This window comes from Streptomyces sp. NPDC059534, assembly GCF_042743475.1.
Lineage (GTDB): Bacteria > Actinomycetota > Actinomycetes > Streptomycetales > Streptomycetaceae > Streptomyces.
Genome location: NZ_JBHWAQ010000002.1, coordinates 55,104 through 106,284 on the forward strand (window position 1 = coordinate 55,104; position 51,181 = coordinate 106,284).

Sequence of the window (51,181 nt, forward strand, 5' to 3'; positions counted from 1 at the left end):
CGGCGGATCTCGACGCCTGGCTGGCCTCGCCGAAGGCCGCGCCGACCGGCGGGGGCGAGAGCTTCGCGACCGTCGCCCGGCGCGTGGCGGCGACCCGGGACCGGCTGGCCGCCGCGTACGCGGGCCGGACCGTCCTCCTCGTCACCCACGTCACGCCGATCAAGACCCTGGTCCGGCTGGCGCTCGGCGCCCCGCCGGAGTCGCTGTTCCGGATGGAGCTGTCGGCGGCCTCGATCTCCGCCGTCGCCTACTACGCCGACGGCAACGCGTCCGTGCGCCTCCTCAACGACACGTCCCACCTGCGGGCCTGAGGGAGCGTCAGGCGGACAAACGGGTGGCGCGGGGTCCCGCCCCGTACCACCATCCCGTCATGACCTGGCACTTCACCGAGGACCCCACTGCGTTCCGCGCGGCCGCCGCGCGGCACCTCGCCGCCGAGCCCGCCCGCAACACCGCCGTGCTGACCCTGATGGACCGCGCGGACCGGCTCGGCTGGTGGACCGAGCCCGCCGGCAGCGTCACCGGCGTGCTCGCGCTCTCCCGGTCCGGCGCCCTCGACCTCGGCGCGACGACGGAGGAGGCGGCCCGCGCCCTGGCCCGCCCGGCCGACGCCGTCGCCCTCCCGGGCCGCGCCCGCCGCGCCCTCGGCCTCCCGGCGGGGGAGGAGCCGGCCGTGCTGCGCGGCGAGACGGCGGCGGTCGAGGCGTACGCGCGGGCGTCCGCACGTCCCTGGACGGTCACCACACGGCTGCGGCTCTTCCGGCTCGGCGAACCGACCCCGCCGGACCCCGCCCCGGCCGGGCGCGGCCGGACCGCCACCGGGGCGGACGTGCCGCTCGTCGCCGCCTGGGCGAGGGAGTTCGTGGTGGCCGTCGGGGACGAGCCCGCCGCGGACTACACCGGCTTCGTCGCCGAACGGATCTCCGAGGGACGGCTGCACCTCTGGGAGGGGCCCGACGGCCGCCCGGTCTCGATGGCCGCCGTCTCCCGCGCGATCGAGGGCCAGGCCCGCGTCCACCTCGTCTACACCCCGCCCGCCGAGCGGGGCCACGGCTACGCGGCCGGTGCCACCGCCGCCGTCGGCCGTACCGCCCTCGCCTCCGGCGCCTCCCACGTCCTGCTCTTCACCGACCTCTCCAACCCCACCAGCAACGCCCTCTATCGGCGTCTCGGCTACCGCCCGGTGACCGACCACCTCGCCGTGGAGTTCACCCGCCTCACCCGCTGACGGGCACCGCGAGCCCCCGTCCCAGCGCCGCCGCCCCCCGTGCGAGGGACTCGACCCGGGCCCAGTCGCGGGCCGCGAGGGCGTCGGGCGGGAGCATCCACGTACCGCCGACGCAGCCGACGTTCGGGAGGGCGAGGTAGGCGGGGGCGGAGGCGAGGGAGATGCCGCCGGTGGGGCAGAAGCGGGCCTGGGGGAGCGGGCCGGAGAGGGACTTCAGGTACGGGACGCCGCCGGCGGCCTCGGCGGGGAAGAACTTCATGTCCCGCACCCCGTGTTCGAGGAGGGCGACGACCTCCGAGGCCGTCGAGACGCCCGGCAGGAACGGCACGCCCGACTCCCGCATCGCGCCGAGCAGCCGCTCGGTCCACCCCGGGCTCACCAGGAACCGGGCCCCGGCGCCGACGGCGTCCGCGACGCCGGCCGCGGAGACGACCGTGCCCGCGCCGACGACCGCCTCCGGCACCTCGGCCGCGATCGCCCGGACGGCGTCGAGCGCCGCCGGGGTGCGCAGGGTGACCTCGATCAGCGGCAGTCCGCCCGCGACGAGGGCGCGGGCCAGGGGTACGGCGTCGGCGGCGTCCTCGATCACGACCACGGGGACGACGGGGACGTCAGGGGCTTCCGGGGCAAGGCCGAACACGCTCGTCATGGGCCTCATCCTGCCCATGGCGAACGTCACCCGCAACGGTCGTTGCGGAGGGTGCAACGGAAGTCAGTGGATCTCGTCCACCAGGACGTCCAGCGCCCCCGCCTTCCCGCCGTCCTCCACCACGTACCCCAGATCGCGCAGCGCCCCCGTCAGCTCCGCCGGCGAACCCGGCTCCGCGCCGGCCTCCAGCAGACTCCGGACGATCCGGCCCTTCGTCGCCTTGTTGAAGTGGCTGACGACCTTGCGGGTCGGCGCGTGGAGCACCCGTACGGTCGCGGTCCGCGCCGCCACCTCGCCCTTCGGCTTCCACGCCGACGCGTACGCCGACGAACGCAGGTCGAGGACGAGCCCGTCGCCGGCCGCCTCGGGCAGCACGGACGCCATGGAGTTCCGCCAGTGGGCGCCCAGCGCGCCGAGGCCCGGCAGCCTGACCCCCATCGAGCAGCGGTACGACGGGATGCGGTCCGTGACCCGCACCGCGCCCCACAGCCCCGAGAAGACGAGCAGGGAGCGCCCCGCCCGCTTCCGGGTCGCCGCGTCCAGGGTCGCCAGACCCAGCGCGTCGTACAGCACGCCCGTGTAGATCTCCCCGGCCGGCCGCGCGCCCGCCGTCCGCAGCTCCACGTTCTTCGCGACCTCGCCGCGCAGCCCCTCGCTCAGGCCCAGCACCTCGCGCGCCTTCTCCTCGTCGGCGGCGCACAGCTCGACCAGCTCGTCCAGGACCGCCGCCCGCGCCTCCGCGAGCCCCGGCAGGGACAGCGACTCCGGCTTGAGCGGCGCCCCGCGCCCCGAGGACGCCTTGCCTTCGGAGGGCGGCAACAGCACGAGCACGGCGGTTCTCCTTCGTACGTACGGAAACGGGGGTGCGGCCCCGGCCGTCCAGCGTACGAGGTGCGCGACCCCTCCCCGCCCCGAGCTTCCCCGCCGTGTGCCCCGCGCTTCCCCGGCGCGCGCCCGCACGGCTTCGACATGCCGCACCCCCGGCCCGGCCATACGCTCGGTCCATGCCCCGCCGCCACATCCACGTGACCGGCGCAGCCGAGGCTCCGCTGCGGGCCGCCCTGCGCGCACTGCGTACCGAGCTCGCGATCCCCGAGGAGTTCCCACCCGCCGTCCTGGCCGAGGCCGAGGCCGCCGCCAAGGCCCCCCGGCTCCCCGCGTACGACGCCACGGACCTGCCGTTCTTCACCATCGACCCGCCGACCTCCACCGACCTCGACCAGGCCATGCACCTGGCCCGCAGGGCCGACGGCGGCTACCGCGTCCACTACGCCATCGCCGACGTCGCCGCCTTCGTCACCCCCGGCGGCGCGCTGGACGCCGAGGCCCACCGGCGGGTCCTCACCCTCTACTTCCCCGACGGCAAGGTCCCCCTCCACCCCGCCGTCCTCTCCGAGGGAGCCGCCAGCCTCCTCCCCGGCGAACCCCGCCCCGCCCTGCTCTGGCGCATCGACCTCGACGCCCAGGGCCGCAGGGTCGCCACCGACGTCCGCCGCGCCCTCGTCCGCAGCCGCGCCAAACTCGACTACGCGGGCGCCCAGCGGCGGATCGACGACGGCACGGCCGAGGAACCGCTGGCCCTGCTCCGGGACATCGGGCGGCTCCGCGAAGCCCTCGAAGCCGAACGCGGCGGGATCTCCCTGAGCGCCCCCGAACAGGAGATCGTCGAGACCGACCACACCTACTCGCTCGCCTACCGGGCCCCGCTCCCCGCCGACGCCTGGAACGCCCAGATCTCCCTGCTCACCGGCATGGCCGCCGCCGACCTCATGACCGCCGCCGGCACCGGCATCCTGCGCACCCTCCCCACCGCCCCCGACGGCGCCGTCGCCCGCCTCCGCCGCTCCGCGCAGGCCCTCGGCGTCGACTGGCCGCACCACGTCTCGTACGCGGACGTCGTCCGCTCCGCCGACCCCTCCGACCCGCGCCACGCCGCCTTCCTCCAGGAGTGCACGACCCTGCTGCGCGGCGCCGGGTACACCGTCTTCACCGACGGCCACGTCCCCACCCCCGCCGTGCACGCCGCCGTCGCCGACGAGTACACCCACTGCACCGCGCCGCTGCGCCGGCTCGTCGACCGGTACGCGGGCGAACTGTGCCTGTCCGCGGTCGCCGGGAACGAGCCGCCCGAGTGGGTACGGGCCGCCCTGCCCGCCCTCCCCGACGAGATGGCCGCCGGCTCGCGCCGCGCCAACACCGTCGAGCGGGAGAGCGTCGACATCGTCGAGGCGGCGCTCCTGCGGGACCGGATCGGCGAGATCTTCGACGCGTACGTGATCGACGTGAAGGAGCGCGAACCCGCCGTCGGCACCGTCCACCTCGACGACCCGGCGGTCGTCGCCCGGATCGAGGGCGGCGGCTCCCCCCTCCCGCTGGGGGAATGGCTGCGGGTCAGGCTGGCGGCGGCGGAACCGGGATCGGCGAAAGTGCTGTTCGCGCCCGTGTGAGCGCCCGTACGAGCTCCCGCGGGTCGTCCGCGTGGACACGGACGACGGTCACCGGCCGGGGCGCGCCGAGCAGCCGGGGCGCGTCGACCGGTTCGGCCAGCTCGATCGTGACGGAGGTCTGCGAGCCGACGGCGAGGTTCAGCTCGCCCTCGGCCTTCTCGTGGGAGAAGCGCGACTCGTGGCGGACGGCCGCGATCCGGTCCAGCGGGACCCGCACGTCGACGTGCGCGGCCTGCCGCAGCCGCACGGCGTCCCCGGTGAGCGTGTGCGGGCGGGTCGCGGACGCGGCGTGCAGCCCCAGCACGAACAGCACCGTGTAGACGTCCAGCACGAGCACCACCGCGTGCACCAGCGGCCAGGCGGCGAGCAGATACGACATCCCGACCGTCTCGACCACGCACACGAACGCGAAGCCGTACATCAGCGCCGCCTGGTCACGCGCGTGCGGGAACACCCCGTCCGCGCCGGCCACCCCGTGCGGCCGCCGCGCCACCCACCGCCCCAGGCTCGCCATCAGGCGCAACTCGTGCCCCACGAGCCGCAGCACCGGCTCGGGCACCAGCTCGGCCACGGCCGCCCGGCGCGACGCCCCCCGGCGCCGCAGCCGCAGGTACGCCAGCCCCTCGGCGAGCAGCAGCCCGACCACGACGAGCTCGCCCACGGCCCCCACGGCCCCGGGTATCCGCACCCCGCCGACGACCAGGACGGCCAGCACGACCTCGGCGGGCAGGGCCGCGTAGGCGACGAGACGCAGGAACCGGAGGGGCCGGGAACGGCCCCCGGGATCCCCGGCGGTCCCATACGGATCCGTCACAGCTCCCGCTCCCCGCGCTCGTTCTCCTTGTGCCCGGTCGCCCCGCGTTCGGTCTCCCCGTGCTCGTTCCCCCTGTGTCCGGCCTCCCCGTGCTCGTTCTCCCGGCGTCCGCCCTCCCCGCGTTCCCGCACCAGACGGATCGCCAGGCGGACGGCCGCCGACTGGGCCGGGGCGAGGTCCGCGAAGAAAGTCTCGGCGAGGGAGGCGTCGGAGGAACCGTCACCCGGCCCGGCGGCCGGGATCTCCACCCCCAGCTCGTCCGGCAGGCAGGCGGCGAGCACCCGGGCCGCCTCCGCGACCCGCGGGTCGTCAAGCTCCGCCCCGGCGAGCGCGTCGAGCAGCGGGTACACCTCGCGCGCGTGCTCCGCCGTCCCCCCGATCAGCCCCATCAACCGGGCCCGCTCCTCCTCGGGCACGACGACGTCGAGCAGCGCCAGGATCTCCCGGTCCTTCGCCGCCATCGGCGACTCGGGCAGCTCGCCCAGACCCGCGAGCAGCGCCGTGAGCTCCGGCGACACCGGCCCCTCGGCGGGCAGCCGCCCGGCCCGCGCCTCCGCGAGGAGCACCGCGAGGCGTTCCCGCCGCCGCCTGATCACCGCCTCCTGCCGTGCCAGGTCCTCCGCCAGCTCCTCCAGCACCTCCACGAGCCCCCGCCCCTCGTCGTCCGCCAGCACCACCCGCACCTCGTCGAGTCCGATCCCCAGCTCGGTCAGCCGCCGGATCCGCGCGAGCAGGACCGCGTCCCGCACCCCGTAGTCGCGATACCCGTTCGCCCGCCTCGCGGGCTCGGGCAGCAACCCCGACTGGTGGTAGTGCCGCACGGCCCGGGGAGTGACCCCGACCAGCGCGGCGATCTCGCCGATACGCATGCGCCCAGTAGAAACCCTGACGCAGCGGCAAGGTCAAGCGGCTTCCGGATCGGCGGGTAGCATGGGCGGCACGGCAGACGAGCCGGGCGGGCGGCCGCGTGAGGATCTCCGGATCCCCCCGAGGAACGTCCGGGCTCCACAGAGCAGGGTGGTGGCTAACGGCCACCCGGGGTGACCCGCGGGACAGTGCCACAGAAAACAGACCGCCGGGGACTTCGGTCCCCGGTAAGGGTGAAACGGTGGTGTAAGAGACCACCAGCGCCTGAGGTGACTCAGGCGGCTAGGTAAACCCCACTCGGAGCAAGGTCAAGAGGGGACACCCCGGTGTCCCTGCGCGGATGTTCGAGGGCTGCTCGCCCGAGTCCGCGGGTAGACCGCAGGAGGCCGGCGGCAACGCCGGTCCTAGATGGATGGCCGTCGCCCCGACGACCGCGAGGTCCCGGGGCACAGAACCCGGCGTACAGCCCGGCTCGTCTGCCCCCTAAGCCCCTGACCTGGGGCTTAGGGGGCTTCCTCTTCCTCAGGTGCTCCGCTGGGGAGAATCTGGGGAGGATTGGAGTCGGAAGACGCGACCTGAGACACCCATGACCCCAGGGCCACCATGGCGCGCTTCCCCGACTTCGGCATGAAGTGCACGTAGGTCCTCAGCGTGAAGGCAGGATCCGAGTGACCCAGCCAGGCAGCGAGCTGCGTGATCGTCTCGCCCTCGGCAAGCACCACGCTGGCGAACGTATGACGCGTCACGTGAAAGCCATCCTCACGCGGCATGTGCCACCGCGTCCGGATCAGCGGCCTCTGGCTCGGCCTGTCGACGCGCTCGACCTCGGGCTCCGCGATCACCTCGGCGCGAACGAGCGCCGGCTTCCAGGTCTTCTCGTCGAACGTCTTGCGGCTGATGGCACCCTTCCGGGACGTGGTCACCAGAAGACGCACCGTTCGTAGGGGCCGCTTGTCCCACTCAAGATTCGGCCTGTCCGGGTCAACCCACGGCAGCGTCACCTCCATCGTCGGATGCACGTTCGCGTACTCCTTGATAGCCTCCGCGAGCTCCGGCGGACAGGGCGCGAGGCGCGTCTTGTTGCCCTTCGGGGGAGCAAAGGCGAGGCGGCCGGCAACGATGACGATCTGCCGCTGAATACTGATTTCCTCGCCGACAATGTCGTCCGGCGAGAGGCCGAAGCACTCTCCCTGGCGCAGGCCGGCCGCGGCGCCGAGGTCCAGCAGGATGCCGTACCTCGAGCCCAGCTCCGCCCGCACCGCGGCGGCGGTCTCCCGAGGCCACGCCTTGGCTCTCGAAGGCGGTGCGGCAGGAGGCGAGAGATCTTCGTCGCGGAACGGGTTCTCGGGGATCCTCTTGGCCTTGTGCGCGGCTTGCAGGATCGAAGAGAAGTGGCGCCACGTCGTGCGGACCGTGCTGACGTCGATGTCCTGCTCAACGCGCGTGAGCCAGGCGCGAATCTCGTCGTGGCCGATGCGGTTCAGCGGCAGGTGCCCAACGTGCGGAATGATGTGTTTGAAGACCCGGGGCTTCATCGACTGCTTGGTCGTCGGCGGCTTCCGTAGGTGCGGCCACCAGTGGACGCGCACGTATTCCTCGAGCGGCATGTTGCCGTCGCGTGGGTCGTAGAACGTTCCCCGGCTGGCGTCAGTGGCGGACGCCTTCAGCCATGCCTTCGCCTGGGCTTCCTTCTCGAACGAGCGGTCCCGCACGCCGGGGATGCCGGCGACACGCCATCGCTTCCCCTGGCCGCTTCGCGCTGTCTTGACGCGCGTCGACCGGCCGGTTAGCGGGTCGGGCGGACCCTTCTTAAACCAGCGGTCCTCGATGTACCCGGGCATGGGGGACTCCTTCCAGTTCCGGCGAGTTGAAGCGGACGACTTCACCTCTCCATAGCTGGAACCACTGTCCCCCAGCGATGATCAGCTCGGTAGCAGAGTTGAGGGCGGCCACCCCCTCGGGTACGAACAGGCCGCGGGAGAGTTCGTAGTGGACCCACCCCCGCCCTTCCTTGACGCGAACGGGTGCATCCTCCGGAAGATCTTCGAGCGCATAGGTGACGGACAGCACAGATCCACCCCCGTGGGGCCGCGCAGGGTATGGGGGTCCCCTGGTACGAATGGGCTTGAACCGGCAAGATATCGCCACCTTGACCGGTCCACAACGGTCCGTCGCCGATCCGATCCGATCCGTATCCAGAGGCACCCCGTGCCGGTCTGCCTCAGCCTTCGTCGCGCTTGGCCCGCTCGTCGGCCTCGATCATCGCCTGCCATCGCCGCCGCTCGGAACGGCCCATGCCCGCGAGGTGGGCCACGATCACGCGGATGTCGTCGTCGTAGCCGGCCAACTCGGTCGCCTCGTACTCCAGGTACTGGATGGCGGCGGCCCGCTGCACGACGGCAAGCGGCTTCTGCAGCCCGGCGGCCAGGGCTTTCAGCCGCTCGGGCGTGGGGGCCGTGGTGACGGCATTGGTGGCCATCTTCTGGAAGTACGGCTTGGAGAGTTTCAGGCCGGCAGCCGTGGCTCGGTCTTCCATCTCCTGGTAGGAGACGCCGCGGCCGTCGTCGTTGACGGTGCGGACCAGCTGGGACAGGGCGTCGCGATCCATGTCCCGGGCAAGGCTGTCGGGGATGTCGTGCGAGGGGGTAGTGCGGTTCTGCTCGGGGGCTGACGCCTCCATGCCGCGTTCTCCTCGGATCTCGTTCACAACGGGTGTCTCTCGTCTGGACCGTCCTGATCCAGCAAATTGCAGGTCAGGCCGTACAACCTTCTCGCTTCGAAGACGAAGCGTCTACAAGTTGATGCTACCGCCGTGGCGACTTGGCGAAAACTTCACATCCGGCCGTTCGGATCGGTAGACGCTGCGGATCCGATGTGCTTCTATGTTCTCACCGAGAGCCGAACTGTTCCGATCGGGAGACGGTGAGAGTGCGCTATGAACTCCGCAGCAAAGAGATCCTCCGGTGGGTCATGGACCACCCCGGTCGAGGAGTCCCCTTCTCGATACGAGCTCTCGCCACCGCGATCGGTCGCCACCCCTCGCTCATCGGCCACCTGCTGACCGGCGAACGTGACGACCTCGAATCCGAGGACGCCCAGGCGACCGCGGAGGTCCTCGGGGTAGCCCTCCTGGTCCTCTTCGCGCCGCCCGCGTCTCCGAATCAGAACAGCGTGGCTCCTGAGAAGTGACAGACCCGTCAGGGGCTCCCAGCCCCCAGTCAGAAAGGCACCAAGTGCCCACGAACCGAAAGCTCACGGTCCCGCCCCCGCCCGAGGGATTCGTCTGGGCCCAGGACTACCGCGACCACGATGGCCGGATTCAGCGCGGAATCGCCAGCCGCCTCGGCATCACCTACAGCACGTGGCGCAAGTGGCGCATGCGGGGCGAAGGCCCTCCGGCCGTCCTGATCGGCAAGAGGCTCGCGGCCCGGATCGAGTGGATCGACCGGTTCAACGACCAGCGCGGCGACGAGGCCGTTGCCGCCCACGAAGCGGCTGCCGCCGACGCCGAGCACTCGATGCGCCCCGCCGAAAGCCGCCTCGCCCCCGCCGCCTAGCGCGGTATGCGGGCCGCCGCCGGAGGTCAGAGCCCGACGGCCAGCCCTTCGAGATCCACCCCTCCACCGCATGCAACCTGCGAGAGAGAAGAGGACCCCGTGTCCCGAGTATCCCAGTCCCCCGGCGACATCGTCGAGTTCGGTGTCGCCATCCCCTTCGAGGACGTCGACGGCCCGAACGTGCTGATCGTCCAGATCGGCCGGAATCAGAAGGCCATCACGGAGGCCGCCGCCCAGGAGAGCCCGACGGCCCTCGTGTACAGCCGGCAGCTCCCCTCCACGGTCTGGACGGAGGTGGCGGCGTGATCACCCTCCCCCTGACGCCCGTCCCGATGCCGATGAAGGTCAGGCTGCTCGTCCTCGACTCCACCCCAGAGCCGGTTCGCCAGGCCATGTCGGACGTGGAGGGTGCCCGGCGTGAGATGCGGGCCTACCGGCCGCTGGCCTGGGCCGAGGACGCCGCCGACCGCGAGGACACGCTCGCCTGCCTGGCCCGCGCCAACAAGGTGCTCGGCACCTACGACCCGCGACTCGTCGTGCGAGGTGCGATGTGAGTGCCCGCCAGGACCCGACGCGCCGTGAAGAGCTGCTGCTCATGCTCCGCAGCGGGGGCGCCTCCCACTTCGAGACCGCTGCGCGTGCAGTCGACCTCGCCATCACCGAGGCGCTGGCCGAGCAGGCTGCCGAGCTGGAGAGCTACGAGCGGCTCAGCCCGCAGCAGTGCCCGAAGGGGATTCACTCCGACTGGCTGATCGACTCCGAGTACGCCCACGCCTGCCCGTGGTGCCGGATTGCCGAGCTGGAGGCCGAGCGCGACGCGCACCGCAAGGCGTCTGGCTGCACCTGCATCGACGGACCGGAGTTGGACGCGGGCCAGCTGCTGCACTCCAGCTACTGCGCCACCGTGATCGGGCTCCTCCCCTCCGTCCCGCAGCAGCGGGGTGAGTCGCGATGAGCGCCGAGTTGAGGAACGTGACCCTCGCCGCCAACGACATGGCCCGCGAGATCGAGGCCCTGAAGGGCCAGCTGGCCGAGCTGGCGAGCCGGGCCCACCGTGTGGCCGCCTCTCACGAGCACTTCATCCAGGACCACAGCGACCCGGGATCCGAGGCCCTCGGCGCCCAGTACGAGCTCATCAACTGGCTGGCCCGCTCCGAGCACCACGAGGGCCTGCCGCTGGACCCGGCGGAGAAAGCCCTCCGGGTCATCCTGCAGGAGCTCGACCAGCGCGGCGACGAGGTCAACGCGCGCTTCATCCGCGGAGCGATCGCCGAAGTGCTGCCCCGCGAGGACATGTCGGACCGGCGGCGCCGGGTCTACGTCGACGCTCGCGGCAACGGCTGGATTGACCAGTCGGTCGAGCAGGACGGGACCAAGTGGGTCGTCCAGCTGTCCAGCATGGCGGCCGGCGGATCCGAGCCGAAGGAAGCCGTCGCCAACCGGACCGGGTCCCTTCGCGAGATCGGCAGGTGCTGGTGATGACCGCCGCCGACATCGCCCGCCTGGACGTCACGCAGGCCGCCCTCGAGCAGCAGATCGCCGTACTGCGCGACTCCCAGCGCCGGCACGCCGCCCTCGGCAACGAGGACGAGGTCGTCGCCGACGGAGACGCGATCTACCTGCTCCGCCACCCCGAGCTGTGCTCCGCCGACACCGACTACCCGAACTGGATCCCCGGGAGGGCCTCGTGACCGACGACCGCGCAGATCTCCTGAAGCTCCACGACTGGGACGAGCTCATCTTCGGCGGCTTCTACTGCCTCCACTGCACCCCCGACGACGCCTGGGACTACTCGATCGCCTGGCCCTGCCAGCCGCTCCTCGACGCCGGCATCACCCTCGACGACGCCCGGCAGATCATCGAGCAGCACCGGGACGAGATCGAGGCCAAGCACCAGGCGAGGGCCGCCAAGCTCAAGGCGAAGAAGGACGAGGAGAAGCGGAAGGGTCAGCAGGCCGCCGACGACTTCAACTCCCGCTACCCGGTCGGAACCCGTGTCATCGCCTACCCCGGCGTCCGCCCCGACGACCCGATCGCTCAGAAGTTCCAGGAGCGCATGAAGGCGGGCCTGGTCTGCGGAGGGGAGACGGACCCCACCGAACGACTCGACACGGTCACCCGTACCCCGGCCTGGACGCTCGGCCACGGCGAGCCCGTCGTCTCCGTCGATGGCTACGCCGGCGGCATCTGCCTCAGCCACGTCGACGTCGCCGAGCAGGCCGTCTCATGATCCGCCCCACGGTGGATGTCCTGTCGCCGCTGCTGTCGGTGCCGGAAGTCCCCGCGGCTGCCAGTCACCAGCTGCTCGCCGGCCTGGACCTCGCACCGCGGACCACCGTCCCTGCCTGGATCACCGACCCGGGCCTGCGGGCCGACATTCTCGCCGGATTCGCCGAGATCCCCGACGACGTGCGGGGTGCCCAGTGACCCGCGCCTGGATCCAGCTCGCCGCGGTTGGTGCCGCATCCCTCGCCTTCGTGGCTATCGGCCACCGCCTCTGGAGGAAATCCCGTGCGTAAGCCTGTCCCGACCGCCCTGCCCGACCTGATCGGCTCCGTCCGTCGCAACCCGCAGGGCACCATGCTCGCCGTCCTGTGGCCGTCCCCGCCGCACCCGTCCCGCTGGATGGTCACCGACCGCTGGGGCTCCTGCGGCTACGAGCCCGACACCACGGTCGCCACGTGGCCCGTCGTCGGCGCCGTCCCCTTCTCACCGGCCGCCGGGATGGAGCTCAACGCCCCGGTACCGAGGGCGAGGAGGTCGGCGTGAGCGCCTACCTCCGCTGCCCGGCGCCGAGCTGCCAGCACCACGTCTACGTCACCGCCAGCCGGGCCGCGGCCGACGACATGACCGACCACATCGTCGCCAAGCACGGCTTCCCCGAGGTCTCCGCCAGCCACCAGGCGCAGATGCTCCTCCCCATCACCGGCCCCCGCGCCGCCTGATCTCGCCGGGCCCAGCGGTGACCCGACCCGCCGGCCCGGCGGCACAACCCCGCAGGACGCCCCGTCGAGGCGAATTCGACGGGGCGCGACCCAAGCATCCCAGAAGGAGCATCGTGAGCATCACCGTCAACGCCCACCAGCTCGGCCTCCTGATCGACAAGACCATCGCCCACATCGGCGACGAGACCATCAAGCCGCTCCACGGCATCCGCCTCGACGTCGACGGCCGCTACCTCTACGCCGTCGCCTCCGACCGGTACACGCTCGCCGCCGCCCGCTACAAGCTCAACCACGACGACACCGCCCAGGAGCCGTGGGCCTGCACCATCCCCGGCACCAGCCTGAAGGCCCTGCGCGAGTGGACGGCCGGACACAAGGGCGGCATCGACATCGGCATCCAGCTCGACGACAACGTGGCCACCTTCAACTCCGCGCAGGCCACGTTCAGCGTCAACGTCGACTGCGGCCTGGAGTTCCCCGACTGGCGCGGCCTGATCCACACCATGACCGAGTACGCGGTCGAGGAGCAGCCGTTCCCGTCCTTCAACAGCAGCATGCTCGCCCGGTTCGGCAACGCCGAGAGCTACCTTCACGTCCGCCTCACCGCGGACAGGAAGGCCGCGCTGCTTGTCTCGGAGGACTTCATCGGCGCGGTGATGCCCACCGACTCGAGGGGGCTCGGACCGGTCAGCCTTGAGACGTTCGAGAAGGCGCGCGACCTGTGGCAGTGGACGCTCGCTGCCGGCGGCAAGGGCGTCGAGATGGACACGGCTATGCCCAAGCCGGACCAGCCCGCCACCGGCGCGGTCCGTACCGTCCCGGCTGCTGGTGAAGAGAGCCTGCGCGAAGTGCTCCGGGCCACGTGGGACCTGCACGACGTCGACTACCACGCCGACGGCGACCTGTGGTTCGCGTACATCCGTGTCGCCGTCGCCAACTGGATCGCGTTCCGCTACCTGGACGCTCTCCACCAGGTCGACCCCCGGGCCGCACGCCAGGTCGTCGAGGACACGGCCGAGCAGCTCGACTCCGGCGAGATCGGCGAGTGGGCCTGGGACACGGCCAAGCAGGCTGGCCACGACCCTCAGCAGTGGGAGAACGAGCACAGGAACGCCGTGGCCGCCCATCGCGAGAAGCAGCCGCCGGAGTGGGCCGAGCGCCTTGCGACGGGCCTCAATGCGGCCAAGGGCGCTGACATCGGCTTCCACGTCGACGACAACCCTCACGTCGTCTACGACGAGCAGGCCGAGCAGTGGACCGCCGTGAAGCCCGAGACGGCCAAGGCGTAACCCCACCCATAGACCGGCGCGTCGAGCCACCCCCAGCTCCGCGCCAGCCAGCCGCCCCAAGCCCCCAGCGCGGGGCGGCTGGCACCCCACACCCTCAGGAGCCCCAGATGGACAGCATCACCCCGGAAGTCGCGAACCACGTCCTCTTCCACTACGGCCGCGGCGGCTACCAGGCCGGCGGGTTCACCGAACAGATCATCAAGGCCATCGACATGGCCGACCCCGGCAACCGCGACAAGCTCGCCCTCGGCTTCCCCGGATACGTGGCCGCCATCGTCGCCATCCAGTACGACCCCAACGGCGTCGACCGCCTCACGGTCATCGCGACCAGCGGCGAGGTGGCCGCGTGATCACCTGCACCCGTTGCGGCGACATCGACGGACCCTTCGTCCGCACCGACACCGGCACCCACTGCGAAGGCTGCGCCGAGACCCAGGACGGCCAGCAGTGACCGCGGCGGCAGGGGCTCCCGCACTGGGCCTGCACGACGACCTGTCCAACGAGGCTTACCACGCCGACAAGACCAGCCTGTCCTCGTCCGGCGCCCGGAAGCTCCTGCCGCCGTCCTGCCCCGCCAAGTTCCGCCACGAACAGGACCACCCCCAGCCCGCCACCAAGACCTTCGACTACGGCAACGCCGCCCACAAGGAAGTCCTCGGCAACGGCCCCGAGCTCGTCCTCGTCGACCACGACCTGTGGAACACCGACGCCATCCGCGCCGAGGTCGCCGCCATCCGGGCTGCCGGTGGGATCCCGCTCAAGCGCCACGAACTCGACATGATCAAGGCGATGGGCGAGGCGCTCCGAGCCAACCCGCTCGCCGCCGCGCTCCTCGACCCGGCCCACGGGGCACCCGAACAGTCCGGGTTCTGGATCGACGGGCCCACCGGAATCCGGCGACGCGTTCGCTTCGACTGGCTGCCCCAGCGCCAGGCGGGCCGGCTCATCATCCCCGACTTCAAGACGGCTGACGACGCCAGCGAGGACGCCTTCCGGAAGTCCATCGCCAAGTACGGCTACAACATGCAGGCCGCCTGGTACGAGGAGGCCGCGCAAGCCCTCGACTTGGGCGGCGAGGACACCGAGCTCCTGTTCATCGTGCAGGAGAAGAAGCCCCCGTACCTCGTGAACGTGATCGGCATCGACTACTTCGCCCGCGAGATCGGCCGCGCCAAGAACCGGGCCGCCATCGACATCTTCGCCGACTGCATGGCCAGCGGCGTGTGGACCGGCTACGGCGACGAGCCGAACTACGTAGCCCTCCCCGGCTGGATCGAGAACCGCGACAAGGAGACCTACCTGTGAACAGCCCAGTCACCAGCCCCGCCAGCCGTATCGGCCAGTCGACCGCGATCGAGATGTCGCGCGCCGAGGCCGAGGTCAAGGCCGCCGTGTTCATCGCCCAGCAGAACCCGCGCAGCATCGAGAACGCGCAGGCAGAGATGCGGTTCGCGTGCCGCCAGTACGCCCTCGCCGAGAAGGCTTTCTTCTCTTACCCGAAGGCGGGCGAGACCATCAGCGGCCCGTCGATCCACCTGGCCCGCGAACTCGCTTTGATCTACGGGAACATGCAGCACGGGACGATGGAGTTGTCCCGCGACACGGCTCTGGGCCAGTCCGAGATCCTCGCCTACGCCTGGGACCTGCAGCGCAACTCCCGCTCCTCGCAGATCTTCATCGCTCCCCACACCCGCGACACCCGCAAGGGCAAGAAGGACCTTACGGACCTTCGCGACGTCTACGAAAATAACGCCAACCTCGGCGCCCGCCGGCTCCGTGAAGCGATCTTCGCAATGCTGCCCGCCTGGTACACGGCCGAGGCCATCGCGATCTGCAAGGAGACCCTCGCCGCGGGCGACGGCACGGCCCTCGAGGCCCGCGTCCAGCAGGCCATCACCGAGTACGCCCGGGTCGGCGTCTCCCTTGTTCAGCTGGAGACGAAGATCGGCCAGCCTCGGGACGACTGGAACGAGTCCGACGTCGCCGAGCTCCAGGTCATCTTCCAGTCCGTCTCGCGCGGCGAGATGAGCCGCGACGAAGCCTTCCCGCCCGCCCGCATCACCGCCGCCGAGATCACCGGCCAGGGCGGAACGGGGGCAACGTCATGACCTCCATCCAGCCCGCGCTCGACGGCACCGTCCCCGAGCAGTCCGCCCGCCGCCAGCGTGCCGAGGACTACGAGACGTGGCTCGCCCAGGTCTGGCCGAAGTACATCGATGCCGCCGCGTCCGGCCGCACCTTCACCTTCGCCGAGATAGCCGAAGAGCACCGCCTCCCCGAACCGCCCGACAGCCACATGTGGGGCCGCCTCGCCACCCGGCTGAAGGAGGAGGGCTACACCCGCACCGCCGGCTGGGCGGCCTCCCCTCGCCCCACCGTGCACCACTCCGGGGTTCGCACCTGGAAGGGCACCGCCGCAGCACGACGAGCCGCGGCATGACGTCCCGGAAGCGCCGGGAAGCGGACTGCTGGCGAAAGCTCGCGGCCCTCCGGATCCTCGCCGACCTCGACGACTGGCGGGCCATCCGGCGCATGCGCGAAGCCGTCGAATCCCTTGAACTCTGCCAGGCCCTCTGGCAAATCCCCGCACGCCAGCCCCGGAAGGAGGAAGACCGATGACCGCAGCACTCCGGCCCCTGCTGGCCACGCGAGCCGTCGCCATCCACACCCGACCCCCTCTCCCCACCGACACGACGACCACCGGCGACATCGACTGGATCGCCATCGAACGCGCCATCACCGGCGACACCCCAAGGCCCACGCTCACCGCCGAAGAACGCCTCACCGCCACCCTCCTCCTCGTGCGGGCCGGCTGGACCGAAGCCGCCACAGCGCAGGTGGTCGGAGTCGACAAGCGGCAGATCGCACGCTGGAAGTTCGAGCACGGCATCGGCGGATCCAGCGCATGCCGCGAAGACGAATGCGACGACATCGTGAAAGCGCGCGGCCTGTGCGACCGGCACTACCGCCAGCAGGCACGCCAGCGGGAAGCAGCGCCCCGACCGCCCCGAAAGCCGCGAGAGCCCGCCCGCTGCGGAACCCGCGCCGGCTACAAGCGCCACAGCCGCAAGGGCACCCCCTTCTGCGATGCCTGCCGCGCCGCCAACACCGAGCACACCCGCGAGCTCACACGCCGGCGCGCCGAGCAGCAGACCGCCGAAGTGCCCATCGACATCACCCGGAACCACCTTCAGCAGGAGCTGCTCCGCAACCCCGAGCCCCGAAAGGAAGCCGCCTGATGGCCCTCCACGACAACGACGCTCTCACCGTCATGGACTGGTTTTGCACCGACACCGAGACCGAGATCTTCACCGCTCGTGGGTGGCGCCGCTACGACCAGATCGCGGAGGGGGACCTGGTCGCCAGCCTCAGCACCGTCGACGGAGTGGCGCGCTGGGTGCCGATCCAGCGGATGAACATCTTCGACCTGGTCGACGAGAAGATGCTGAAGATCGAGGGCAAGGCTCTCTCCGCTCTGGTAACCGTCGGCCACCGCTGGCCCGTCCAGCAGCGCGTCGGGACTCCGTCCGGACGCCAGAAGCAGTGGCAGATCCGCACCTCCGACCAGCTCAACCTCGAGTCGTCGGTCGTCCGAAGCGCGCCCTTCGAGCTGCCCGAGCGCAGCCTGCACGATGACGCGCTGGTCGAGCTCGTCGGGTGGGCGTGGACCGAGGGCAGCTACCGCGCGAACGGTGGACTGCACCTGTCGCAGTCGCCGTCGGTCAACCCCGGGAAGTGCGAGCGGATCGAGAAGGCGCTGACCGCGCTCTACGGGCCGCCCATGGGCCGAGCCGGCCGCCGCGTTGGACAGCCGGCGTGGAACGTCGCGGACTACGAGGGCACCAGGTACTGGCGCCTCAATGTCGCGGCAGCCGCACCCATTCTCGCCGCTGCCCCCGACCACGTCCTCGACCCCGCCTGGCTGCTCAAGCTCACCTCCGCGCAGCTTGACCTCCTGGTGGAGTCGTCGATGCTCGCCGACGGGACGACCCGGGTCAGGAACGGTGCGCGCGACTCGTCCCTGTCGCAGAACCGGAAGGACCGTGCTGAGGCGTTCCAGTTCGCCGCCATCCTGGCCGGCCGGGCAACGTCTATCCACCGGTGGGAGATGCAGCACAAGGGCACCGTCTACCCGATGTGGCGGGTCTCGCTCCTGGAGCGGGTCACCGCCAAGCCCTTGCGGCAGGCGGTCGCCGAATGGACCACCTACACCGGAGTCGTGTGGTGCCCCACGGTGGAGCATGGAACGTGGCTGTGCCGCCGTAATGGCCTGGTCCACTGGACCGGAAACTGTGGAGCCGGCGGATCCAGCCAGGGCGTCCACGCCGTCCCCGGTGTCCGCGTCGAACGCGCCGCGAACCACTGGCGGCTCGCCATCGAATCGCACGCCGCGAACTTCCCGCAGACCAGCCACTACCAGGGCGACATCCGCAAGGCCCCCGTGTGGGACTGGCCCGTCACCGACATCTTCTGGGCCTCCCCGGAGTGCACGAACTGGTCCGTCGCCAAGGGCAAGAAGCGGGACTTCGCCAGCGCCATGCAGGGCAGCCTCCTCGACCTCCTCGCCACCACCGATGAGGACGACGAGCCGTCCGCCGAGGAAGAGTCCCGGGCCCTCATGGAAGAAGTCCCGCTGTACCTGCGCGGCGTCATCGAGCGCGGCGGACTCGTCAAGGCCGGGATCGTCGAGAACGTCACCGACGTCCGCGCCTGGGACCAGTGGGACCGCTGGATCGGCGAGATCCACAAGCTCGGCTATCGCACCCGAATCATCGCCCTCAACAGCATGCACGCCGACCCGCGGTCCGTGCACCGGGCACCGCAGTCCCGCGACCGGCTGTACGTCGGCTACTGGCACGAGTCCCTCGGCCGGACCCCCGACTGGGACAAGTGGCTTCGCCCTCGGGCCTGGTGCTCGGGCTGCGACCGGCACGTGCAGGCGATGCAGGTGTTCAAGGACCCGAAGCGCGACATGGGCCGCTACCGGCAGCAGTACGTCTACCGCTGCCCGAACACGTCCTGCCGCAACCAGATCGTCGAGCCCGAGGCCCTCCCCGCGGCGGCCGCGATCGACTGGTCCATCCCCGGTCAGCGGATCGGCGACCGGTCCAAGCCCCTCGCCGACAAGACGATCGCCCGCATCGAGGCAGGGCTGAAGAAGTTCGCCCGTCCGGTGCCGATGATGGTGCCCGCCGGCGGCACGTGGCGAGACGCGGCCGTATCCGTGGCGGAGCCGATGCCGGCGCGCACCACGCGGGAGAACGACGCGCTGATGGTGCCGCCGCTGATGGTTCCCGTCGAGGGACGGGAGGGGAAGAACGCTGCCTCCGCGCACGGTCCGCTTCGGGCCATGACGACCCGGAACGAGACGGGCCTCGCCTGGCTGCCGTTCATTGCCGAGCTTCGCGGTGGCGGGTCAGTCGCACGGTCCGTGTCCGAGTCCCTCGCCACCGTAACCGCCTCCGGCAACCACCACGGGCTCGTCGCCCCGGCGGCCATGGTGATGCGCAACAACGGCAGCAAGGGCGACGGCGGCGAGCACTGCACCACGCCAGCGGAGCTGTTCCGGACCATGACTACGGCCGGCCACCAGTCGCTCCTCACCTGGGAGCACATGCTCGTCCCCTACTACGGCAACGGCGCACCCCGATCCGTGAACGAGCCGATCGGTGCGCTCACGACCCGCGACCGGTACGCCCTGGTCCGGGGCGAGATTCAGGTCGACGACGTTCTCTTCCGAATGCTCGAGCCCCACGAGATCGGCCGGGCCATGAGCTTCAGCGACGACTACATCGTCCTCGGGAACAAGCGCGACAAGGTCCGCCAGTACGGCAATGCCGTCACCCCGAACGCCGCCGAGATCCTCGTCTGCGCCCTCGTCGAAGCCGTCACCGGCGAGCAGATCGACAGGCACGCCGAGCCCGCCTTCGCGGCCGCCGCCTAGCCACCCACCCACCGCAGCCGGAAAGAGACCATCCCATGCCCTGGGTCCGCCTGGACGACCGCTTCCCCTCGCACCGCAAGGTGGCGCTCCTGTCCGATCGCGCCTTCCGGCTGCACGTGTCCGCGATCTGCTGGTGCGCCGAGAACCTCACCGACGGACGCATCGGCGACCGCGAGCTTCCCCTCATCACCCACATCCGTGGCATCAAAGCCACCGCCCAACAGCTGCACGAAGCCGGCCTCTGGGACCGCGTCGACAGCGGCTGGATGATCCACGACTACCTCGACTACAACCCGTCCCGCGAGCAGGTGACCGCTGAGCGGAAGAAGAACGCCGAGCGTCAGGAGCGGTTCAGGCAGCGCAGGAACGGCAAGCTGATCCCGGGCTCCCGTAACGGCAGTAGTAACGGCGTTACGGAAAACGGCGAATCGCATGCCGACGACAGCAACGCGACACGACGGCGACACGACGGCGACACGAACACGCCTTCAAAGCGATCCGTTCCAGAACAAGAAGAGCAGGTCAGCGAGTTTCGTAACGGCGTTACTAACGGCGCCCCGACCCGACCCGTACCCCAACCCCTATCTATGGCTGATGTAGATGGGGGAGGTGCAGGTAGTAGAAGCGCCGACCACGCCGCTTTCGCGGCGCCCGCCATCGAGGTCGACGGCTTCCAGCTGACCGACTCCATGCGCCGCTGGGCCGCTGCCACCTACCCCGGCATCAACGTCGAACACGCCACCGCCCAGTTCGTCAGCCACTACCGATCCACCGGCGCCCGCCGTAAGAGCTGGCCCGACGCCTGGCAGAAGTGGATCCGCGACGACGCGCAGCGTGCCGCCCAACGCCAGCCGACCGGCAACGTCATCCAGCTCCCCTCCGGCCAGACCCTCACCGGCACCGACGCCAAAGTCGCCGGCTGGGCCGCCATTGCCAACCAGCTCCGCCAGGAAGGAGATCCCGCATGAACTCCGACGAGGCCGCGATCCTCCTCGGCTACTGCGCCGCCTTCGACAACCGCGGCCCGTCCGTTGTTGCCGCGCAGGCATGGGGCGCCGCCCTCCACGACGTCCCGCTCGATCAGGACGCCAAGGACGCCATTGCCGCCTACTACACGACCACCCCCAAGGACCCCAACCAGCGCCTGTGGATCCTGCCGCACCACGTCCGCACCCTCCGCTCCAAGATCCGGTCCGCCCGGTTGGAGAACTTCCAGTACGAACCGCGCCCCGACGAGACCACCGGCGAGTACCTCGCCCGGTACCGCGGCCAAGTCCAGGCCATCGCCAGCGGACGCTTCCCCGCCCCCACCGGCAGGCTCCAGCTCGAAGGCGCACCGTCCCCCGACTTCATGCGGGAGCTCGAAGCACGCGGCTGGCAGGGCAACCGACCCGTGCCCGACGACGAGGATGCCGCCATCCCGCGGCCCCGGCTTGCCGACACCGTCCGCCGCCCCGGACCGCTCGGCGTCGTATGCCCCGCGTGCTCGGCCGAACTCGGCCGCCCCTGCAAGGGACCCGTCGCCACCGCCATGCACCCGCTGGGCAAGCCGCTCGCCAAGCCACACACCGCCCGCCGGCGGGCCGCAGCCGGCGAACCGGAAGCCGATTCCGCCCGGCTGGCCGCCGAGGAAGACCGCGTCCGCGAAGCCTCGCGCCTGGCCCTGGCCCGCATCGAAGCCGAGCAGGCCGAGCGGGAAGCCAAGGCCGCAGCCGAACGGGCCATCCCGGACGCCGAGATCGTCGAGGAGGAGAACCCCGATGAGTGACCTCACCCCCGAGGACATCGCCGCCATCCGCAAGGAAGAAGGCGCTGCAGGCATCCGCGCCCTCATGCGGGCCCAGCTGGCCATCGGCAAGGCCCGCCGCGACCAGCCCGCCATTCCGGCCCCCAGACGGCCCACAGGCCGCCCGCCCGGCGCCTGGCCCTCCGGCACCGGCCCCGTCGCGCGGCCATCCCGGCACACCGCCGCCGACTGGACCCGGGCCCTTGACGAGTACCGCGTGTGGCTCCGCACCGCCGACCACCTCGAGGACATGGACGAAGGCCAGATGTGCGGCTGCACCGGCTGCACCCCGCCCACCATGAAGGAGGACCAGTGACCATCCGCCCCAACGCCCCGATGCCCATCGAACTCCGCCACTTCATGCGAGCCGGCCAGCACCCCTCCCGATCCGTCGCCTGCCCCCACTGCGGTGCCGCCCCCCACCGGCCCTGCCGCGTACCCGCCACCGGCCGCACCCTCGACGAGACGCACCCCGCCCGCCGCTCCATCTGGGCCGAGGCGACCGCCGTCTGCCCCCACTGCCAGGTCGCGCCCGGCACGCCCTGCCACGCTGACGGCTTCCCGCTGCCCGACCTTGTTCACGCCCGCCGGTTCCTTGAGGCAGAGGAGATGGCTGCGTGAAGATCCGCCCCGACATTGCCGCCCTCGTCCGCGACGGTCACAGCGACGCCTCCATCGCCCTTCGCCTCGGCTGCGACCGCAGCACCGTCGGCAAGACCCGCCGGGCCCTCAGCCAGGCAGCCGCCCGGCGGATCGACGAGTGCCAGCCCAGACGGATGCCGACCTCGCCCGCACAGCAAGCCGCCAACCGGGCAGCCCTCCTCGCCGCCCTTCGCACCCCCGCCGCCTGACCCGCCCACCACGAAGGAGACACCGTGCCTGACCAGCCCGCCCGCCCCGCGATGACGATGAGCGAGATTCGCACCGCCCTGGGCTACACCGAGCCGCCCGTCCTCGTCGAAGTCACCCGCTACGAGGTATCCGTCCTCCCGCGTGACGACATCAACCGGAAGTACTTCACCCTCTTCGTCGACAACCGCGGCGACGGCCGCTGGTCGGTCAACGACGGACACGGCTGCTACGCCGCCGACGGCACCTGGGCGGCTGGCATGAAGCCTTTCCACCTGGACGGCTGGGAGAACAGCCACCGCTTCTCCCTGGACGAGGCCCTGACCCTCGCGAAGCGCCTCGCGCCGTCCGTGAGCGTCAACGGCCATACCGCGGCCGAGGCGTACCGCCGCACGCACCCGGACGCCTGACTCCGCACGCAAGCCGGCCGTCCCGCAGTCGAAGTGCGGGACGGCCACCCACAGCATCCCACCCCAAGGAGCAGACCCGTGATCGATCCCCGTACCGCCGCCCGCGTCGAAGCAGCACGTGCCGAGCTGGAGGCCGGATTCACCACCGAGGAGTGGGCAGTTGGCAGCGTCCTCTGCCCCGCCGGCGCGAAGTGCACCGCCCAGACGGCGATGCCGAGCCTGTTCAAGCTGCTGAAGAACGGGCGCGTGCCGATGCACCGCGGCTTCCTCGGCAAGGCGTGCGACGGCGCCCACCAGAAGCCCACGACGCCGCCGCTCCGCCTCCGCCCGACCCTCTGTGGCACGCCTTCCCTGCACGGCGGCCACACCTGCGTTCTCCACCAGGGCCACCCCGGCCTCCACGCCAACAAGACCCTTGCCGAGGTCACTCCGAACGGTGAGCGGATCGTCTGGCAGATCCTCGACGACGCCGACGACCGCGTCTGCGGCGACCAGTACGACGGCGAGGAGTGCGAGCTGGAGCCCGGCCACGCGGGCGGCCACATCGCCGGAAACCTCGGCTGGTCCTACGGCCGCGCGACGAACGCATACCGCACCGCCTGACCTTCGCCGCCGGGCTGTCCTCCGGGACAGCCCCCACCAACAGGAGCCACACATGACCTACGAGTACCGCAACCCCGTCAACGGCGACCGCATCGCCGCCGTCCCGCTCGACGACGACGTCTGGCTCAAGACGACGGCCAAGGGCTGCCTCGTCCCGCCCGACCGCGTCGAGGAGCTGGTCGCCGGGATCCGGGACGCCGCCCGCACGGACGCCGCCCGCCAGACCCCCGCCGCCCCGGCCGCCAAGCCCGTCCCCTGCGGCCAGTGCGGCGCCCCCTGGTCCGACAGCCACGGCCAGCCCGGTGACCGGTGCACGCCGGGCAACGGGCAGGACGGCGGCGAGCGCCTGGCCGAGCTGGAAACCGAGATCGCGCGGTTGCACGACAAGCACAAGGCCAGCCTCCAGCACGCCGATCAGGTCAACAACGAGCTGATGCAGGAAGTCCAGCGGTACGCCGAGGGCGCCGATCGCCCGGTCCTGTGGTCGGTCTACAACCAGATGCACAACCGGGCGCTCGCCGCCGAGGCCAAGCTTGCTGCCACTGTCCCCGCTGTCGGGCAGCCGGCCGAAGCACAGGCCACCGACAGCGCCCGCGCCCGACTGGCAGCCCTCGTTGGCTACGAGCCCGGCGAGCAAGACGCCGAGTTCGAGAGGCGCGTTGACGCCCTCATCGCGGCATCGCTCCACGAGGCCGCGCGCCGCATGGAGAACGCCGGGTACGACGACGACGCCGTCAACTTCCTCGACCTTCTGGCCACCCGCCAGACCGCGGAGGACGAGACCCGATGACCGACGACATGCGACTCCAGATCGTCCTCCGCGAAATCAACCAGGGCGCCCTCGCCGGAATGCAGTCCGAGATCAGCGAACAGGCCGCGGACCTCGTCCTGGCCGCACTCGACCGCTACGACAACTGGGCCGCCGCCGGTCCCGATGCCCGCCTCGCCCGCATCGCCGAGGCCCACAGCAAGGACAGCGGACCCGGCGGGCTCACGTCTGGCGACTGCACCGAATGCAGCCACCGCTGGCCCTGTCCCACCAACGCCTGGGCCACCACGACCCGTGACCCGCTCGCCACCTGGGACCCCGCCGACGACGAGACCGAGGAGGCCCGCTCATGACCACCCCCGCCTGCGAGCTTCATGTCGCTGCCGAGAAGCTCCGCGAGCACGCCACCGCAGCCGAAACCGACGTCGACACCAACCCCGACTGGTACGCCAACGGCGTCCGCAACGGCCTCGGCGGCCCCTCCGGTGAACTGGCAGCAGTCATGGGGCCCGGAGTCGCCCAGGCCGTCGCCCAGTGGCTGGCCGAGACCGCGAACGAGGTCACCGCAGCCGAGGGCACCGAGTACGAACTCCTTGCCCACGAGCCCGACAACAGCTGGACCGCCGCGCTCGCCGTCGCCCGCGCCATCAACGGGACCGCCCGATGACCCAGACCCCGGACCGGCCCGGCATCGACCACATCACCAGCGACGGACTCGACCAGCTGCACGCCGACCTCGACCGGCACGAAGAGGTCCAGGGCGAGATGAACGAGCGGGCGATCGACCTCACCCGTGCGCTCGCCCGAGCCGAGGCCGAGATCGAGCGGATGGAGATCCTCGTCGCCGCCAGCAGCGAGGACGGACAAGCCGTTCGGATGGCCGGGCGGTTCGCCGAGAAGGCAAACGAGCAGCGGGCCCGCGCCGAGCAGGCCGAGGCCGAGCGCGATCGGCTCGCAGCCGAGCTCGACAACCTCCGCCACCCCGAGACCTTCAACGGCGCCATCAACGACATCGGCGACCTGTACGCCATCCACCAGGCCATCACCGACAGCGGCGGCGAACTGACCCGCCCCGTTCACCGCGCCCTCGACGCGCTCCGTAGCCGCTGGGACCTCGCACTGCGCCACGAGCAGCAGCGGAAGCAGCGGGCCGAGGCCACCCTCACCGCCGTCCGCGAGCTCCACGACCGCTGGGAGCACGACGCCAACGTCTGCGCCGTCTGCGTTGACGGCTACGGAACCCCGGTCCTCTACCCCTGCCCGACCACCGTCCTCCTCGACCAGCCCGGCCAGACCCCCACGTAACCCCAGACCGGGGCGCGCCATATCCGGCGCGCCCCCACCCCGCAAGGAGCCCGAATGACCGGCATCCAGGAACCGCTGTGGCACGACGGATGGGAAGCCGAAGCCGACGCCAAGGCACCAGCCCCCCGGCCGACCCCCCGACGCGTGAGCCGCACCGTTCCCGCCGACTACGGGCGATCCGGCAGCCGGCGGGAGATACCACGGCGGAACGTGATCAACGTCTGTGCGGGGCTGTGATGGCCAGGCCCGCGCCGGAGGACGTGAGCGATGCTCTCGAAAGGCGAGAGGTCGAGCTTCTGGAACGCCTTGGCCGCGGCGAGACCACCGAGGAGATTGCCGTCGCCTGGCGCATGAAGCCCTCGTCTATCCGGACTGTGGCCGAGCGCATGCGCCGCAAGATCGGAGCGAAGTCCAACGAACACGCCGTCCTCCTCGCCTGCCAGGCCGGGATCCTCGACGGCCGACCACAGCGTCACGGCGACCACGCCGGCTACGAAGCGCATCGGCGCCGCGGCGAAGTCATCTGCGAGCGCTGCCGGATCGGCGAACGAGCCCACCGCGCCGCCATGAAGAAGCGCACCCGCACCTAGCCCCTGAACCAGAACAGGCCCGAGAAGGCCCCTGAAGGCCCCTCTCGCGTCCTCGCAGCCGCTCGACAGACTCCGCGACGTCGGGCCCAGAGAACGCCAGAGAGGCGCACAGCCCCGCCGATCCGCCAACGACGCCCGAAAGGAACCGAAATGACCGAGCCTCCCGAACCCGCCGCTGCCATCCTCGACACCCTCTCCACCGCTCTCAACGCCGCCGGCTACTGGCTCCCCATCGACGGCAAGAAGGCCGTCGCCGAAGCCCTGCTGCAGTACCGCAGCGACGAGGTGGAGAAGTGGCGGCGCAGGGCCGCCCGTCGAGCCATCGAGCTCGGCCGCGCCGAACGCACCCTCGAACTCGCCGCCGCCACAGCCCGCAGCTGGGCCGACGACCACAACGGCGCCGATTGTGCACGAGCCGTACTCGACGCACTCACCGCCTACCCCGCCAAGGAGACGCCGTGAAGCCCTACCGGATGCTCGTCACCGGCTCCCGCGACTGGGACGACGTCCCCGGGATCGGGGCAGCCCTGGAGGAGGCTCTCCGCGTCGCCGGCCCGCGCCCGCTCCTCGTCGTCCACGGCGACTGCCCCTCCGGCGCTGACTGGCACGCCGACCACTACGCGCGCTGGCTCCGCGGCAAGGGCCGCAAAGTCGACGTCGAACAGCACCCCGCCCAAGGCCATCCGACACAGGACTTCGGACCCTGGCCCGGAGCCGGACCGCGCCGGAACGCGTTCATGGTCAGCCTCGGCGCCGACCTATGTCTGGCCTTCATTGGACCGTGCACCAGCCCCCGCTGCCGACGGACGGAGCCTCACCCCTCGCATGGGGCCAGCGGCTGCGCCGACCTCGCCGAAGCCGCCGGCATCCCCACCCGACGCATCACCGCCTGACCGTCCCGCCCGCACCGCCGCAAGGAGAGCCGCCGTGAACGACCTCGCCACCTGCACCTGCTGCCGCCGCGATCTCCGCGACTACGAAACCGGCCGGTACGCCTGCACGCCGTGCGAAGACCGCATCGCCGTCCAGCTCGGCGCCATCCCCGGCCTGTTCGAGCGACTCGACGACCATCTCGCACGCGGATCCGCAGGCGCAGGCCCGGCCGTCTCCGGCAGCAAGACCGCCCCCGCGCCCTGCCGCATCGACGTCCTGAACCTGCGCACCGCCGCAGGACCTGTGCTCGCCCCGCTGGAGACCTGGGTTCGTGACTGGGCCGAAGCCGGATACGCGGAGATCGGCGAACGTGGCAGCTCCGTCGCCCGAGTCACCCACGCCTGCCGGACACTGCGCTTCAACCTGTCCCAGGCCGTCGCCAGGCATGAGGCCATGGACGAGTTCGCCGGCGAGGTGGCTGCGATCTGGCGCACTCTCAGCCGCATCGTCGAAGGCGAGACCCCGCCCCGTCGCATCGCCGTCACCTGCCCGTGCGAGCAGACCCTCCGCATCACCCTCGACACCCGCGGCGAGACCTGCCCCCGATGCCAGACCGAGTACGGGCACAGTGAGGTGCTGCGGCTGCCGCTGGCGGAGAGGCGGGCGGCAGCGTAGGGGCTAGCCTTCCTCCGCCCAGAAGCACTGGGCGGAGGAGGGGAACATGCTCGGCCTGCAGGAGATATTCGACTGGCTGGACTCAGACAAGGCCAGTGCGATCGGAACGGTGGCAGCGGTGGTCGTGGCTCTCGGTCTTGCCGTCAACGAAAGCCGTCGGCGACGCCTCGACAAGGAGGACGCAGACGCCGGCCAAGCGCGACTGATCACAGTCCATCGGCACCCGCAGGGGTACGTCATCACCAATCACAGCATGGCCCCCATCCTCGCGCTCAAGATCGTGAAGGTGGAGATCATTGAAGACGGCGCCGCAGCATGGGAGGCGGGCTCCGACGACGACAGCGAAGACGGGGCGGCCTCTGAGGTTCTGGCCGCCGGCGCATACAAGCTCATGGGGGTCACCAGCTTTCGACGCCCGGGAAGCAGCGAGGTCAACCTGCAGCGGCGCCTCGCTCGCGACGACGCTCTGAAGTGCACCTTCGCCTTCACGGACGCGCAAGGGCTCCGATGGAAGCGAGTGCACCAACAGCAGCCCGAGCGCGTCCTTGACGAACGTGCCGGATGGCGCCGGTTGCTCATCTGGCGCTAGCCGTCCCCTGGCAGCCGCCGTGCCAGCTCCGACGCGAGCTGGCCGGCCGCCGCACCCCGCGGGGAGAGGTCCAACTGCTCCAGCAGGAACAGGTGCCGGACCGCGTCACGGGCCTCCGCGGCAGTCAGCAGCGGAAGACGAGGGGCGGGCGGGTAGTCGGCGGTTACGGGCTCGGGAGTCTCCACAGCAGCACAACCTGAGCAGCAGGCGGCAGGACACGACGAAGCCCGCCACCTTTTCGGGTGGCGGGCTCGTTCGCGTGTGGGGTCAGGCGGTCATGCGCAGCTGGCCGTTGCCCTCGAAGTCGTCGATCAGGTCGGCGATCTCCGCGTAGACCTGCTCCAGGATCGGGCGGTCGTCCTCCGTGTACACGGCGACCTGGTCGATGCGCGAGCCGGCCGGGCCCGGGATCTTCTCCGGCCGCCGCCCGTGGACCTTGAAGTACCGGTTCGAGACCCGCAGGCCGAAGCCGCCCTGAAACTTCGCGATCGTCTTCGGCTTGTGCCCCTTCTCGGCGAGGAACGTCGACGCGTACAGCGGCGTCTCCGACGACTCCAGCTCGGGCCGCTCGCCCATCACGCGGGCCATGATGACCTTGCCCGTCGCGGTGGCGTAAGCCTCCGGCAGGACCGGGCGGAGGATCGACAGGATCTCCGCCTGCTCCCGGTACGGCACCGGGCCGGCAGCGGCCGTGATCTCGCGGGACTGTGGGAGGGGTGCCACCTCTGCCTGGCGGGTCTTGACGGCGAAGTAGACGAGCGCCGCTCGAATCTCCTGCTTGCGGGAGTCTCCTCGCATGGCGGTCAGGTAGGCCGCATAGCGCGAGAGTGAGAGGTCCGAGACCGCGCGGTTCTGCCCTCGCGCATTCGTGGTGATCTTCTCGCTGTCGGCAATCTGAGACCGAGCCGCCTCCTCGCCGTGCTCCGCAGCGATGACGGCGCGCGCCTGCTCGACGGCCTCGGTGAAGTTCCCCCAGCGGGTGTAGCCAAGGAACGGCATCAGCTCGCGGGCGGACCAGGACTCGCCGCCGTCCTCGGCGGTGTGCTTGATGGCATCGAACGGGGATGGGTCCTGACGTGCGACCATGGTCATGGTCTCTCCGATCTGTGGACACAGTGGATTGATCGATGGGCTCACCCGGTTCTTGGCGGTTCGGGGTGGGCCCGCAGTCTTGAAGGTAGGCATTAGCTTGGCGCCGTGCAAGCTGTTCTCTATTTTCTGAAGCTTTAACTTGGCATAGGCCATGCCTCAGGTGCACCATTTAGCCATGGAGCAGAACTGGAAGGTCGTCGCCGAGGCGCTCAGGGCGTCACGATTGGCGCAAGGGTGGTCGCAAGAAGAGCTGGCCACGAGGGCCAACACCTCTCGCGCCACCATCCAGAACCTGGAGTACGGGCCGGCTCGCAAGCGCATCAGCCGGAAGCTGCAGGACGTAACTGAAGCGCTCGGCTGGCCGCCCGGCCACGTGGGCGCCCTGCTTGCCGGCGCCGCAGCAGGTCTGCCGAACGGAAGCCCGGAGCCCGCCCCGACACCTCAACGCTCAGACCTTCCGCTGGCCGTGGCCCGCGAGCTAGGCGCCGGTGATCTCCTCGACACCCAGGTTCTCGACCTGGGCGGCTCGGACGCCCGAATGATCGTCGTCGTCCGCGCAGCAGACGGGGCAACCCCTGAGCAGATTGAGCAGGCTCTCGAGCAGTGGCGTCACGTCCAGCAGAACCTTCAGGTCGGCGAGACTCACGCCGGCTAGCCCAAGCACGATGAAGGCCCCGCCATTACCGGCGGGGCCTTCAGTGCGTGCGGCGAGGTCTTGCTCATCCGCCTGCCGCCCTACTCGACGGAGGACTCGGTGACCCAGCTCCGCCGGGGGGCGTGCCAGTCGACGGCGTACTCGGTCGGCTCGCCGTCCTGGTCGACGTAGCGGTTGGTGACCTTGAGGACTCGCTCGCCAGGCTCGGCGTCCAGTTGGGAGGCGACATCGTCAGGCACGGAGTCCACCGAGTGCGTCTCGCGCTGCTGGGTCGCCCGTCGCCCGGTCTGGTCTTCGATGTAACCCATGGTCATCTTCGGCAGCCTCCCGGGCTCCGCGAATGCGGGCAGTTGCTCAGCGAGCGCGGCCGTGACCCACGTGGTGGAGACGACGGACACGCCTACGCCGTCGATGTAGCGGCGACGGCGGAGTACGACGCCATCACCGGCCTGGATCCCGAGGGCGTCGGCAACTTCCTGGCCGGCTGACTCGGCGCGAGCCTCGACGAACTCGACCGTCTCACCGTCGAGCAGGCCGCTGCCGCCGCTGCGCACCATGCCGATACGGCTTGCACCCTGCGTTAGCGGCGCTTGGGTCCGGACCAGAGTGCGCCGCCCTGGCGAAGTGTCGGCCCACCCTTCATCCCGAAGTGTGCCGAGTACGCGTGCCGCTGTTGCGCTGCTGATCCCCTTAGCGTCGACGATCTCGCGCGCCGAGGGGATCGCGTCGCCAGGCTGCAGTTCCCCGCTCTTGATGCGTTCGATGATCTCGTTGGCGACCTGCCGATACGCCGGCAGTCGTGGAGGGGTACTCACTATCCGAACTCTCCCGTCTTAAGTTTCTTAGAGAACCTGCTTGACTCCACCAAGAGTCTTAAGACATCGTAGTGCCATGCCCGCCGGAACGACAGGTTGGGATAAGTCAGACACGGCAAAGGCCCCGACGGGGGTTCTCAGTGCTACGAACACTGAGCCCGTCGAGGCCACGCATCTGGAATCTGGAGAAACCGATGCAGGAGAACTCTACCCCGGAGGCGGTCGAATCCGTCCCCGAAATCGCCCCGCTCCGAGCCAAGCAGGTTGCCGCCGCGCTGCGTGTGGACGTGTCGACGGTCTACCTCGCGATCCGCCAGGGTGACCTCCCCGCCTACCGCCAGGGTGCCGGCCGCGGCACGATCCGCATCAGTCGTGCCGCCTTCGAGCAGTACCTCGCCGAGCGCGGCATCCCCGTCGGCGATCTGGCGGTGGCCTCGTGAACGCCCCGAAGCTCACCGTCGACCGCCTGCTCTCGGCCCCGCTGCCGGAGCTGCTGGCCGAGGTCGGCGCCGAGCTCGTCGACTCGACGACCGGTGACGACACCACGCTCGGCAAGATCGAGGGCCGCCCCGGTGCCGCCCGCCTGACGATGCCGACGGGGCGCTCCGACTTCGAGCGCGACACGATCGCCCGGATCCTGGTCGGCAAGCTGCACGGCGCCCCGCTGCGCCCGGTCCCCGCCTCGCTGGACGTCCGCACCTACGGCGGCACCCAGTGATCGCCCCGGCGCCCGGTCGCACGCTGATCCTCGTCGGCCGCAAGACGGGCCGCGAACGGTTCGCTATCGACTGCCCGTCGATGACCGACGAGGAGCGCGAGGAACTCTCCCGCAAGCTCTCCGAGGTCAACAAGCGCAGCTCCGGCCGCTAGCCGTAGAGCCGCACCACCCCTTAGCCGCCGGGGTCGGCGGTCCATCCCCCTGCCGACCGGCCCCGGCACTCCACCCCATCCGCACCTCTGCCACGAGGAGATTCGCCATGCCCGCTTCCACGAGCGAGATCATCGAGCCCGGCCTCTACGACTACGAGCTGACCGTCAAGTTCCCGAGCGTCTACATCCCCGAGCACACACCGCCGCAGTTCCGTAACTCCGCCGCCATGGAGACGACGCGCACCCGCTGGATCTCGGGCCAGTTCAACCTGACCGAGCGCGTGGCCCGCGAGGCGATCCGCGACCACTTCGTCCGCCAGTCGTGCGAGGACGTGGACCTCTGCCTGGTCGACGTGACCCGCTTCGACCTGACGCTCGTCACCTCCTGACCCACCCAGCCCCGGACCCGGCGTGACGCCGCCGGATCGAATTCGGCCCGGGGCACTCCACCCGACCATCCCGCACATCCCGAAGGAGCCCCGCCATGCCCACGTTGACCCTGATCAAGATGCCGCTGGAGTCCGAGCTGGCCTGGGCCGAGCGCGACGCCCGCCTCCAGATCATCACCAACTACGTCACCGCCGCCACCGAGTCCGAGGCCACCGCCGCCCGCTGGGAGGCCGTCCGCTACGACCGCGCCAACCCCGGCGCCTCCTCCCTCGTCGCCGAACTCGACGCCCACGACCACCAGCCCGCCGCCGCGTGATGGTCACCCGCGACCAGGCCCTCGCCGCCGCCCAGCAGATCCTCGCCGCGACCGCCGCCGACAAGGCACAGGCCGACCGGCACGGCGGAGACCCGGCCCTCGACAGCGCTCACGACGCGGCTCTCGACCTCGCCCGCCTCGTGGCCGACACCCGAAAGGCCGCCTGATGCGAATCACCCCGTTCAAGCTCGGCGCCCAGCACCAGCCCGGGTTCGCCCGAGTCGAGGCGGTCGCCGCCAACTGCTCCGGCATCGTCATCCGCGAGCTCCGCCAGGGCACCGGCCACGTCGACATCCTCGTCACCGACCGCCGCCACTTCGCCGAGGCTGTCGTGACCGTCGAGCAGGAGGCCATCGGTGCGACCAGCCGGCCCCTGTTCAGCGACGGCTACGACAACTGGGGCTACACCACCGTCTCCGCCCGCGGCGCCGTCATGGTCATCGACGTCGAGTCCTGCCGCACCCGCCGCGAGATCGACCGCACCCTCATCCACGAGCACGTCCACGCCGCCCAGCTCCGACGCCCCGGCATCCGCGACAACGTCCTCGCCGGCCTCCGCAACAACTACGGGATCTCCCAGCTCACCACGCGTGAAGCCCGCCGCCTGAACCGGCAGGTCGCCGCCCACGAACGCGAAGCCGCCCGCTACGAGCGGTTCGAACGCCAGCTCCGCGACTTCTACTGACCCGAAAGGAGCCCGCCATGGGCTGGTACATCTCGCACGGCGGCACCCGCCACGGCTACTCGTACAGCGGCGTGGACGAGCTCGTTCACCGCTGCAGCGGCATCCTGACCCGCAGTGACCAGCGCGACGTGGCCGCGGTCATGCGCCCCGGCTCCGGTGACCCCTTCGAGGTCGGCCCGAAGCAGGCCCGGAAGGTCGGCGACGCGCTGCTCCTCGCGGCTGGCTACCTCCCCAAGGAGTGGGCCGACATGGCCAAGCAGATCGGCCAGTCCGCTCTTCGCGCGGCCAGCGCCAACCAGCCGTGGGCGTGGTCCTGATGGGCGTCGGCATCGACTGGCGCCAGTTCGCGAAGCAGCTGCGCGGCTTCGGTTTCTTCGGCTGCTTCGCCTGGATCTTCGGCCTGCAGGTCCCCGCCTGGCTGCGAGTCCTCCTCGTCGTCCTCGCGGTCGTCTCCGCCCTCGCTGTCAGCGCCGAGCCCGGCGCCATTACCGCCCGCCTCATCAAGCCCAGCCCCATCCCGCCGCAGCACACCCCCGCCTAACCCCCGAAGGGAATGATCAACGTGAGCGGCACGTCGTTCACCGAGCAGTCCGCGAACGCGGAGAAGACCCGGATCGAGGCCCAGAGTGCCGCGGCCGACGCCGAAGCCGACCGCCGCCGGCGCGAAGCCCTCGACGCCCCCAAGCTCGCCGCCGCCAAGGCCAAGGCCGAGGAGATCGAGCGCAACGCCCAGGCCGCCCGGGAAGAGCAGGCCAAGCAGCAGGCCGCGGATCTCGCCGTCGAGCAGGCCGAGCGTCGGCGCAGCCTCGCGGGCAAGAAGCTCGACACGCAGGCCGCCAAGGCCGTCAAGTACTTCGCGCTCGTCTGCTTCCTCGTCGCCCTGCCCCTGCAGATCCGGGCCTTCTGGGACCCGGAGCGGCCCTGGAATGCGGCTCTGCCGGTCATGCTGGAGTCCGCGGCCTGGGTGACGCTCCGCCTCGTCGAAGCCGCCATCGCGAACCGGCGGGTCGCCTGGCCCTACCTGGCCGCCACCGCCGTCTTCGCGTCCATCGCGGCCGCGATCAACGTCACCGACGGTGCGACGCACCCCGAGATCGGCCTCGTGTTCGGTCTCGTCGGCGGCCTTGCCTCCCTCGCCGGCCCCGGCGTGTGGACGATCCACAAGTTCGGCGACCGCGCCAAGCATGCCAAGGCCACCCGCGCCGAACGTAAGACCGCCGAAGCCGCCGCGAAGCAGGCCGAGGCCGAGCGCGACGCCAAGAAGATCGAAGCCGACTCCAAGCGGCAGATCGAGAACGACCGCCGAGCCGCCCACGAAGCGAAGGCGACCGCCGACAAGCAGGCAGCCGACGCCGCCCTCGCCGCCCAGGACGAGCAGCGCCGCACCTGCTACCCCGAAGCCTGGAAGCAGTACGAGCTGATCCTCGCCGCAGCCCCCCTCGGAACCATCAGCCGGGACCGCGCCTGGGACGAAGCCCGCCGCGCCGCCGCCCACCCTGACGTCTGGGACCGCTACCAAATCTTCGCCCTCAACGCCGCCGGCAACGTCAAGTCGAGCGACCTGTGGGCCGCCGCCTGGAAGTCCGTGAAGGGACTTCCGCTCGGCCAGACCATCGAGACCCTCGCGTCCGAACTCGCGGCCCGCGAGTACGTCGACCAGGTCGTCGCAGAGCACCTCGACACCGCCGGACACCTCGCCGTCGAGGGGCTCCTCGCGGACATCTTCGAAGGCGGCTCAGAGGGCGGCGGAGCCCCGGCAAAGGGCAAGCCTAAGCAGCCGTCCGGAGGTCCGGCCGAAGGGGCTGGAGGCCAAGTGAATATTGGCCAGGACGGTACTGAGGCCCCGCGCTACAAGCACAACACCGAGCCCCTCGCCGAGGCTGACCTCGACGCCGCCCGGAAGCTCCACGACGCCGCCCCGGAGAAGTTCTCCACCCCGGCCGTCACCAAGCTCCTCGGCAAGTCCAGCAACTACGCCAAGCGCATCCGCGACGCCATCAAGTCCGAGCAGAGCTGAGGCCCGCCATGACCACCGCCCCGCAGCAGCAGATCGCCCGGCCCTCGCTCACCCTCGTCAAGGACGAGCCGCCCCAGCCCGTCGAGGGCGCGGTCGTCGAGCCCCAGGGCGCCGAGGTCGCCACCCGGCCCGAGTGGCTGACCGCCATCTACGAGCACGCCCGCACCCACCGCCTGTACGCCCCCCAGATCAGCCGCGGCTACGGACGGCTCGTCCGCCGGCTGATCGACGGCTACCACGACGACCACCCCCAGATGATTGCCACCGCCAAGGCCGACCGGAAGGCGGCCCGCGGCGACGCCCACGCCGAAGCCAGAGCCCACCGCCTCGTCCAGGACCGCCGCGCCGACTACCGTCGCCACCGCCTCTTCTACGCCCTCAAGACCGGAGGATGGGCCGCCTTCGCCGGTACCGGCGTCACCGTCACCACCATCGGCGCCCCCGTCCTCGACATCCCCCTCGCGCTCGCCGCCCTCGGCCTCGGCGCCTGGCACGGCCGGCACTGCACCGAAGGACACCAGGGCCTGCCGACGAACATCGACGGTGCCACGCTCCCCGCCTCCGGCATCGCCCCCACCGCCGGAGACGAGAGGGTCCTCACCGCGCTGAAGGGGCTGGGCTTCAACGGCGAAATCATCCAGCCCCTCACTCGCCAGCCCGATGGCAGCTCCACCATGACCGTCGACCTCGACGACACCGTCACCGCCCTCAAAAGCAAGAGCGAAGCCCTCGCCGGCGCGCTGAAGCGCGACGCCTCCATGGTCGACGTCAGCAAGGGTGCACACGCCAACCAGGCGCAGATCTGGATGGCCGACGCCGACCCCTTCGAGGACACCCGCCCGTCCCCCCTCGTCCAGAACCCCGGACCCATCGACGCCTGGACTACCGGCGTGCCCGTCGGATGGGGCAAGCGCGGCAACACCGTCCGCCTGCTCATCCGCAACCAGCACACTCTGATCGGCGGCACCACCCGCTCCGGTAAGGGCGTCGGCATGGCCAACCTGCTCGTCGGCGCAGCCATGGACCCCCGCATCAACCTGCGGATCGTCGCAGGCAAGGAGAACGGCGAGTTCGACGCCCTCGCCCGCGCCGACGTTGCCGCCACCTACTTCAAGCCCAACCCGACCCGCCTGCTCGCCCTCACCAGAGCCCTGATCGCCGACATGGACCGGCGCAACCGGATCCTCGGCGAGCTCGGCAAGTCGAAGATGACCGAAGACACGATCATGCGGCTCGGCGGCATCGAGCTGATCGTGATCGACGAGGTCGCCACCTACACCAGCTCCGGCAGCCACGACGAGCGTGACCAGCTGCTGGAGAACCTGATGAAGATCGCGGCGGTAGCGACCGGCGCCGGAATCCTGCTTGTCCTCACCACCCAGCTGCCGCAGGTCGACGTCATCCCCACCCGGCTGTCGATGAACTGCGGCACCAAGTGGGCCATGAAGGTCGACAGCGGCACCCAGTCCAACACGATCCTCGGCTCCGGCCTCGCCGGATCCGGAGGCCCGGACGCCTCCAAGTTCGACCCGCCGCGGCCCGGCCTGGGCTGGCTGAACAACCCGTTCGCTGGCGGCACCGACCTCGCCCGGTCCTTCGACCTCGACGAGGACGAGCGCGGAGAGGTCACCCGGCTCATGAAGTACGCCGCCAAGCTCCGCGCCGACGCCGGCCGACTCGCCGGCCAGTGGGACGACCCGATCGAGAAGGCCCTGCTCTCCGCGACCGGCCTGTCGTCGGCCGCCGGCGGACCGAACCGCAACGGCGTCCCCGGCCGCGCAGCCCACCAGGTGACCCCGGCCCAGCAGCAGCAGGCCGAAGCCATGCGCGGCGCCCTCGCCGCCATGGACAGCCTCGGCAGGGACGTCGCCCAGACCAAGGAGATGGCCGAGTTCATCGGCGAGCCGATGACGGCCGACGCTCTCGGCGCGCTGCTGCGGGACGGAGGCGCCGGCGGCACCGTGAAGATCACCATCCCCGGCCAGGCAGGACGCGTCAACGGCTACCAGCGCGCCGACATCGCCGATGCCCTGGAGTTCCTCACCGGGGCCTGACCACCCCCGGACAGCACCCCCTTTATCCCGGTATGCCGCCTGGTCAGAGGCCGGACAGGCCCCGGACGCGACCCGGGCACCGTCCACCCCCGGACCGCCCCCGGTCCAGGCGACATACCGCCCCAAAACATGCCCGCGTCCGGGGTGCAAACACCCCCAAAGCCTCCATAGCGACAAGACGAAAGGAGACCCGGCCGTGCCGCTCAAGCCCCACTACCAGCCCACCCGCACCGACGCGGCAGACCTCACCCGCGACGCCCAACCCGGCGACCGGCTCTACACGATCACCGCCGAGTTCATCGTCACCAACGACCGCAGCGGCCTCGGAACACCCATGGTCCGCGCCGTCGGCACAGGACCCGGACCCGGCTCCATCACCGTCACCCAACTCCTCGCCCGATTCGGCGCCCTCTTTACCCAGCCCCCCAGCCAGAACTGACCCGAAAGGACCACGACATGAAGAACCACTACCGAGCCACCCGCGGCGACAAGAACGCCCTCATCCGCGACATCGCCCCCGGCGACAGCCTGTTCATCATCAACGAGCACGCCGGCGACTCCGGCCCCTCCCGGACCTACCGCGAGTACATCGTCACCGACAAGAAGGACCGGCTCACCGGCCACCCCATCGTCCAGGCAACGTCCCACGGCGGCCGCGAAACCGTCGTCAGCGTCCTCAACCGGGAGCGCGACATCTACAGCGCCCGGCCCACCGGCATCCCCAACGTCGCCGTGAAGGACTCGCACAGCGCCTACAGCGACGTCGCCCACCGAGCTGCCCAGCGCGCCGCCGAAGCCCACGCCGAGGATGCCGCCGCCACCCTCGCCAGCCAGTTCCGCCGCCTCGCCCGCCGCTGACCGCTCACGACACCCGAAGGAGCCCGCCATGGCCGCGTCCACCGCCACCCGCCCCGCCGCGCTGACAGTCGACGCGGCCAGCCTCATCGCCGACATCGAGGCGTACCTCGCCCAGCAGGCCCCCCGCACCGCCCACCCGCTCGTCACCAAGACCACCGACCAGCTGGTAGCCGAAGCACTCGCCGCGCCGGCCGACGAGCAGCAGGCCCCCGCGTTCACGGCCCCCAGCCGGCTGTGGCGGATCATCCCCGACTGGGCCCTCGCACTCACCCCCGCCCGCCGACTCCACGGCGCCGGACGGCAGATCACCGTCACCCAGCACCTCCAGCTCACCGCCCTCGTCATCCAGCAGTACGGATGGCACAGGGGCGGACTCCGGTCCCGTAGTGGCGCCAGGTGCATCCTCGGGGCGCAGGCCGTGCTGTACCGACTTGGGTACGGAGACGAGGAGACCGCCGAAGCTGCGGGGCAGGCCATGCAGAACGTGCTCACGCGGCGGGGGATCGACGAGGCGTACCACCGGTGGAACGACCGGCCGGAGAGGACGCTCGACGAGGTGCTGCGGCTCATTCGCGAAGCCATCACGCAGCAACCGTAAGAACGGGAGAATGACCCCATGGACCAGACCCGCAGCTTCCCGCTCGCCGACGTCCTTAGCGTCACCACCGACCGACTCTTGTCCCGGCGCCACATGGCCGGCCTGTACGACCTTCTGGGCTTCATGACCGGACAGGACGTCTACACCCACCAGCTCGGCACAGCGGCCGACGCCGCGGCTCCCGCCCTCATGACCCAACACCCGTTCCTCGCGGACCTCCTGCCCCCCGACGGCTCGGATCCGGCGGACCTCATGGCGTGGCTCGTGAACGCCGAACGCGAGCACGGGGAAAACCTGGCAGTCACCCCGCTGAAGGACTGGAAGCAGCGCGACCCGATCGAGGGCGCATGCGATGCGGTCGGCGCGGAGAAGGTGTTCGTCGTCCCGATGGACCCGAGGTAGCCCCATGGACGACCTGATCGCGTTCCTCCGCGCCCGCCTCGACGAGGACGCCGCGGCCGCGCGGGTCGCTGCTGAGCCGGAGTCCTGGATGGAGCTGAACCGCGAGCCCCGACCTTCCTGGTACGTCCAGTACTGGGCAGATCCGGACGTGGCTGCCGTCATCGCCGATCCGGAGTCCTCCGCCTATCCGGTGGTCACCACCCCCGAGGGCATGAGCGAGGACGATGCGGACCGACGTGTTGCCCACATCGCCCGTCATGACCCCGCACGGGTGCTGGCCGAGGTCGACGCCAAACGGCGGACGCTGATCCGCTGCGAGGAGGCCCTGCTCGCAGCGAACCCCATGCTGGCCCACTTCGCCAAGGAGACGCTGCTCGACCTGACGCGCCCCTACGCCGACCACCCCGACTACAAGGACACGTGGCGGCCGTAGGAGATCGATACTTGTCGCACTGAGCAGCCATATGTCACACTGCCCCCAGGCGGTACCAGTGCGTCCGCAGCTACTTCAAGCCCCCAGCAACCGCCGGGGGCTTTCTGCATGTCAGGGGGCGCAATGGACCCGGCCGAGCTCTACCCCGAAGACCTCGTCTACGCCCACGAAGCCTCAGCCGCAACCGGCGTACCCGAGCCCGTCATCCGGCAGTGGGCATCCCGTGGGAAGATCGCCCGCTACAAGGGCGACCCGCGCCAGTACTCCGGCCAGGGGCACGAGTACAAGACCATGTACGCCCTGCCCGAGATAGAGGCGCGGGCCGCGCGGTACAAGCCCAGGCCGCCGCAGGATCGCGCCGCCTAATCAGCCGGTCGGCAGCCGGAATTAAATCCCGAGAGAGGAGCCGACGGTGGCCAATCTGGTCTTCAACATCGCATTGGGGAAGGTCGCCTCGCTGGCCGCCCTCCCCGCCGCCAACGACGGCCTGGTCGCCGTCCCCCTCGAAGCGGCCGGCCTCGTCACCGACGCCACCATGCGCGACTACGACGACCTCGCCACGCTCCTGGCCGGCGCGTCCAACGAGCAGACGACGATGGGCCGCAAGACGCTCACGGGCGTCACGGTGACCGTCGACGACACGAACGACAGGGTCGCCGTCGACTGCGCGGACATCACCTGGACCTCCGCCACCGGCAACGCTGTCGGCGCCGTCGTCATCTGCTACGACCCCGACACCACCACCGGCACCGACGCGGACCTCATCCCGCTGACCAAGCACGACGTGACGATGACCCCGGACGGCAGCTCCTACACGCTGACTGTCAGCGACTTCTTCCGCGCGAGCTCTACCGCGTGACGCCCGCAGGCTTACCGAGGGGAGCGGGAGGTCGCCGTGGCCGGCTTCACTGACGACTTCAACCGCGCCGACTCCAGTGACCTCGGCGCAGGCTGGGTGGAGGTGTCCGGCGACTGGTCGATCGTGTCCGGCCAGCTCTCCCCGGGCAACGACGGCGGCACGATCATTCTGCGTGCTGCCGCTGCGATGGACAGCAGCGACCACTCTGCGCAGGTCACGATCGCCGCCACCACGGCCGCAAGCCACGGTGTCTGGTGCCGGGGTAACGCGGGCTTCAGCTCCGGCTATCTGTGGCGCAACGACGGCAGCGAGTGGACCTTGTTCTCTGTCGTCAGCAGCACGTTCACGGCCATCGGCAGCTACACGGCAGCCGCAGCCCCGGGCGACGTCGCGAAGGTCCAGGCCGTCGGATCGACGATCAAGGGCTACGTCAACGGCATCGAGCGCGTCTCTGTCACGGACACGGCTGTCGCGAGCGGCACAAGCATCGGCATCCGTACCACGTCGGCCGGGACGATCCGCTTCGACGACTTCGCCGCCGCAGACGTGACCGCCGGCGCACCCCTCGGCACCGCTGCGGAGACCGACGGCGCTCAGCTGCTGGCCGGCAGCAAGACGACCACGCTCGGCCACGCGGCGGCCGCAGAGGCTGCACAGGCCCTGGCAGGCGCCAAGACGGCCCTGCTCGGCACGGCTGGTGAGGCCGACGCCACACAGTCCCTCGTTGGGGCACGGACCGCACCCCTGCTGGCCGCGACGCAGGTAGAGGCCGCTCAGCCCCTCACTGTCGCGATCAGCCAAGCCCTCGGTGTGGCCAGCACCAGCGAGACAGCCCGGCCGCTGACGGGAGCCAAGACCGCCGCCCTCGCGCCGGCCGTAGAAGCCGACGCCGCGAGGCCGCTCGGCGCTGGAGCAGGTACGGACGACGGCATCGACCACGTCACCGCCGGAACGCCGCACGGGACATGGGCGGCAGGGAGACTCCGGGCGCCCGCTTGGACCGCCGGCACGCCACGGACGTAAGGGGGCCCGGTGGACCGCAGCAGCCTTGAGGAACTCCTCACGCCGATCACCACAGCCGACGACCCCACGGGCTTCGGAGTCCGGGTCGCCGTCCTCCCCGACGGAGACCGGCCCGAGGCAGGCGACTGGCATAACGCCGAGTGGGTCACCATCGGCGGCACTCCGCACGCCAGCCTCCTCGTCGGGCCCGGCGGCGCCGTAGAGCTCGGCCCCGGCGTGTACCGCACGTGGATCGAGATCACCGCGGCGCCCGAGAAGCCAGTCCTCCGTAGTTCCCGCTTCCAGATCACCTAGGAGGTGCGCGTGGACGACCTCCTCATGATCGTGCCGACCCGTGGCCGCCCGGACAGCGTCCCCGCGATCCTCGACTGCTGGAGGCAGACCGGCGCCACTGCCGACCTGCTGTTCGCCGTCGACGACGACGACCCGATGCTGGCCGGCTACCGCGAGCACATGGAGTCCATCAACGACCCCCACGTCCACTGGGTCACCGGGCCGCGGCTCCGCCTCTGCGGCACCCTCAACAAGGTCGCCGTCGAGTACGCCCCCCGCTACCGCTTCCTCGCCTTCATGGGCGACGACCACCGCCCCCGCAGCGCCGACTGGGACGAGCGCTTCCGCATCTGCCTGTCCGGCGGGCCCGGCATCGTCTACGGCAACGACCTGCTGCAGGGCGAACTCATGGCCACAGCCGTCGCCATGACCAGCGACATCGTGCAGACCCTCGGCTACATGGCGCCCTCCTGCCTCACCCACCTGTGCCTCGACCTCGTCTGGATGGACTGGGGACGCGGCATGGAACGCATCACCTACCTCGGCGACGTCGTCCTGGAGCACATGCACCCCGCCAACGGGAAAGCCGCCATGGACGCCGGCTACCAGGAGTGCAACAGCTCCGAGCAGGCCACCGCAGACGCCACCGCCTACTACGCCTACCGCGACGAGGGCGGCCTCGAAGCCGACCTGCAGAAGCTCCGGGCACTCGTGGAGGAGGCGGCATGAGCAGCATCGACCAAGTCATCGCAGCGTGGAACAGCGCCGACCCGGCGGCCATCCACCCCGCACGGGACCTGTCCGAGGACGCCTACCGCGCCTCCGGGGAAGCCCAGGCCGAACTCCTCGCCGCTGTCCTCCCGACCGGTGGCCGCGTCGTCGACTTCGGCTGCGGCGACGGCCGCGTCGCCATTCCCCTGCGGCTGGCCGGCTTCGACGTGACTGGCGCCGATGGCTCCCAGGCCATGCTCGACAGGCTTGCCGAACGCGCCCCGGAGATGCCGTGGGTCCTCAGCGACGGCACCGACCTTGCGGCCACGATCGGTAAGAAGGTCGACGCCGTCGTCTCCCTCGCCGTCCTCATCCACCACAGCTACGAGGCCGGCGAAGCCATCATCGAGGGGCTCCGGGCCGCGGTCCGCGTCAACGGGATCCTCGTCCTCGACTGGCCTGTCGCCGATCAGCCCGTCGAGGGTGGCAGCTGGATCAGCGTCACTACCTGGTCCAGGGAACAGCAGGACGCCATCTGTGCGCGTGTCGGCCTCAAGCGGCTCGACAGCGACCTGCCGTGGGCCGCCTTCCGTGCCGTGAAGGCAGGCGGCTGATGCGCGTACTCCTCACCGGACACCGCGGCTTCATAGGGCGACACCTGCACGCCGCCCTAGAGGTGCGCGGCGAGTACGTCGTAACCGTCGACCTCAAGAACGGTCACGACGCGCTCGACTACTTCCGAACCGCCGACGTGCAGTACGACCTCGTGATCCACTGCGCGGCAATCGTGGGCGGCCGGGCCAGCATCGACGGCTCCCCGCTCGGTGTCGCCACCAACCTGGCGCTCGACGCCTGGTACGTGCGGTGGCTCGCCCGCACAGGTACCCCGCGGGCGGTGTACTTCAGCTCTTCGGCCGCCTACCCGGTCTCGCTACAGCAACCCGGCCCCATCCGGCGCCTCGTCGAGACAGACATCGACTACGAGCAGCCCGGCCGGCCCGATGCCACCTACGGCCTCGCCAAGCTCACCGGCGAACAGCTCTGCCAGTACGCCGAATCCGAAGGCACCCGCATGACCATCCTGCGGCCCTTCTCCGGCTACGGCACCGACCAGGACGACTGCTACCCCTTCCCCGCCTTCATCCGGCGCGCCAAGGAGCGGCAGGACCCCTTCGAGATCTGGGGCGACGGAAGCAGTACCCGGGACTGGATCCACATCGACGACGTCGTGGCCGCCACACTCGCGGCCGTCGACGCCGGAGTTCAGGGCCCGGTGAACCTCGGCACCGGCAGGCCCACTTCCTTTTATGAACTCGCTCGGCTCGTCACCGGGGCCGCAGGCTACAGCCCCGAGTTCAAGCATCTGGCTGCCGCACCACAAGGCGTCCACCACCGCGTCTGCGACCCGTCCCGCATGCTCGACTTCCACCTGCCCCGCGTCACCCTCGAAGAGGGCATCGCGCGGGCACTCGAAGCATGAGCGGCGGATGGAAGGGCTCGAACCGAGCCCGCCGCCTCCCCCCGAACTGGCTGCGTATCCGGGCCCGGATCCTCGCCAGGGACCCCGTGTGCAAGCTCTGTGGGGTACGCCCCAGCCAGTTCTGCGACCACATCATCGCCAAGGCCGACGACCACAGCGAGGCCGGCCTGCAAGGCGTCTGTGGCCCATGCCACGACCAGAAGAGCAGCGCCGAAGGGAACGCAGCACAGAAGGCCAACCCCAAGCCCGGCCGAAGCCGGCCACCCGAGCAGCACCCCGGGATGAAGTGATGCCGTCCTACCTCATCCAGCACCCCACAGAGCAGCGTCGCGAGGACATCCTCATCGAGGACGACAAGCTGACGCTCACCTTCGCCGGCGGATGGGCCGTCTTCACGGACAGCCAAGGCGTATGCCTCGCCATCCCATGTGGGCAAGGAGCTCACATCCAACGCATCGACGACACCGACCACACCGACGACGCTGAGACGGAGTGACCGAGCGTCGGCGGGACACGGCCGGCAGGCCAAGGGGGAGCAGTGGCAGCGACCTGCACAGTGCACATCCAGTGTCCCGACTGCGGTGTCGCGCTCCCGATCACCATGCAGACGTGGAGCACGAGCAGCGATCACAACGTGCTGCAGCTCGTCTTCGAGCCCGACTACACCGACGTCTGGGCCCACGCCTGGACCCATGACATGGCCTGACCTCAGGCCGCCAGCCGGCCCGGCGAGGCGCCTTGGGGTGGGGGGGTACCCCCTCCCCGCCCCCTGTCCCTATCGGGGCCGTATAGCACCTGACCCCCTGTACGGGTTCCCTAGGGCCCTGACCTGCGACGATCCGGCGCCCCTTCCCGGCCGGCCCACCTCGGCCACGGTCACACCCTGGTAACGGTGCAGGTCAGCTAGCTATAGCCGTAACGCGTGGCCGGTAGACTGGGGCTATGACCGCCACCGCATGCGAGCGCTGCGGCGGCCCCATGCCGCTGATGGCCCGGGCCGACGCCCGCTACTGCTCGCCGGCTTGCCGGCAGGGTGCGTACCGGGAGCGCCGCGTGGTGGAGCAGGAGCGGATCGCTTCGGAGCGGGCTGCTCGCATCCCCGCCGAACTGACGTCCCGGGCCCGGTGGGTGCGCTACAGCGGCCGGAAGGTCCCGCTGCGTGTGGACGGCAGGTTCGCGGCGGTCAATGACCCGTCGTCCTGGTCCGACTATGAAGCGGCCGCCTCGACGTCCGCCGGCGAGGGCATCGGTTTCGTCCTGACGGCCCACGATCGGTTCGTCGTCGTCGACTTGGACCATGCGGTCGAGATGGGCCGCGTCCTTCCGTGGGCTCAGCGCCTGCTGGACACGCTGCCCCCCACCTACATGGAGCGCGGCAGGTCCGGCACTGGCCTTCACCTCTGGTTCCGCGGCGAAGTGCCTGCCGGGCGCCGGATCCGTAAGGGTGGCCTTGCGGTCGAGGTCTACAGCGACCGCCGCTTCATCATCGTCGGCGACCGGGTTCCCGGAACGCCCCTAGAACTTGCCGAGCTGCCTGACGCGGCCGGCGTGATCGCCTCGCTGATCTGACGCCCAACGGCGTCTGGGCGGGGCTCCTTTCCCGCCCCGCGCGCCCTGGTGGCGTGCCCTGACCCTGGAGGTCGATATGGGCGCACGAGGTCCGGTCGGTAAGCGCTCAGAGGAGCGCCGCCGCCGGAACAAGCCCGACGGGCCGGAGTTGCTGCAGGCTCCTTCTGGCCCGCCTTCTGATCTGCCCAGCCTGCCCGAGCCGGATGGTGACTGGCATGACATCGCCGCTGACTGGTACCTCTCGCTGCGCGAGTCGGGCCAGGCAGCCTTCTACCAAGCCTCGGACTGGGCCACCGCTCGGTACGCGGCAGAGCTGATGTCGCGGCTCCTGAAGTCCGACCGCGCGCCGAATGGTCAGCTCGTCGCCGCCCTGAACAGCGTGATGGGCAGTCTGCTCACGACCGAGGGCGACCGGCGTCGGGCGAGGATTGAGCTTGAACGGCAGCCGACCGGCCCGATGCTCGCCGTGGTGAGCCCGCTGGACTCCTACCGTGACATCGCCGGCGGTTGACGAGCGGGTCCCCGACGTCGTCACGCCCTTCACTCTCGGTCCGACGTGGAAGCGCGGCCCGGACGGCCGGTTCCTCCTTCCCACGTACACGCTGGGCTGGCAGTGCCTGGCGTGGACCAAGACGTACCTGCAGCACTACGCCGGCAAGCCGTGGCAGTACACCCCGGAGCAGGCCCGCCTGACGCTGTGGTGGTACGCGATGGACCCGGAGACGAACCGGTTCCTGTGGCGTGACGGCGTCATCCAGAGACTGAAGGGCTGGGGCAAGGACCCGGTCGTGGCGTCGTGGGCGGCCTTCGAGTTCGTCGGCCCCTGCCGGTTCGACAAGGTCGCCGACGAGGAGGGCAACGAGTGGGGCGTGCGGCCTGGCCAGCCGCTGGGCATTCAGCATCCGGCAGCGTGGGTGCAGATGGCTGCCGTCTCGCAGGACCAGAACCGCAACTCGATGACCCTCTTCCCGAGCATCTTCACCCGCCGGGCGCTGGAGGAGTTCCGGATCGACCTCGGCAAGGAGATCATCTACGCCGACAAGGGCCGGGCCCGCATCGAGGCGGTCACCTCCTCGCCTCGCGCGCTTGAAGGCGGCCGGCCGACTGCCACCTACGCCAACGAGACGCATCACTGGCTGGAGGCGAACTCGGGTCACGAGATGGCGGCTGTGATCGAGCGCAATGCCACGAAGTCGGCTGACGGCCAGTCGAGGACGATGGCGATCACGAACGCGTTCGAGCCGGGCGAGGACTCGGTCGCCGAGCGGACTCGGGACGCCTTCGAGGCGGCCGAGGCGGGCCGTGCCGCCGACACTGGCCTTTTCTACGATTCGCTGGAGGCCCCGCCCGAGGCCCAGTTGACCGAGGCGTGGATCGAGCCCACCCTCAAGGCGGTCCGCGGAGACTCGACGTGGCTGGACATCCCGCGACTGAAGGTGTCCATCCTCGACATCCGCAACCCGCCCAGCCGTTCCCGCCGGTTCTGGTACAACCAGATCGACGCCGCTGAGGATGCCTGGCTCGCCCGGTACGAGTGGGACGCCTGTAAGCACGAAGAGCTGCAGCTGGCGGACGGCGACGAGATCGTCGCCTTCTTCGACGGCTCCAAGACCGACGACGCGACTGCACTGGTCGCCTGCCGTCTGTCCGACGGGCTGGTGGCGACGCTGGGCGTGTGGCAGAAGCCCGCGAACTGGCCCTCGCCGAGCAGTCCTGGCTTCGTGCCGTACCAGGTTCCTCGCGAGGAGGTGGACGGCGTTGTGGCCAACACCTTCAGCCGCTTCCGGGTCCTCGCCTTCTTCGCCGACCCCGGCTCGGGCAAGGACGACGACGGCGAGATGTACTGGGACACCTACCTTGACCGGTGGGGCCAGGCCCACGGTAAGAAGCTCCTGCTGCGCGCGGTCACGGCCGGCCCGAAGGCTCACGCAGTCCGCTGGGACATGCGTAACCGCCGCAACCAGGAGACCTTCACGGACGCGGTGAAGCGCACTCACGAGGACGTCCTGCAGCGAACGCTGCTGCACAACGGCCACAAGGTGATGCGCACGCACGTCATCAACGCCCGGCGCCGGACGAACGAGTGGGGCATCACGATCGGCAAGGAGCACCGGGAGAGCGCGAAGAAGATCGACCTGGCCGTCTGCGTGGTCGGGGCCCGGATGCTGCGCCGCATGGTCCTGAACAGTCCGAAGAACCAGAAGCGCTCCACGGTGCGCGGCAAGGGACGGGTGGTGGTACTCCGATGACGATCCCGACCCTTCCTCTGCTGGACCTCTCGGACGAGGAGAAGCGGATCCTCACGCTGCTGCAGACGGATCTCCTGGCGCAGCGGGGCAAGCTGGGGCTGCTGGATGCCTACTTCAACGGTGAGCAGGTCATTCGAGACCTGGGCATCAGCATCCCGCCGCAGCTGAGGACGCTCCACACGGTCATCGGCTGGCCCCGCATCGGAGTGGAGGCGCTGGAGCAGCGCCTGGACCTGGAAGCTTTCCGCTGGGCTGACGGGGCGGACGCTGGCGAGCTGGAGGAGATCGCCGAGGCGAACGACCTGTACGACGAGTCGAGCCTGGCGCACCTCGATGCTCTGACCTACGGCCGCGAGTACGTCACCGTCGGCTCGGCCGATGACGACGACGCGCCGCCGATCATCACTTACGAGTCGCCGCTGGATATGACGCTCGCCTGGGATGCCCGGCTGCGGAAGCCTCTGTACGCGCTGAGGGAGTGCCAGGACCGCTACGACTTCGGCCTGACACCGGACGAGCGTCTGATCACGCTGTACCTGCCCGACCAGACGATCCACGCCGTACAGACGGGCAGCGACTGGAAGGTCCTGGACCGGGACGAGCACAACCTCGGTGTGGTGACGGTCCTGCGGATGGCGAACCGGCAGCGCACCGGCGACCGGGCCGGCAAGTCGGAGATCACCCCGGAGGTGCGGTCGATCACGGATGCGGCGTGCCGCCGGCTCATGGGCATTGAGGTGGCGGCGGAGTTCTTCGGAGCGCCGCAGCGCTACATCCTGGGCGCGAGCGAGTCGGCCTTCCAGGACGCCGAGGGCAACGCCAAGTCGGCCTGGGAGACGTACATCGGCCGCGTCCTGGCTCTGGAGCGGGACGAGGACGGCAACGTCCCGACGGTGGGCGCGTTCACGGCGCATGACCCGTCCGGACAGACGAAGATCATCGATCTGTATGCGCGGATCATGTCGTCCCAGTTGTCGGTGCCGCCGCACATGCTCGGCTACACCAGCGACAACCCGGCCAGCGCGGATGCCATCCGCTCCGCCGAGGGCGCCCTGGTGAAGAAGGCCGAGCGGCGGATCCGCCGCTTCAGCGCCACGCACCGGGCAACGATGCACCTGGCGCTGTGGGTGCGAGACGGCGAACGGCCCGACCCGTCCCGTCGTATCGAGACCGTGTGGCGCAACCCGGCAACGCCGACGATCGCAGCGCAGACCGATGCGGCCGCGAAGCTGGTCGCGGCTGGCCTGCTGCCCGCCGATTCCGAGGTGGCGCTGGAGATGGCCGGCTTGACCGAGGATCAGCGTCAACGCGTCGCCGCCGAGCGGCGCCGTGCCGAGGGCCGCCGGGTTCTGGCATCGCTCATGGGCCAGGGCGCCGAGGAGGAGACGGGCCAGGAGGCTGGCGATGGCGACGACAGTCTCTGACGTCTCCCCTGCGGCCGTCCGGGACCGCGCCGCTCACGCGCTGCTGACCCGGCTTCTGATGCGGGACATGCGTCGGCTCCAGCGGCTGATCGTGCCCGACCGGCTGGAGGAGTCCCTGTCGCTGTGGCGCACCGCTGTGAGCGCCCTGATCGGCCGGTACGGGACGGCCTCAGCCTCCCTGTCGGCTGAGAGCTATGACCGGCAGCGCCGCGCTGCAGGTGCTCCGGGTTCCTTCAGTGCCCAGCCCGCCAGCGAGGCGCCCGACGAGCAGGTCGAGCAGAGCCTGAGGTGGGCGACGGCGGATCTGTGGCCGACGGACGAAGAGCAAGAAGCGTTTGATGTCCGCCTTGCTGCAGCGCAAGCCCGTGCCGAGAGCGCCGCTCAGAGACTCGTGGCCAACCAGGGCCGGGCAACGATGAGGGAGTCGGCTGACCGGGACCGCGGGGCTGTCGCCTACGCGAGAGCTGCAGCGCTCGGCGCCTGCTACTTCTGCAAGCTCATGGCGTCCCGCGGCGCCGTCTACAAGAGCGCCGGGACGGCCGGCCGGAACGCCAACGAGCAGTTCAGCGGCGACGAATCGGTCGTGAAGTTCCACAACGACTGCCACTGCACGATCATCCCCGTCTTCCGCGGCCAGCAGTTCCAGCTGTCTGAGCACGCGGCGGGGTGGGACCGCCTGTACCGCAAGTACGCGCAGGGCCACCCCGGCGACCAGCTCCGCCTGTTCCGGCGGGCGCTGGCCGAGCACGACAGCAACCCGCTGCCGGGCTCCAACTGATCACTGGCTGCCCTGGAGGTGGCCTTTCTCAGCCCCAGGAGGGCGACATCGCCATGCCCGAAGAGCCCCAGACCGAGCAGGTCGAACAGCAGCCGCAGGAGCAGGACTCCGCCCAGGAGGCGGACGGCAAGAAGGACCCCTGGTCCGATCCGGAGGCTGCCCGCAAGGAGATCGAGAAGCTCCGCCGGGAGGCAGCCGGCCACCGCACCAAGGTGCGCGAGCTGGAGCCTCTGGCCGCCAAGGCGAAGGAGCTGGAAGACGCGCAGAAGTCGGAGGCTGAGCGGCTCACCGAGCAGCTCGCTGCCGAACGAGAGCGCGCCACCAGCGCGACACGCTCGGCGGTCACGGCCAAGGTCGAAGCCCTCGCCGCGAAGACCTTCGCGGATCCGACGGATGCCGCCAGCGCCCTGAACCCGTCGGACTACGTCGACGACTCAGGTTCGATCGACACCGACCGGATCAAGGCCGATCTCGACGATCTGCTTCAGCGCAAGCCCCACTGGGCGAAGGCCCCTGAGGGTCCGCGCCGACCGGCGCCGGACCGCACGCAGGGCTCGTCAGGCAACGGCAACCGAACCCCCAACAGCCCCGAACAGGAGTTCGCGGGCTGGATGAACCGGGCCCTCAACGGCCGCTGAGAGAGGTAGACCATGGCTGCTACGCCGCCCATCAAGCTGTCGGACATCGATCCGACTTTCCTGCCCGAGACTCTGGTCGGGCCCATCTTCGAGAAGTCCGTCGAGCAGTCGGCGGTCATGTCGCTGGCCAAGCGCGTGCCGCTGTCGATGACCGCGAACACCGCGGTCCCGGTGCCGCTGGACGTGCCGACCGCCGACTGGGTCGAGCAGGCCGGCCGTAAGCCGATCAGCACCGGCGGCGTCGACATCAAGATGATGACCGGCAAGAAGATCGCCGTCCTCATCCCCGTGGCCATGGAGGTCGCGAACTCCAACGCCGCCGGCCTGTGGACGCAGCTCCAGCGCGACCTGCCGACCGCCTTCTCCCGCGCCTTCGACCGCGCCACCATCCACGGCAAGACCATGAAGGGCGCCACCGGCCCCTTCCCGGACTACTTCGCCGAGACGACCAAGTCGGTCACCATCGGCGGAACGACCCAGGCGAACGGCGGCATCTGGGGCGACCTGGTCAAGGGCCAGAAGGAGATCATCGACGACGACTGGGACTACACCGGCACCGTCCTCGACAACCGGATGAAGCCCAGCCTCCTCGGCGCCACCGACACCACCGGCCGGCCCATCCTGGTCGACACCACCCAGCCGGGCACCGGCGCCGCCCTCGCCGGAACCCTGGTCGGCGAGCCGGTCGCCTACTCCCGCGCGGTCTCCGGCAAGCTCCGCCGCCAGTCCAGCACCATCGACACCGGCCTGCGCGGCATCGGCGGCGACTGGTCCCAGGCCGCCTACGGCGTCGGCATGGACAT

81 protein-coding genes and 1 other RNA gene (2 of these 82 only partly in view) are annotated in these 51,181 nt (G+C 70.5%); 73 read left to right on the forward strand and 9 right to left on the reverse strand.

Going from position 1 to position 51,181, the window contains the following annotated elements; genetic code table 11:
* Both ACFVZH_RS02355 and ACFVZH_RS02360 read left to right on the forward strand, forming a co-directional pair.
* On the forward strand, nucleotides 1-311 hold the final stretch of the coding sequence (locus ACFVZH_RS02355; protein ID WP_384891876.1) for a bifunctional RNase H/acid phosphatase. The gene continues 1,138 nt to the left of window position 1, outside the view; 311 of the gene's 1,449 nt are visible here — the last part of the coding sequence; the start codon falls outside the window, past its left edge; it ends in the stop codon at nucleotides 309-311.
* Between the two features lie 59 nt (nucleotides 312-370).
* Entirely contained in the window at nucleotides 371-1,228 is an 858-nt protein-coding gene (locus ACFVZH_RS02360; RefSeq protein WP_384891878.1) for a GNAT family N-acetyltransferase, read from the forward strand.
* On the opposite strand, the gene eda is transcribed toward ACFVZH_RS02360, so the two are convergent.
* Nucleotides 1,218-1,877 (reverse strand): bifunctional 4-hydroxy-2-oxoglutarate aldolase/2-dehydro-3-deoxy-phosphogluconate aldolase, encoded by a 660-nt coding sequence (gene eda / locus ACFVZH_RS02365; protein WP_384891881.1) that lies wholly within the window; start codon nucleotides 1,875-1,877, stop codon nucleotides 1,218-1,220. The two genes, ACFVZH_RS02360 and eda, sit on opposite strands and share 11 nt — an antisense overlap.
* Before the next feature lie 63 nt (nucleotides 1,878-1,940).
* On the reverse strand, nucleotides 1,941-2,708 hold the full coding sequence (yaaA, locus tag ACFVZH_RS02370; protein WP_384891884.1) for a peroxide stress protein YaaA: 768 nt from the start codon (nucleotides 2,706-2,708) through the stop codon (nucleotides 1,941-1,943).
* 173 nt (nucleotides 2,709-2,881) lie between these two features.
* Between yaaA and ACFVZH_RS02375 the strand changes: the two genes are divergently transcribed.
* Nucleotides 2,882-4,324, forward strand: a complete 1,443-nt coding sequence (locus ACFVZH_RS02375) for an RNB domain-containing ribonuclease (protein ID WP_384891887.1) — start codon at nucleotides 2,882-2,884, stop codon at nucleotides 4,322-4,324.
* On the opposite strand, the gene ACFVZH_RS02380 is transcribed toward ACFVZH_RS02375, so the two are convergent.
* The gene (locus ACFVZH_RS02380; RefSeq protein WP_384891890.1) at nucleotides 4,269-5,138 is read right to left on the reverse strand and encodes a hypothetical protein; all 870 of its coding nucleotides are present in this window, start codon (nucleotides 5,136-5,138) and stop codon (nucleotides 4,269-4,271) included. The two genes, ACFVZH_RS02375 and ACFVZH_RS02380, sit on opposite strands and share 56 nt — an antisense overlap.
* Nucleotides 5,135-6,007: a MerR family transcriptional regulator gene (locus ACFVZH_RS02385; protein WP_384891893.1), complete on the reverse strand. Its 873-nt coding sequence runs from the start codon at nucleotides 6,005-6,007 to the stop codon at nucleotides 5,135-5,137. Before ACFVZH_RS02385 ends, ACFVZH_RS02380 begins: the two co-directional genes overlap by 4 nt.
* 78 nt (nucleotides 6,008-6,085) lie before the next feature.
* Here ACFVZH_RS02385 and rnpB point away from each other — a divergent pair.
* Nucleotides 6,086-6,484, forward strand: an RNA gene (rnpB, locus tag ACFVZH_RS02390) — RNase P RNA component class A.
* A gap of 24 nt (nucleotides 6,485-6,508) precedes the next feature.
* On the opposite strand, the gene ACFVZH_RS02395 is transcribed toward rnpB, so the two are convergent.
* Nucleotides 6,509-7,846, reverse strand: a complete 1,338-nt coding sequence (locus ACFVZH_RS02395) for a tyrosine-type recombinase/integrase (protein ID WP_384891895.1) — start codon at nucleotides 7,844-7,846, stop codon at nucleotides 6,509-6,511.
* Between the two features lie 380 nt (nucleotides 7,847-8,226).
* A complete protein-coding gene (locus ACFVZH_RS02400; protein WP_384891898.1) occupies nucleotides 8,227-8,685 on the reverse strand; it encodes a hypothetical protein in 459 nt (152 codons plus the stop codon).
* A gap of 290 nt (nucleotides 8,686-8,975) precedes the next feature.
* Here ACFVZH_RS02400 and ACFVZH_RS02405 point away from each other — a divergent pair, with 290 nt between their 5' ends.
* The 36 genes from ACFVZH_RS02405 (at nucleotide 8,976) to ACFVZH_RS02580 (ending at nucleotide 28,189) form a co-directional block, all read left to right on the forward strand.
* Nucleotides 8,976-9,194 (forward strand): hypothetical protein, encoded by a 219-nt coding sequence (locus tag ACFVZH_RS02405; protein ID WP_384891900.1) that lies wholly within the window; start codon nucleotides 8,976-8,978, stop codon nucleotides 9,192-9,194.
* Nucleotides 9,195-9,238: 44 nt separating this feature from the next.
* A complete protein-coding gene (locus tag ACFVZH_RS02410) occupies nucleotides 9,239-9,562 on the forward strand; it encodes a hypothetical protein (RefSeq protein ID WP_384891902.1) in 324 nt (107 codons plus the stop codon).
* A gap of 99 nt (nucleotides 9,563-9,661) precedes the next feature.
* On the forward strand, nucleotides 9,662-9,868 hold the full coding sequence (locus ACFVZH_RS02415) for a hypothetical protein (RefSeq protein WP_384891904.1): 207 nt from the start codon (nucleotides 9,662-9,664) through the stop codon (nucleotides 9,866-9,868).
* Nucleotides 9,865-10,116, forward strand: coding sequence for a hypothetical protein (locus tag ACFVZH_RS02420; RefSeq protein WP_384891906.1), 252 nt, complete (start codon nucleotides 9,865-9,867; stop codon nucleotides 10,114-10,116). The genes ACFVZH_RS02415 and ACFVZH_RS02420 overlap by 4 nt, the downstream gene beginning before the upstream one ends.
* Nucleotides 10,113-10,517, forward strand: a complete 405-nt coding sequence (locus tag ACFVZH_RS02425) for a hypothetical protein (protein WP_384891908.1) — start codon at nucleotides 10,113-10,115, stop codon at nucleotides 10,515-10,517. The genes ACFVZH_RS02420 and ACFVZH_RS02425 overlap by 4 nt, the downstream gene beginning before the upstream one ends.
* A complete protein-coding gene (locus ACFVZH_RS02430; protein WP_384891910.1) occupies nucleotides 10,514-11,041 on the forward strand; it encodes a hypothetical protein in 528 nt (175 codons plus the stop codon). Before ACFVZH_RS02425 ends, ACFVZH_RS02430 begins: the two co-directional genes overlap by 4 nt.
* Nucleotides 11,041-11,253, forward strand: coding sequence for a hypothetical protein (locus ACFVZH_RS02435; protein WP_384891912.1), 213 nt, complete (start codon nucleotides 11,041-11,043; stop codon nucleotides 11,251-11,253). Before ACFVZH_RS02430 ends, ACFVZH_RS02435 begins: the two co-directional genes overlap by 1 nt.
* Complete coding sequence (locus ACFVZH_RS02440; protein ID WP_384891914.1) at nucleotides 11,250-11,792, forward strand: hypothetical protein; 543 nt, start codon at nucleotides 11,250-11,252, stop codon at nucleotides 11,790-11,792. The genes ACFVZH_RS02435 and ACFVZH_RS02440 overlap by 4 nt, the downstream gene beginning before the upstream one ends.
* Nucleotides 11,789-11,989 (forward strand): hypothetical protein, encoded by a 201-nt coding sequence (locus ACFVZH_RS02445; protein ID WP_384891917.1) that lies wholly within the window; start codon nucleotides 11,789-11,791, stop codon nucleotides 11,987-11,989. Before ACFVZH_RS02440 ends, ACFVZH_RS02445 begins: the two co-directional genes overlap by 4 nt.
* Before the next feature lie 84 nt (nucleotides 11,990-12,073).
* A complete protein-coding gene (locus tag ACFVZH_RS02450) occupies nucleotides 12,074-12,331 on the forward strand; it encodes a hypothetical protein (protein WP_384891919.1) in 258 nt (85 codons plus the stop codon).
* Nucleotides 12,328-12,507 carry a hypothetical protein gene (locus ACFVZH_RS02455; protein ID WP_384891922.1) on the forward strand — a complete coding sequence of 60 codons (180 nt, stop codon included), beginning with the start codon at nucleotides 12,328-12,330 and terminating at the stop codon, nucleotides 12,505-12,507. Before ACFVZH_RS02450 ends, ACFVZH_RS02455 begins: the two co-directional genes overlap by 4 nt.
* Nucleotides 12,508-12,620: 113 nt before the next feature.
* Nucleotides 12,621-13,796: a hypothetical protein gene (locus ACFVZH_RS02460; RefSeq protein ID WP_384891925.1), complete on the forward strand. Its 1,176-nt coding sequence runs from the start codon at nucleotides 12,621-12,623 to the stop codon at nucleotides 13,794-13,796.
* 107 nt (nucleotides 13,797-13,903) lie between these two features.
* A complete protein-coding gene (locus ACFVZH_RS02465; protein ID WP_384891928.1) occupies nucleotides 13,904-14,146 on the forward strand; it encodes a hypothetical protein in 243 nt (80 codons plus the stop codon).
* A 97-nt stretch (nucleotides 14,147-14,243) separates the two neighbouring features.
* Nucleotides 14,244-15,101 carry a PD-(D/E)XK nuclease-like domain-containing protein gene (locus ACFVZH_RS02470; protein ID WP_384891931.1) on the forward strand — a complete coding sequence of 286 codons (858 nt, stop codon included), beginning with the start codon at nucleotides 14,244-14,246 and terminating at the stop codon, nucleotides 15,099-15,101.
* Complete coding sequence (locus ACFVZH_RS02475) at nucleotides 15,098-15,904, forward strand: hypothetical protein (RefSeq protein ID WP_384891934.1); 807 nt, start codon at nucleotides 15,098-15,100, stop codon at nucleotides 15,902-15,904. Before ACFVZH_RS02470 ends, ACFVZH_RS02475 begins: the two co-directional genes overlap by 4 nt.
* Nucleotides 15,901-16,236 carry a hypothetical protein gene (locus tag ACFVZH_RS02480; protein ID WP_384891937.1) on the forward strand — a complete coding sequence of 112 codons (336 nt, stop codon included), beginning with the start codon at nucleotides 15,901-15,903 and terminating at the stop codon, nucleotides 16,234-16,236. Before ACFVZH_RS02475 ends, ACFVZH_RS02480 begins: the two co-directional genes overlap by 4 nt.
* A complete protein-coding gene (locus ACFVZH_RS02485) occupies nucleotides 16,233-16,415 on the forward strand; it encodes a hypothetical protein (protein WP_384891940.1) in 183 nt (60 codons plus the stop codon). The genes ACFVZH_RS02480 and ACFVZH_RS02485 overlap by 4 nt, the downstream gene beginning before the upstream one ends.
* Nucleotides 16,412-17,035 carry a hypothetical protein gene (locus tag ACFVZH_RS02490; protein WP_384891943.1) on the forward strand — a complete coding sequence of 208 codons (624 nt, stop codon included), beginning with the start codon at nucleotides 16,412-16,414 and terminating at the stop codon, nucleotides 17,033-17,035. The genes ACFVZH_RS02485 and ACFVZH_RS02490 overlap by 4 nt, the downstream gene beginning before the upstream one ends.
* On the forward strand, nucleotides 17,035-19,740 hold the full coding sequence (locus ACFVZH_RS02495) for a DNA cytosine methyltransferase (protein WP_384891945.1): 2,706 nt from the start codon (nucleotides 17,035-17,037) through the stop codon (nucleotides 19,738-19,740). Before ACFVZH_RS02490 ends, ACFVZH_RS02495 begins: the two co-directional genes overlap by 1 nt.
* 35 nt (nucleotides 19,741-19,775) lie before the next feature.
* The gene (locus ACFVZH_RS02500) at nucleotides 19,776-20,708 is read left to right on the forward strand and encodes a hypothetical protein (RefSeq protein WP_384891948.1); all 933 of its coding nucleotides are present in this window, start codon (nucleotides 19,776-19,778) and stop codon (nucleotides 20,706-20,708) included.
* Nucleotides 20,705-21,508, forward strand: a complete 804-nt coding sequence (locus tag ACFVZH_RS02505) for a hypothetical protein (RefSeq protein ID WP_384891951.1) — start codon at nucleotides 20,705-20,707, stop codon at nucleotides 21,506-21,508. Before ACFVZH_RS02500 ends, ACFVZH_RS02505 begins: the two co-directional genes overlap by 4 nt.
* On the forward strand, nucleotides 21,501-21,842 hold the full coding sequence (locus ACFVZH_RS02510; RefSeq protein WP_384891954.1) for a hypothetical protein: 342 nt from the start codon (nucleotides 21,501-21,503) through the stop codon (nucleotides 21,840-21,842). Before ACFVZH_RS02505 ends, ACFVZH_RS02510 begins: the two co-directional genes overlap by 8 nt.
* Nucleotides 21,839-22,147, forward strand: a complete 309-nt coding sequence (locus tag ACFVZH_RS02515; protein ID WP_384891957.1) for a hypothetical protein — start codon at nucleotides 21,839-21,841, stop codon at nucleotides 22,145-22,147. Before ACFVZH_RS02510 ends, ACFVZH_RS02515 begins: the two co-directional genes overlap by 4 nt.
* The gene (locus ACFVZH_RS02520; protein ID WP_384891960.1) at nucleotides 22,144-22,377 is read left to right on the forward strand and encodes a helix-turn-helix domain-containing protein; all 234 of its coding nucleotides are present in this window, start codon (nucleotides 22,144-22,146) and stop codon (nucleotides 22,375-22,377) included. Before ACFVZH_RS02515 ends, ACFVZH_RS02520 begins: the two co-directional genes overlap by 4 nt.
* A 24-nt stretch (nucleotides 22,378-22,401) precedes the next feature.
* Entirely contained in the window at nucleotides 22,402-22,785 is a 384-nt protein-coding gene (locus ACFVZH_RS02525; protein ID WP_384891963.1) for a hypothetical protein, read from the forward strand.
* Between the two features lie 78 nt (nucleotides 22,786-22,863).
* A complete protein-coding gene (locus ACFVZH_RS02530; RefSeq protein WP_384891966.1) occupies nucleotides 22,864-23,388 on the forward strand; it encodes a hypothetical protein in 525 nt (174 codons plus the stop codon).
* A 52-nt stretch (nucleotides 23,389-23,440) separates the two neighbouring features.
* Nucleotides 23,441-24,178, forward strand: a complete 738-nt coding sequence (locus ACFVZH_RS02535) for a hypothetical protein (protein ID WP_384891969.1) — start codon at nucleotides 23,441-23,443, stop codon at nucleotides 24,176-24,178.
* Nucleotides 24,175-24,510, forward strand: coding sequence for a hypothetical protein (locus ACFVZH_RS02540; protein WP_384891972.1), 336 nt, complete (start codon nucleotides 24,175-24,177; stop codon nucleotides 24,508-24,510). Before ACFVZH_RS02535 ends, ACFVZH_RS02540 begins: the two co-directional genes overlap by 4 nt.
* On the forward strand, nucleotides 24,507-24,824 hold the full coding sequence (locus ACFVZH_RS02545) for a hypothetical protein (protein ID WP_384891975.1): 318 nt from the start codon (nucleotides 24,507-24,509) through the stop codon (nucleotides 24,822-24,824). The genes ACFVZH_RS02540 and ACFVZH_RS02545 overlap by 4 nt, the downstream gene beginning before the upstream one ends.
* Nucleotides 24,821-25,462: a hypothetical protein gene (locus ACFVZH_RS02550; RefSeq protein ID WP_384891978.1), complete on the forward strand. Its 642-nt coding sequence runs from the start codon at nucleotides 24,821-24,823 to the stop codon at nucleotides 25,460-25,462. The genes ACFVZH_RS02545 and ACFVZH_RS02550 overlap by 4 nt, the downstream gene beginning before the upstream one ends.
* Nucleotides 25,463-25,516: 54 nt before the next feature.
* Entirely contained in the window at nucleotides 25,517-25,699 is a 183-nt protein-coding gene (locus ACFVZH_RS02555) for a hypothetical protein (RefSeq protein ID WP_384891981.1), read from the forward strand.
* A gap of 23 nt (nucleotides 25,700-25,722) precedes the next feature.
* Nucleotides 25,723-26,052: a LuxR C-terminal-related transcriptional regulator gene (locus ACFVZH_RS02560; protein WP_384891984.1), complete on the forward strand. Its 330-nt coding sequence runs from the start codon at nucleotides 25,723-25,725 to the stop codon at nucleotides 26,050-26,052.
* A gap of 150 nt (nucleotides 26,053-26,202) precedes the next feature.
* The gene (locus ACFVZH_RS02565; protein WP_384891986.1) at nucleotides 26,203-26,514 is read left to right on the forward strand and encodes a hypothetical protein; all 312 of its coding nucleotides are present in this window, start codon (nucleotides 26,203-26,205) and stop codon (nucleotides 26,512-26,514) included.
* Nucleotides 26,511-26,945, forward strand: coding sequence for an SLOG family protein (locus tag ACFVZH_RS02570; protein WP_384891989.1), 435 nt, complete (start codon nucleotides 26,511-26,513; stop codon nucleotides 26,943-26,945). Before ACFVZH_RS02565 ends, ACFVZH_RS02570 begins: the two co-directional genes overlap by 4 nt.
* A gap of 34 nt (nucleotides 26,946-26,979) precedes the next feature.
* Nucleotides 26,980-27,600, forward strand: coding sequence for a hypothetical protein (locus ACFVZH_RS02575; RefSeq protein ID WP_384891992.1), 621 nt, complete (start codon nucleotides 26,980-26,982; stop codon nucleotides 27,598-27,600).
* Between the two features lie 46 nt (nucleotides 27,601-27,646).
* Complete coding sequence (locus ACFVZH_RS02580; RefSeq protein WP_384891995.1) at nucleotides 27,647-28,189, forward strand: hypothetical protein; 543 nt, start codon at nucleotides 27,647-27,649, stop codon at nucleotides 28,187-28,189.
* On the opposite strand, the gene ACFVZH_RS02585 is transcribed toward ACFVZH_RS02580, so the two are convergent.
* Together ACFVZH_RS02585 and ACFVZH_RS02590 are read right to left on the reverse strand one after the other, a co-directional pair.
* A complete protein-coding gene (locus ACFVZH_RS02585) occupies nucleotides 28,186-28,374 on the reverse strand; it encodes a hypothetical protein (protein WP_384891997.1) in 189 nt (62 codons plus the stop codon). The genes ACFVZH_RS02580 and ACFVZH_RS02585 overlap by 4 nt on opposite strands.
* 82 nt (nucleotides 28,375-28,456) lie before the next feature.
* Nucleotides 28,457-29,434: a hypothetical protein gene (locus ACFVZH_RS02590; RefSeq protein WP_384892000.1), complete on the reverse strand. Its 978-nt coding sequence runs from the start codon at nucleotides 29,432-29,434 to the stop codon at nucleotides 28,457-28,459.
* Nucleotides 29,435-29,456: 22 nt separating this feature from the next.
* Here ACFVZH_RS02590 and ACFVZH_RS02595 point away from each other — a divergent pair, with 22 nt between their 5' ends.
* On the forward strand, nucleotides 29,457-29,936 hold the full coding sequence (locus ACFVZH_RS02595) for a helix-turn-helix domain-containing protein (RefSeq protein WP_384892003.1): 480 nt from the start codon (nucleotides 29,457-29,459) through the stop codon (nucleotides 29,934-29,936).
* 80 nt (nucleotides 29,937-30,016) lie between these two features.
* Here the strand turns inward: ACFVZH_RS02595 and ACFVZH_RS02600 are convergent, their stop codons facing one another.
* Complete coding sequence (locus ACFVZH_RS02600; protein WP_384892006.1) at nucleotides 30,017-30,751, reverse strand: GntR family transcriptional regulator; 735 nt, start codon at nucleotides 30,749-30,751, stop codon at nucleotides 30,017-30,019.
* 194 nt (nucleotides 30,752-30,945) lie between these two features.
* Between ACFVZH_RS02600 and ACFVZH_RS02605 the strand changes: the two genes are divergently transcribed.
* The 32 genes from ACFVZH_RS02605 to ACFVZH_RS02760 all read left to right on the forward strand — a co-directional run.
* Nucleotides 30,946-31,191 carry a helix-turn-helix domain-containing protein gene (locus tag ACFVZH_RS02605; protein ID WP_384892009.1) on the forward strand — a complete coding sequence of 82 codons (246 nt, stop codon included), beginning with the start codon at nucleotides 30,946-30,948 and terminating at the stop codon, nucleotides 31,189-31,191.
* Nucleotides 31,188-31,469 carry a hypothetical protein gene (locus ACFVZH_RS02610; RefSeq protein ID WP_384892012.1) on the forward strand — a complete coding sequence of 94 codons (282 nt, stop codon included), beginning with the start codon at nucleotides 31,188-31,190 and terminating at the stop codon, nucleotides 31,467-31,469. The genes ACFVZH_RS02605 and ACFVZH_RS02610 overlap by 4 nt, the downstream gene beginning before the upstream one ends.
* Nucleotides 31,466-31,621, forward strand: a complete 156-nt coding sequence (locus tag ACFVZH_RS02615; RefSeq protein WP_384892015.1) for a hypothetical protein — start codon at nucleotides 31,466-31,468, stop codon at nucleotides 31,619-31,621. Before ACFVZH_RS02610 ends, ACFVZH_RS02615 begins: the two co-directional genes overlap by 4 nt.
* A gap of 107 nt (nucleotides 31,622-31,728) precedes the next feature.
* Nucleotides 31,729-32,010, forward strand: coding sequence for a hypothetical protein (locus tag ACFVZH_RS02620; RefSeq protein WP_384892017.1), 282 nt, complete (start codon nucleotides 31,729-31,731; stop codon nucleotides 32,008-32,010).
* A gap of 95 nt (nucleotides 32,011-32,105) precedes the next feature.
* On the forward strand, nucleotides 32,106-32,327 hold the full coding sequence (locus ACFVZH_RS02625; RefSeq protein WP_384892020.1) for a hypothetical protein: 222 nt from the start codon (nucleotides 32,106-32,108) through the stop codon (nucleotides 32,325-32,327).
* Complete coding sequence (locus ACFVZH_RS02630) at nucleotides 32,324-32,494, forward strand: hypothetical protein (RefSeq protein ID WP_384892023.1); 171 nt, start codon at nucleotides 32,324-32,326, stop codon at nucleotides 32,492-32,494. The genes ACFVZH_RS02625 and ACFVZH_RS02630 overlap by 4 nt, the downstream gene beginning before the upstream one ends.
* Nucleotides 32,494-33,012, forward strand: coding sequence for a hypothetical protein (locus ACFVZH_RS02635; RefSeq protein WP_384892026.1), 519 nt, complete (start codon nucleotides 32,494-32,496; stop codon nucleotides 33,010-33,012). Before ACFVZH_RS02630 ends, ACFVZH_RS02635 begins: the two co-directional genes overlap by 1 nt.
* A gap of 17 nt (nucleotides 33,013-33,029) precedes the next feature.
* Nucleotides 33,030-33,329 carry a hypothetical protein gene (locus ACFVZH_RS02640; RefSeq protein ID WP_384892029.1) on the forward strand — a complete coding sequence of 100 codons (300 nt, stop codon included), beginning with the start codon at nucleotides 33,030-33,032 and terminating at the stop codon, nucleotides 33,327-33,329.
* Entirely contained in the window at nucleotides 33,314-33,553 is a 240-nt protein-coding gene (locus tag ACFVZH_RS02645) for a hypothetical protein (RefSeq protein WP_384892032.1), read from the forward strand. The genes ACFVZH_RS02640 and ACFVZH_RS02645 overlap by 16 nt, the downstream gene beginning before the upstream one ends.
* A gap of 21 nt (nucleotides 33,554-33,574) precedes the next feature.
* Nucleotides 33,575-35,029 (forward strand): hypothetical protein, encoded by a 1,455-nt coding sequence (locus ACFVZH_RS02650; RefSeq protein WP_384892034.1) that lies wholly within the window; start codon nucleotides 33,575-33,577, stop codon nucleotides 35,027-35,029.
* A gap of 8 nt (nucleotides 35,030-35,037) precedes the next feature.
* Nucleotides 35,038-37,083, forward strand: a complete 2,046-nt coding sequence (locus ACFVZH_RS02655) for an FtsK/SpoIIIE domain-containing protein (protein ID WP_384892037.1) — start codon at nucleotides 35,038-35,040, stop codon at nucleotides 37,081-37,083.
* Between the two features lie 196 nt (nucleotides 37,084-37,279).
* Nucleotides 37,280-37,522: a hypothetical protein gene (locus tag ACFVZH_RS02660; protein ID WP_384892040.1), complete on the forward strand. Its 243-nt coding sequence runs from the start codon at nucleotides 37,280-37,282 to the stop codon at nucleotides 37,520-37,522.
* Nucleotides 37,523-37,539: 17 nt separating this feature from the next.
* Nucleotides 37,540-37,941 (forward strand): hypothetical protein, encoded by a 402-nt coding sequence (locus ACFVZH_RS02665; protein ID WP_384892043.1) that lies wholly within the window; start codon nucleotides 37,540-37,542, stop codon nucleotides 37,939-37,941.
* 28 nt (nucleotides 37,942-37,969) lie between these two features.
* The gene (locus ACFVZH_RS02670) at nucleotides 37,970-38,539 is read left to right on the forward strand and encodes a hypothetical protein (protein WP_384892046.1); all 570 of its coding nucleotides are present in this window, start codon (nucleotides 37,970-37,972) and stop codon (nucleotides 38,537-38,539) included.
* Nucleotides 38,540-38,557: 18 nt separating this feature from the next.
* A complete protein-coding gene (locus ACFVZH_RS02675; RefSeq protein WP_384892048.1) occupies nucleotides 38,558-38,941 on the forward strand; it encodes a hypothetical protein in 384 nt (127 codons plus the stop codon).
* Nucleotides 38,942-38,945: 4 nt separating this feature from the next.
* Nucleotides 38,946-39,374 (forward strand): DUF6221 family protein, encoded by a 429-nt coding sequence (locus ACFVZH_RS02680; RefSeq protein WP_384892051.1) that lies wholly within the window; start codon nucleotides 38,946-38,948, stop codon nucleotides 39,372-39,374.
* Nucleotides 39,375-39,497: 123 nt separating this feature from the next.
* Entirely contained in the window at nucleotides 39,498-39,740 is a 243-nt protein-coding gene (locus ACFVZH_RS02685) for a hypothetical protein (protein WP_384892054.1), read from the forward strand.
* Nucleotides 39,741-39,786: 46 nt separating this feature from the next.
* The gene (locus tag ACFVZH_RS02690; protein WP_384892057.1) at nucleotides 39,787-40,233 is read left to right on the forward strand and encodes a hypothetical protein; all 447 of its coding nucleotides are present in this window, start codon (nucleotides 39,787-39,789) and stop codon (nucleotides 40,231-40,233) included.
* Nucleotides 40,234-40,269: 36 nt separating this feature from the next.
* On the forward strand, nucleotides 40,270-41,256 hold the full coding sequence (locus tag ACFVZH_RS02695) for a hypothetical protein (protein WP_384892059.1): 987 nt from the start codon (nucleotides 40,270-40,272) through the stop codon (nucleotides 41,254-41,256).
* A 9-nt stretch (nucleotides 41,257-41,265) separates the two neighbouring features.
* Nucleotides 41,266-41,550, forward strand: coding sequence for a hypothetical protein (locus ACFVZH_RS02700; RefSeq protein WP_384892062.1), 285 nt, complete (start codon nucleotides 41,266-41,268; stop codon nucleotides 41,548-41,550).
* 9 nt (nucleotides 41,551-41,559) lie between these two features.
* A complete protein-coding gene (locus tag ACFVZH_RS02705; protein WP_384892064.1) occupies nucleotides 41,560-42,258 on the forward strand; it encodes a glycosyltransferase family 2 protein in 699 nt (232 codons plus the stop codon).
* Nucleotides 42,255-42,854, forward strand: coding sequence for a class I SAM-dependent methyltransferase (locus tag ACFVZH_RS02710; RefSeq protein ID WP_384892068.1), 600 nt, complete (start codon nucleotides 42,255-42,257; stop codon nucleotides 42,852-42,854). Before ACFVZH_RS02705 ends, ACFVZH_RS02710 begins: the two co-directional genes overlap by 4 nt.
* Nucleotides 42,854-43,720 carry an NAD-dependent epimerase/dehydratase family protein gene (locus ACFVZH_RS02715; RefSeq protein WP_384892071.1) on the forward strand — a complete coding sequence of 289 codons (867 nt, stop codon included), beginning with the start codon at nucleotides 42,854-42,856 and terminating at the stop codon, nucleotides 43,718-43,720. The genes ACFVZH_RS02710 and ACFVZH_RS02715 overlap by 1 nt, the downstream gene beginning before the upstream one ends.
* Before the next feature lie 289 nt (nucleotides 43,721-44,009).
* The gene (locus tag ACFVZH_RS02720) at nucleotides 44,010-44,216 is read left to right on the forward strand and encodes a hypothetical protein (protein ID WP_384892073.1); all 207 of its coding nucleotides are present in this window, start codon (nucleotides 44,010-44,012) and stop codon (nucleotides 44,214-44,216) included.
* Between the two features lie 42 nt (nucleotides 44,217-44,258).
* A complete protein-coding gene (locus tag ACFVZH_RS02725; protein ID WP_384892076.1) occupies nucleotides 44,259-44,426 on the forward strand; it encodes a hypothetical protein in 168 nt (55 codons plus the stop codon).
* A gap of 236 nt (nucleotides 44,427-44,662) precedes the next feature.
* Nucleotides 44,663-45,289, forward strand: coding sequence for a bifunctional DNA primase/polymerase (locus ACFVZH_RS02730; RefSeq protein ID WP_384892079.1), 627 nt, complete (start codon nucleotides 44,663-44,665; stop codon nucleotides 45,287-45,289).
* Between the two features lie 76 nt (nucleotides 45,290-45,365).
* Nucleotides 45,366-45,800, forward strand: coding sequence for a hypothetical protein (locus ACFVZH_RS02735; RefSeq protein WP_384892082.1), 435 nt, complete (start codon nucleotides 45,366-45,368; stop codon nucleotides 45,798-45,800).
* On the forward strand, nucleotides 45,781-47,538 hold the full coding sequence (locus ACFVZH_RS02740) for a terminase (RefSeq protein WP_384892085.1): 1,758 nt from the start codon (nucleotides 45,781-45,783) through the stop codon (nucleotides 47,536-47,538). Before ACFVZH_RS02735 ends, ACFVZH_RS02740 begins: the two co-directional genes overlap by 20 nt.
* Nucleotides 47,535-48,962 carry a phage portal protein gene (locus ACFVZH_RS02745; protein WP_384892088.1) on the forward strand — a complete coding sequence of 476 codons (1,428 nt, stop codon included), beginning with the start codon at nucleotides 47,535-47,537 and terminating at the stop codon, nucleotides 48,960-48,962. Before ACFVZH_RS02740 ends, ACFVZH_RS02745 begins: the two co-directional genes overlap by 4 nt.
* Complete coding sequence (locus tag ACFVZH_RS02750; RefSeq protein WP_384892091.1) at nucleotides 48,943-49,740, forward strand: hypothetical protein; 798 nt, start codon at nucleotides 48,943-48,945, stop codon at nucleotides 49,738-49,740. Before ACFVZH_RS02745 ends, ACFVZH_RS02750 begins: the two co-directional genes overlap by 20 nt.
* A 53-nt stretch (nucleotides 49,741-49,793) precedes the next feature.
* Nucleotides 49,794-50,378: a hypothetical protein gene (locus ACFVZH_RS02755; protein ID WP_384892094.1), complete on the forward strand. Its 585-nt coding sequence runs from the start codon at nucleotides 49,794-49,796 to the stop codon at nucleotides 50,376-50,378.
* A 12-nt stretch (nucleotides 50,379-50,390) separates the two neighbouring features.
* Nucleotides 50,391-51,181, forward strand: the 5' portion of a protein-coding gene (locus ACFVZH_RS02760; RefSeq protein ID WP_384892097.1) for a phage major capsid protein. It continues 166 nt past the right edge of the window; only the first 791 of its 957 coding nucleotides appear in the window; its start codon is at nucleotides 50,391-50,393; its stop codon lies off the right edge, out of view.

Bases quoted from the DNA above. Each gene is read 5' to 3' on its own strand.
- ACFVZH_RS02360 (WP_384891878.1), top strand. From the start codon at position 371: ATGACCTGGCACTTCACCGAGGACCCCACTGCGTTCCGCGCGGCCGCC.
- eda (WP_384891881.1), bottom strand. From the start codon at position 1,877: ATGACGAGCGTGTTCGGCCTTGCCCCGGAAGCCCCTGACGTCCCCGTC.
- ACFVZH_RS02375 (WP_384891887.1), top strand. From the start codon at position 2,882: ATGCCCCGCCGCCACATCCACGTGACCGGCGCAGCCGAGGCTCCGCTG.
- ACFVZH_RS02385 (WP_384891893.1), bottom strand. From the start codon at position 6,007: ATGCGTATCGGCGAGATCGCCGCGCTGGTCGGGGTCACTCCCCGGGCC.
- ACFVZH_RS02395 (WP_384891895.1), bottom strand. From the start codon at position 7,846: ATGCCCGGGTACATCGAGGACCGCTGGTTTAAGAAGGGTCCGCCCGAC.
- ACFVZH_RS02400 (WP_384891898.1), bottom strand. From the start codon at position 8,685: ATGGAGGCGTCAGCCCCCGAGCAGAACCGCACTACCCCCTCGCACGAC.
- ACFVZH_RS02405 (WP_384891900.1), top strand. From the start codon at position 8,976: ATGGACCACCCCGGTCGAGGAGTCCCCTTCTCGATACGAGCTCTCGCC.
- ACFVZH_RS02430 (WP_384891910.1), top strand. From the start codon at position 10,514: ATGAGCGCCGAGTTGAGGAACGTGACCCTCGCCGCCAACGACATGGCC.
- ACFVZH_RS02435 (WP_384891912.1), top strand. From the start codon at position 11,041: ATGACCGCCGCCGACATCGCCCGCCTGGACGTCACGCAGGCCGCCCTC.
- ACFVZH_RS02445 (WP_384891917.1), top strand. From the start codon at position 11,789: ATGATCCGCCCCACGGTGGATGTCCTGTCGCCGCTGCTGTCGGTGCCG.
- ACFVZH_RS02465 (WP_384891928.1), top strand. From the start codon at position 13,904: ATGGACAGCATCACCCCGGAAGTCGCGAACCACGTCCTCTTCCACTAC.
- ACFVZH_RS02480 (WP_384891937.1), top strand. From the start codon at position 15,901: ATGACCTCCATCCAGCCCGCGCTCGACGGCACCGTCCCCGAGCAGTCC.
- ACFVZH_RS02485 (WP_384891940.1), top strand. From the start codon at position 16,233: ATGACGTCCCGGAAGCGCCGGGAAGCGGACTGCTGGCGAAAGCTCGCG.
- ACFVZH_RS02490 (WP_384891943.1), top strand. From the start codon at position 16,412: ATGACCGCAGCACTCCGGCCCCTGCTGGCCACGCGAGCCGTCGCCATC.
- ACFVZH_RS02495 (WP_384891945.1), top strand. From the start codon at position 17,035: ATGGCCCTCCACGACAACGACGCTCTCACCGTCATGGACTGGTTTTGC.
- ACFVZH_RS02500 (WP_384891948.1), top strand. From the start codon at position 19,776: ATGCCCTGGGTCCGCCTGGACGACCGCTTCCCCTCGCACCGCAAGGTG.
- ACFVZH_RS02505 (WP_384891951.1), top strand. From the start codon at position 20,705: ATGAACTCCGACGAGGCCGCGATCCTCCTCGGCTACTGCGCCGCCTTC.
- ACFVZH_RS02510 (WP_384891954.1), top strand. From the start codon at position 21,501: ATGAGTGACCTCACCCCCGAGGACATCGCCGCCATCCGCAAGGAAGAA.
- ACFVZH_RS02535 (WP_384891969.1), top strand. From the start codon at position 23,441: ATGACCTACGAGTACCGCAACCCCGTCAACGGCGACCGCATCGCCGCC.
- ACFVZH_RS02540 (WP_384891972.1), top strand. From the start codon at position 24,175: ATGACCGACGACATGCGACTCCAGATCGTCCTCCGCGAAATCAACCAG.
- ACFVZH_RS02545 (WP_384891975.1), top strand. From the start codon at position 24,507: ATGACCACCCCCGCCTGCGAGCTTCATGTCGCTGCCGAGAAGCTCCGC.
- ACFVZH_RS02550 (WP_384891978.1), top strand. From the start codon at position 24,821: ATGACCCAGACCCCGGACCGGCCCGGCATCGACCACATCACCAGCGAC.
- ACFVZH_RS02555 (WP_384891981.1), top strand. From the start codon at position 25,517: ATGACCGGCATCCAGGAACCGCTGTGGCACGACGGATGGGAAGCCGAA.
- ACFVZH_RS02565 (WP_384891986.1), top strand. From the start codon at position 26,203: ATGACCGAGCCTCCCGAACCCGCCGCTGCCATCCTCGACACCCTCTCC.
- ACFVZH_RS02580 (WP_384891995.1), top strand. From the start codon at position 27,647: ATGCTCGGCCTGCAGGAGATATTCGACTGGCTGGACTCAGACAAGGCC.
- ACFVZH_RS02590 (WP_384892000.1), bottom strand. From the start codon at position 29,434: ATGGCCTATGCCAAGTTAAAGCTTCAGAAAATAGAGAACAGCTTGCAC.
- ACFVZH_RS02595 (WP_384892003.1), top strand. From the start codon at position 29,457: ATGGAGCAGAACTGGAAGGTCGTCGCCGAGGCGCTCAGGGCGTCACGA.
- ACFVZH_RS02605 (WP_384892009.1), top strand. From the start codon at position 30,946: ATGCAGGAGAACTCTACCCCGGAGGCGGTCGAATCCGTCCCCGAAATC.
- ACFVZH_RS02620 (WP_384892017.1), top strand. From the start codon at position 31,729: ATGCCCGCTTCCACGAGCGAGATCATCGAGCCCGGCCTCTACGACTAC.
- ACFVZH_RS02625 (WP_384892020.1), top strand. From the start codon at position 32,106: ATGCCCACGTTGACCCTGATCAAGATGCCGCTGGAGTCCGAGCTGGCC.
- ACFVZH_RS02635 (WP_384892026.1), top strand. From the start codon at position 32,494: ATGCGAATCACCCCGTTCAAGCTCGGCGCCCAGCACCAGCCCGGGTTC.
- ACFVZH_RS02640 (WP_384892029.1), top strand. From the start codon at position 33,030: ATGGGCTGGTACATCTCGCACGGCGGCACCCGCCACGGCTACTCGTAC.
- ACFVZH_RS02655 (WP_384892037.1), top strand. From the start codon at position 35,038: ATGACCACCGCCCCGCAGCAGCAGATCGCCCGGCCCTCGCTCACCCTC.
- ACFVZH_RS02665 (WP_384892043.1), top strand. From the start codon at position 37,540: ATGAAGAACCACTACCGAGCCACCCGCGGCGACAAGAACGCCCTCATC.
- ACFVZH_RS02670 (WP_384892046.1), top strand. From the start codon at position 37,970: ATGGCCGCGTCCACCGCCACCCGCCCCGCCGCGCTGACAGTCGACGCG.
- ACFVZH_RS02675 (WP_384892048.1), top strand. From the start codon at position 38,558: ATGGACCAGACCCGCAGCTTCCCGCTCGCCGACGTCCTTAGCGTCACC.
- ACFVZH_RS02680 (WP_384892051.1), top strand. From the start codon at position 38,946: ATGGACGACCTGATCGCGTTCCTCCGCGCCCGCCTCGACGAGGACGCC.
- ACFVZH_RS02685 (WP_384892054.1), top strand. From the start codon at position 39,498: ATGGACCCGGCCGAGCTCTACCCCGAAGACCTCGTCTACGCCCACGAA.
- ACFVZH_RS02710 (WP_384892068.1), top strand. From the start codon at position 42,255: ATGAGCAGCATCGACCAAGTCATCGCAGCGTGGAACAGCGCCGACCCG.
- ACFVZH_RS02715 (WP_384892071.1), top strand. From the start codon at position 42,854: ATGCGCGTACTCCTCACCGGACACCGCGGCTTCATAGGGCGACACCTG.
- ACFVZH_RS02720 (WP_384892073.1), top strand. From the start codon at position 44,010: ATGCCGTCCTACCTCATCCAGCACCCCACAGAGCAGCGTCGCGAGGAC.
- ACFVZH_RS02730 (WP_384892079.1), top strand. From the start codon at position 44,663: ATGACCGCCACCGCATGCGAGCGCTGCGGCGGCCCCATGCCGCTGATG.
- ACFVZH_RS02735 (WP_384892082.1), top strand. From the start codon at position 45,366: ATGGGCGCACGAGGTCCGGTCGGTAAGCGCTCAGAGGAGCGCCGCCGC.
- ACFVZH_RS02745 (WP_384892088.1), top strand. From the start codon at position 47,535: ATGACGATCCCGACCCTTCCTCTGCTGGACCTCTCGGACGAGGAGAAG.
- ACFVZH_RS02750 (WP_384892091.1), top strand. From the start codon at position 48,943: ATGGCGACGACAGTCTCTGACGTCTCCCCTGCGGCCGTCCGGGACCGC.
- ACFVZH_RS02755 (WP_384892094.1), top strand. From the start codon at position 49,794: ATGCCCGAAGAGCCCCAGACCGAGCAGGTCGAACAGCAGCCGCAGGAG.